Source organism: Kitasatospora sp. NPDC056800 (genome assembly GCF_042789775.1).
Taxonomy (GTDB): domain Bacteria; phylum Actinomycetota; class Actinomycetes; order Streptomycetales; family Streptomycetaceae; genus Kitasatospora.
Map to the genome: position 1 here is coordinate 1 of NZ_JBHUAL010000001.1, position 49,775 is coordinate 49,775.

Below are 49,775 nucleotides of genomic sequence, written 5' to 3' on the forward strand. Positions count from 1 at the left end.
GGGGCGCCCCTTCGGAGCGACCCGCCCACCCGCCGCGGTGTCCCCGCCGGCGCCGGCCGGGCGTTCCGCTACCGTCCGGACTCCTCCGCCCCGACCCCGGCGGTGACCTCGGCCAGCTGGTCGAACGTGCGGTTCAGTACCGACCGGCGTTCGTCCTTGTAGCCCGGGGAGGGTTCCAGGTCGTCGACGGTCCGCTCCCAGACGGCCATGAACGCCGTCTTCCAGCCCGTGATCACGTCGGTTTCCGGCAGCTGGTGGACACCGTGGCCGGCCCGCGCCATGACGTGCAGCAGCTCCAGGTTGCACGGCACGGCGACGCCCCAGTACTCGTCCGGTTCGAGCTCGACGGGATCGCCGGCCATCGCCTCGGCGACCTCGGTGACGAGCCGGTCGATGAGGACCGACAGGTGGTCCAGCGCCGTGTCGCTCTCGAAGTTCCCACTGCCCCACGTGCCCACGAGGTCTCCTCTGAAGGGTGCCGCCGTCTGTCCCCGCCATCGAAGCAGGCGGCACTGACACCGCCGGGCGGCCGTCCGGTCGCGGCGACAGCGACAGCGCCTTCCGGCGGCCGAGGGGCCGGACCGCTCAACGGACCCACGCTCCCCCGTCGTTCGACCGTTCACCCCGGCCCGCCACGGATTCGGATACCGCGACGAAGGCCCGCACGAGGGGGCGGTCGTCTCCTCGGCGGGTGGCCAGGAAGACCCGGCTCACGGCGGAGGCACCGTCGAGTTCGAGGCTCCGGGCGCCCTCGGGGAGCAGCGTGGTGACGCTGTGGGGGGCGATGGTGACGCCCAGGCCGGCGGCGACCAGCATGGTGATGGTGTGCCAGTTCGAGCACTCCTGCGCGACCCGGACCTCGTTGCCGGTGTCCCGGATCGGCCGGGTGTTCACGTCGAAGGCGCGGGCCCCCGCCGAGCGCGGGAAGAGGATCAGGGGGTCGGCGGCCAGCGCCGCCGGTTGCACCCGCTCCCCCCGCGCGGCGGGGTGGTCGGCGGGGACGACCGCGACGAACTGTTCCGTCGCCAGGAGCGCGAGGTCGATGTCGTCGCGCTCCTCGGCGTCCCGGACGATCCCGATGTCGGCCGTGCCGCGTTCCAGGGCTATCAGGACGTCGACGGTGAAGCCGTCGTGGAGCCTGACCTGGACGTCCGGGCGGCGGAGCGAGAAGGCGCGGAGCCGTTCACTGACGATCGCGGTGGCGGAGGTGATGAAGGCGACGTCCAGGCGGCCCGCCTCACCACGGCCGACCCGGCCGGCCTCGTCCAGATCGGCGGCCAGCCGGCCCAGGATGTCCCTCGCCCGCGGCCGGAACGTCACTCCGGCGTCCGTGAGGCGGACGCTCCGGGAGGTCCGCCGGAACAGCTCGACACCGACAATCCTCTCCAACTGCCTGATCTGCTGAGACAGGGCCGGCTGGGCGATGTGCAGCAGCCGGGCGGCACGACCGAAGTGCAACTCCTCGGCCAGCGCCAGGAAGTACCGCAGGTGCCGGAGCTCGATTCGCTGATCCATATCTCCAGCCTATGGATGGCGGCCGGCGTACGTATTGGACACCTGGGTGGGCGCGGCCGCAGGCTGACGTGGTGCCATCCAGGGAAGGAACCCGCCCCGTGCCGTACGCCTCAACCCCGCCCGTGGTCTCCTCGATCGCCTCGCCGAGCGACGCCGAGGCGTTCCGCACGCTGAACGAGGAGTGGATCGCGCGACTGTTCACCCTGGAGGAGGCGGACCGAGCCGTGCTCGGGGATCCATTCGGCCGCATCGTCGACCCGGGCGGCGACGTGCTCCTGGCCCGCGAGCCGGACAGCGGAACCGTCGTGGGCTGCGTGGCGCTCCTGGTCCACCCCGACGCCGTGTTCGAGCTGGCGAAGATGGCCGTGGACCTCGACGCGCAGGGGCGTGGCATCGGCCGCCTGCTCGTGGCCGCCGCGATCGACCGGGCCCGGGAACTCGGCGGGACCAGGCTCTTCCTCGGCACCAACAGCAGGCTGGCCCCCGCCGTCCACCTCTACGAGGACGCCGGGTTCGTCAGGATCACCCGCGACCGGCTCCCGGTGGCCGACTACTACGCCCGCGCCGACATACTGATGGAACTGGGCTGAGGCCCGTGCCGCCCGTCCGTACCGCCCGCGCCTGCGCCCGCGGTGCGGACGGACGCGTGAACGGAGGAGGTCGGCATGGACGGTGGTCACCACGGCCGTGACGGCGGTGACTCGTGGCGCAGCGGTGTCGTCGGCGGCGACGGGCCCTTCGGCAGCGGCGGGTTCTTCGGTAGCGGCGGCGGCCGTGGCAGCGGCCCGGCAGCCCACCGGTACGATCACGGCCCGGGGTTCGGGAGCATCGAGGAACGTGACGCGCCCGGTGCGCGCGAAGCACCTCAGGACGGGGGGACAGCCATGGAGTTGCCCGACGGGATTCGTACGGAGATCAGGGCCCTGTGCCAGGAGGGTGATGCGCTGGTCGGACTGGGAGAGTTCGCCGAGGCCAAGCAGCGCTACCTCGAAGCCCTTCGGCTGCTGCCGGGCGACCACCGCACATGGGCGGCCGCGACCTGGATCTACGTCGCGATCGGAGACGTACACTTCCGACTGGGCGTCCACGACAGGGCCTACAAGTGCTTCCACAACGCGGTCCAGTGCCCCGACGGACTCGGCAATCCGTACGTCCACCTACGGTTGGGTCAGACCGCCTTCGAGCTGGGCGACCACGACCGCGCCGCGGACGAGCTGATCAGGGCCTTCATGGGAGGCGGGCCCGAGATCTTCGAGGAGGACGACCCCAAGTACCTCGGGTTCCTGAGGACTCGGGCCGACCTGAACCGCCCGGGCGCCGTCACCTCCTGACAGCCTGCCACCGGGCGAGCCACCCAGAACCTCATCCCTGACCGCCCGGGGCCGGGCAGGAACCACGACGTCGAGCCCGGTCCGAGCCCGCTGCGGCCGCTACGCGTCCGGTCGACGCCGTCGGCAGCTCCTCGGGCCTGGGCCGGCCGCCGCCCGATCTCGCCTGGCACCCGGGCCCGGTGGGCCCGGCGTCGGCCGGCCCCACCAGCTCACGGTCCGACGCTTCCTGCTACGCGGTCAGCTCATCAGCACGCTGAACGCCCTCCCGCTGCACACACTCGGCAGCCCCCGCGCCCAGCGGGTTCAGCAACCACGTGGCGCGGTCCGGGTTGGGCGACCAGGGCTCGGTGGCGACGAGCACGGACGGGCGCCCGGTGCCCGCAGGCACCTCGCTGTCACCGGTCTGGACGTCCAGGGTCCCTGCCGCCGTGCGCAGCCGCCCGACTGGCACCACCGATAGCCCGCCCGGGGCCCCCAGCCAGGAGAAGTCCCAACCGTCCACGGACACGGCCTCGATCTGGGCGTCGACGACCAGCTGGTCGAAGGCGCACTCGTCCGCATCGGTCGGCATCACGGCGGCGTAGGCGCCGTCCTGCCGGTGGATCCGCCGGCCGTCCAGCGGCAACCGTTCCCCGCCCCCACCTCTCGGCGGTTCCGTGACGGCCCCGAAAAACGGGTACTCACCGCCGGTACGGCCGCGCCATGATGGCGCCGCGGCGAACCGTTGCCGCTCCCGCCGACGCCCCCTGGAGGTCCTGACACCATGAGCCAGTCCGCCCTCGGCCGCTTCTACGACGATTTCGCCGACGACTACCACCTCCTCTACGCCGACTGGAACGCCTCGCTCGCCCGTCAGGGCTCCGCGCTGGACGCCGTGGTCCGCGCGGCTCTCGGCAACGGCCCCGCCGAGGTGCTGGACTGCGCCTGCGGCATCGGCACCCAGGCGATCGGCCTGGCCGCCCTCGGCCACCGCGTCACCGGCACCGACCTGAGCCCGGTCGCCGCCGCCCGCGCCACCGCCGAGGCCGCCGGGCGCGGCCTCCGGCTGCCCACCGCCGCCGCCGACATGCGGGAACTCCCCTTCCCGGACGGCCGGTTCGACGTCGTCGTCTGCGCCGACAACGCGCTGCCCCACCTACTCACGGCCGAGGACGTCCGCGCCGCGCTCGGTGAGATGCGACGGGTCCTGCGCCCGGGCGGACTGCTCCTGGTCACCACCCGCCCGTACGACGAGCTGCGCCGCACCCGGCCCGCCTCCACTCCGCCGCAGACCGCCGAGCACGGCGGCCGACGGTCGGTCCTCTTCCAGCTCTGGCAGTGGCACGAGGACGGCGAGCGGTACGACCTGGAGCTCTTCCGGCTGCTGCCGGACGAGGCCGACGAGTGGCGGGTCGCGGTCCGCCGCTCCACGTACTGGGCGCTCACCCAGGACGAGCTGAGCGCCTTCGCCGCCGAGGCCGGCCTGGCCGGCATCCGCTGGGAGCAGCCCGCCGACACCGGCTTCTTCCAGCCCGTCCTGATCGCCCGGACGCCCTGACCTGCGCGGACGCGGCGGCCTGCCGTGGCAGGGCCCTTTTGCGCCTCCACTTTTGCCGATCCATGTTAATTTTTACTCATGCGAGTAACTCCTGACTCCTCTCCTGCCGCTCCCGCCTCAGGCCGGAGCGTCACCACTGATGCCCGACGCGCCCAGATCGTCACCGCCGCGATCGGGACCGTCGCCGAACTCGGCTACGCCCGGGCCTCGTTCGCTCAGATCGCCAAGCGGGCGAAGCTCTCCAGCGTGCGGCTGATCTCGTACCACTTCCAGGACAAGGAGGACCTCTTCCAGGCCCTCGTCGACTCCGTCCAGGAGTCGGCGCAGGCCTTCATGCAGCCGCGCATCCATGCCCGGCCCGCGCCCACCGCGCAGTTGGCCGCCTACATCGAGGCGAACCTGGAGTTCCTGGCGGAACACCCGGTCGAGGTACGGGCGCTGGTGGACGTCCTCGCCAACGCCCGCCGGGAGGACGGCAGCCCGCTGGTCAGCTCCGCCGGCTTCGACACCCCCGTCTCGCTGCTGGTCCGACACCTGCGGGACGGACAGCTCAGCGGTGACTTCCGGCCGTTCGACCCCGAGGCGATGGCCCTGGCGATCCGCGCCTCGATCGATGCGGCCGCCAACCGGCTGTCCGCCGGGGACGACTTCGACGTCCGCGCCTACGGGCGCGAGCTGGTCACCCTCTTCGCCCTCGCGACGGGGACCGAGGCCGGAGCCGAGACCGAGGAGACGAAGTGACCCTCCACGCCGCCCCGCGCCGAACCGCCCTCCTCTTACCCCTGCTGATCGATCTCGTCCTCCCTCTCGCCGTCTACTACGGGCTGCGCTCGGCAGGCGCGGACCAGTGGTGGGCCCTGCTGTGGTCCGCCGCCGCACCCGCGGTCACCGTGGTGGTACGGCTGGTCCGAACCCGCCGCGTCGACTTCCTGGCCCTGCTGATCCTCAGCATGATCGCCCTCGGTCTGGTGCTCTCGATTCTCACCGGGGACGCCCGCACCCTGCTGATCCGCGAGGCCTGGACAGGCATGCTCGGCGGGCTCCTCGGGATCTGGCTGCTGGCCTCCGTCGGCTACGGGCGTCCGGCTCTGATGGTGGTCTTCCGCTCCTTCGTACAGGCCAAGGCGGGCGAGGACGGGCTGCGTGCCTGGGAGGCACGCTGGGAGCAGGACTCCGCGTTCCGTCACGGCGTCCGGGTGCTCACCGCGGTCTGGGGCGCGGCCAGCCTGCTCAACGCCCTTGCCCAACTGGCCTTCGCTTACCTCCTTCCTATCGACACCGCCCCGGCGGCCATGAACCTGTGCTGGCCGGTGATCGCCGCGCCGCTGCTCGTCTTCCACCTCCGGTACACCAGGCGCCACGGCCTACGGGCCTGACCGGAACGGGGCCGGGCCGTCCGCGCTTCCTCCGCTACCCGCCCAACGCCACCACCGCCTCCGCGACCCGGCCCGCGCCGTCCTCCTTCGCCAGGGCGCGGGCCGCCTCCTGCGCCCGTTCCCGCAGTCGCCGCTCCTCGACAGCCTGACGGATGGCCTGCGCCAGCCGGTCGGCGGTCAGGTCGGCGAACCGGACGGGAGCGGTGGCGGCACCGAGCCGGCGGAGCCGGTCGGCCCAGAACGGCTGGTCCGCCGTCACCGGGACCGGGACGCTCGGCACGCCCGCGCGCAGTGCCGCAGCCGCCGTGCCCGCACCCGCGTGGTGCACGACCGCCGCCATGCGCGGGAAGAGCCGGGCGTGCGGCAGTTCGCCGACCGTCAGCACGTCGTCGCCCTCCCCGGCGGTCCCGGCCCAGCCGGCCTGCACCACGCCCCGGGCTCCCGCCCGCCGCAGGGCCTCCACCGTCAGGGCGCTCAGCCGCTCGCCCTGCCCCGCCGCCATGCTGCCGAAGCCGATGAACACCGGCGGCGGCCCGGCCCGCAGGAAGTCCTCGACCTCGGCCGGGAGGCCGTAGTCCTCCGCCACGTACGGCCACCAGTTGCCGACCACCCGCAGCCCCTGCCGCCAGTCGGCCGGGCGCGGTACGAGGGTCGGGCTGAAGCCGTGCAGCACCGGCCAGTGCGCCCGCTCCACGGCCCGCCGGCGCGCGGTCTGGGAGAGCGCCGGGAGGCCCAGCCGCGACCGCAGGCGGTGTGCGGCCCCGGTGTGCAGGCGGTCGACGACCCGTTGGCCGAGCGCTCCCGCCGCCCGGTTGCCCCAGCTCCCCAGCGAGCGGCCGCCCCCGACGACCGGCGGGAACTCCCGCGTCGGCAGCGTGGGTTGCAGGTAGACCCCGATGCTGGGGACGCCCATCGCCTCCGCGAGGTGCCAGCCCAGCGGCGCGGTGGTGGTGCTCAGCAGGAGTAGATCGGCTCCGGGCGCGGCGGCGTCCGCGAGCCCGTCCCCCAGTTTCCCGATGAACGCCGCGGCCCGCGCGAGCAGTTCGGAGCGCCCGCCCGTCGGAGCGGTGCCCGCCCCGCGCGGATCGACCGGGAGCGGGCGGAAGCCGAGGCCGCTGCCGGCCACCAGCTCGCGGAAGGTCTCGGGCGCCGCGAGCGCGACCTCGTGCCCCGCGCCGCGCAGGTACGCCCCGAGACCGGTGTAGGGGACGACGTCGCCGTGCGATCCGGCGGCCGTGACGAGGATTCTCATCGAGCCTCCTCCTCGCGGTCGCTCCCGCTGCGCCGCTCGGCATTGGCGCCGATCGCCGCACGCAGGTAGCCGGCCAACCCCGGGCGCTGCTCGGCCGGCGGGACGACGAGGGCGAAGGCACGGGCGTCCGCCTCGTAGTCGTCGGCGATCCGGCAGTGCATCTCCGGCGGGCAGGGCGTGAACCACCGGGTGATGTGCTGCCGGTGCTGCTCGGCGAGGTCCAGCACCGTCCGGTGGTCGACCGGCAGTGCCCGGTCGAAGGCCTCCAGCAGTCGGCCGCGCCACTCCGCGGCCTCCGCCATCAGCTGCCGCCAGTCCTCCTTGGAGTGGGTGGCGGCGCGGGCCAGGGCCTCCTGGTGGCTGTCCCGCTCGCCCCACTTGAGGTGGGCGTCGGCCGCGTAGCTGAGGTCGAAGACGACGTCCCCGAAGACCTCGAAGCGCTCCTCCGGACTCAGCTCGACCCCGGTGCGCTGGACCTCGATGGCCCGCTCGGCGACGTCGACCAGCTTCTGCAGCCGGGCGATCTGCTCGGTGAGGGCGTGTCGTCTCGCCAGCAGGTGGTCGAGGGCGTTGGCCTGCGGGTCCGCCAGGATGTCGGCGATCTCGTCGAGCGGGAAGCCGAGTTCCCGGTAGAACAGGATCTGCTGGAGCCTGGCGAGGTCCGCGCCGTTGTAGAGCCGGTAGCCGGCCGGGCTTCGCTCACTGGGCGTGAGCAGCCCGGACCGGTCGTAGTAGTGCAGGGTCCGGATCGTGACCCCGGCGAAGCCGGAGACCTGGCCCACCGACCAGCTCATGCGTCCCTCCGATCATCCGTGCGTTCGCTGCGCCCCCACCGTGCGGCCTGACGTGGGGTAAGGGTCAACACGCGCAGCTCAGGGGCCTGCTCCGGATGCCGGACGGCGTCCTCGGTCAGGTCTCGCGCTGCGGGTGGTAGGCGGTCTCGGGTATGCCGAAGGTCCAGGCGACCCCGGCTCGCGCGGTGCGGGTGCTCGGGGGGACGCGCAGCCAGTAGGTGCGGTGGGTGCCGTCCGGCTCGGGCGTGGAGTTGACCACCTCGACCATCACCACCGGCTCGTCGTCGGGCAGGACGATCCGCCAGAGCACGCCGGTCTCGTCCCGGTGGACGGGCTCGGCGCCGGAGTCGGCCAGGTAGCGCTCGTAGCCGTAGTGCTCCAGCAGGACGCGGCGCAGCTCGGCGTTCTCCTCGGTGCGGATCCGCTCGGCCGTCACCTCGGCCAGGCCGGCCAGGAACTCCGGCGGGACGGGCATGCCGCGCCAGGCGTGCAGGGCGAAGCCGTCGGCGTACTCCAGGGCGGGCCCGTCCGCCCGGTCGAGCCGCCCGGCCTCGTCGCGGTGCAGGCCGGTCGGCCGTTCGCTGAGCAGGGCCACGTCCCGGTACGGCCACCACCAGCCGACCTCCCGGGCCAGTTCGGCCAGTGGTGCGACGGCGTCGGCGCTCGCCCCGGCGGCCTCGAAGGCGGCGAACCACGGCGCGTCGTGCTGGCCGCGCACGGCGTCCAGCAGGGCGAGCCGGACGGTGGTGCGACGGGCCCGGGCCTCCTCGGCCACCGCGGCGTCGGCCTCCCGGTCGGCCTCGGGGGCGAGCCGGTCGAGCACCGCGTTGCGCAGCCGGTCGGCGAGCGGGGTGGTGACCGGGCCGAGCTCGCCCCCGGTGAGCGCCCAGTGGCCCGCCCACCCGGCGGCGCCGACCTGCTCGACGGCCCGCCGCCTGGCCTCCTCCCAGGGCTTGGTGCACACGGCCTCGCGCACACTCTCCGCCCCGGCGGCCCGCAGCTCCAGCGCCGCCCCGGTCGCGGCGAGCGGCGAGCCGAACCACCGGATCGCCGCGGGCTCGGGCAGCCCGGCCGCCCGGTAGGCGGCCCGGACGGCGCGCTCGGCCGCCGCCCGGTCGCCCGCTCCGGTGGCCGCCGCGGCCGCCCGCCAGCGGGCCGTCACCTCGACCGGCCCGGGCAGCTCCCGCGCCTGCGCCCGGTCGCCGTGGACCTCGTCGTGGATCACCGTCTCCATCCCTGCTCCGTTCCCGGCCGGGCTCCCCGCCCGGCCGTCCGTTCCCGTTCCGTGCCGCGGCCACGGCCGCGCTCCACCCTCGTGTCCGCACCCGCCCGCCGACCCCCGTACGGCGGGCGGAGCGGTCGTCAGTCCGCGACCATCCGCACCGCACCCGGCACGTACTCGCGCTGGCGGACCACCCGGTACCAGCCCTTGGGCAGCGGTATCGCCGCGTGCTCCTCGTGCACCACCCGGCCGCCCTCGGGCAGGTGCAGCCAGCCCGCGCCGAACGGCCCGGTCTCCCGGCGCAGCTCGCCGGGGCCGACCACGGCGTGCGCGTGCCCGGTGACCTCACCGAGCGCGAGCACCATCCGGCCCCGCGCGTCCCGGGGCTGCACGGCCAGCTCCACCACCCTCGGCGGCACCGCGCCCTCCTCTACCGGCACGATCAGCACATCGCCCTGGCGGTACATCAGTCCTCCCTCGCCGTACGGAGGGGCTCCGGCGGACGCCGGAACCCATGGCTCCGCCGCGTCCGCCGCGGTCACTCTCCGGAGCCAGGACCCGAACATAGAGCAAGGGTCTGACAACGCGCCCGGACGGCGACCCGGCCGCCGGATTGTCAGTCCCGGCTGGTAGACAGTTGTTCGGCCCCGACCCCAGAGGAGCAGCGCATGACTGTCAACGACCACATCGAGCGGTTCCACGGCCTTCCCGTCTTCGACTTCGTGGAGGCCTTGGAGGAGGCCGAGGAGAAGGGCGGATCGGGCGCCCTCGAACTACCGGACGCGGCCTCGGCCGCCTGGCGGGTCAAGCTCGACTACGAGTCCGAGGCGACGTTCGCCGAACGCTGGGAGCAGTTCCTCGGCGCCGTCGACACCGAGCGGGTCACCGCCCTGGTGATCGGCCAGTGGTCCCCGGAGGAGCCGGAGGGCTTCCAGGAGCCGATGGAGGCGATCGTCGCCGCCGCCGGCCGGCTGCCCGCCCTGCGCGCCCTGTTCGTCGGCGACATCACCTTCGAGGAGTGCGAGATCTCCTGGATCCAGCAGTGCGACATCACGCCGCTGCTGACGGCCTTCCCGCGGCTGGCCGAGCTGGTGGTGCGCGGCGCCTCGCAGGACTGGGACGGCAAGGGCGGTCTGGCCCTGAAGCCGCTGCGGCACGAGGCCCTCGAGGCGCTGCGCTTCGAGGCCGGCGGCCTGCCGGGTTCGGTCGTGCGCTCGGTGGCCGGCTGTGACTTCCCCGCCCTGGAGCGGCTGGAGCTCTGGCTGGGCGTGGACAACTACGGCGGCGACGCGACGATGGCCGACGTCGCGCTGTTCCTGGACGGCACCCGCTTCCCCAGGCTGCGCCACCTCGGCCTCCAGAACAGCGAGTTCCAGGACGACATCGCGGCCGCCGTGGCACACGCGCCCGTGGTCGCCCGGCTGGAGTCGCTCAGCCTCTCCATGGGCGTGCTGACCGACCAGGGCGCCACCGCCCTGCTGGAGGGCCAGCCGCTCACCCACCTGCGCTCCCTCGATCTGCACCACCACTACCTCACCGAGGAGATGCAGCAGCGCCTGCGTCAGGCCCTGGCGGGTGTCGAGGTCGACCTCTCCGAGCCCGGCAAGCCCGACGACCAGTGGCGCTACGTGGCCGTGGCCGAGTAGTCGTCAACGCTCCGCGCCCGCCTGATCGCCCGACAGCCCGCGTACTCGCCCACCCCGACCGACCAGGATCCGACATGTCCATCTCCCGCCACATCGAACGCTTCCACGAGCTGCCGATCCACGAGTTCGCCCCCGACGACACCCGGCCGCGGCCCGCCGCCGACAGCGTCGCCTGGCGGCTCGCCCTCGCGTACCGCTCCGAGCAGGACTTCGCCCAGCTGTGGCAGTCCTTCCTCCAGGACGTCGATCCGGCGAGCGTCCGTGCCCTGGTGATCGGTCCCTGGTGGAACGGGGCCGAGGGCTACGGCTCCGTCGGCCCGGTGATCGAGGCCCTCACGGCTGAAGCCGGGCGCCTGCCCGCCCTGGAGGCGCTGTTCCTCGCCGAGGTGACCTACGACGAGTGCGAGGTCTCCTGGCTGGTGATGGACGACGTCACCCCGCTGCTGGCCGCCTTCCCCGCGCTGAAGTCGCTGGCCGTGCGCGGCGGTACGGACCTCGGCCTGGATCCGGTCCGTCACGACGCCCTGACCAGCCTGCGCTTCGAGTCCGGCGGACTGCCGGCCACCGTGGTGCGCGCGGTGGCCGCCTCCGAGCTGCCCGCACTGGAGCGTCTGGACCTCTGGCTCGGCGTGGACGAGTACGGCGGTGACGCCACGATGGACGACCTGGCGCCGTTCCTGGACGGCTCCCGGCTGCCGGAGCTGCGCCACCTCGGGCTGTCCAACAGCGAGTTCCAGGACGAGATCGCCGCCGCCCTCGCCCACGCCCCGATAGTGGCCCGGTTGGAGTCGCTCGACCTCTCCAAGGGCGTGCTGACGGACGAGGGCGCCACCGCCCTGCTGGAGGGCCAGCCCCTCACCCACCTGAACTCCCTCGACCTGCACCACCACTACCTGAGCGACGCGATGCAGGAGCGTCTGTCCGAGGCCCTGCCCGGGGTCGGGCTCGACCTCGACGAGGCCGAGGGTGACGACCCGGACGACGAGGACGACCGCTACGTCTCGGTCTCCGAGTAGGCGGGCGGCGGAGGCGATGACCGTGCGACTGACCGTCCTGGGCAACCCGGGGCACCGACGGGTGACGCTGTTCGCGGCCGCCGCCCGGGCCGCCGGGCTGCCCGAGCCCGCCGTCCTGCCCTGGCTGGACGTGCTGCGCGGCCGGTACCGGCTGCCCGAAGGCGGTCTGCTGCGCATCGAGTCGCCCGGCGAGGAGCCAGAGGTCGACCGGCTGCTGCGCGGCCCGGCGCTCGGCCCCGGCTACGCCCCGACCAGGGTCGAGGGCACGGCCGTCTGGTACGCGGGGGTCATGGCCGCGCTGCGCGGGCTGGCCGCCCGGCCCGGCGTACGGCTGCTCGGCGATCCGGAGGAGGTCGCCGTGATGTTCGACAAGCGCCGTACCCACGCGCTGCTCGCCGGGGCCGGGGTGCCGGTGCCCAGGGCGCTCGGCGGCGAGGTCACCGGCTGGGAGCACCTTCGCGGGCGCCTCGCCGAGGCCGGCCTGCACCGGGTCTTCGTCAAGCCGGCGCACGGCTCCTCCGCCTCCGGGGTGATGGCCCTGGAGTTCGGACCGCGCGGGCAGCTGCAGGCCACCACCTCGGTGGAGCTGGCCGACGGCCGGCTCCACAACTCGCTGCAGGTGCGCCGCTACCGCGGCGAGCGGGAGGTCGCCGCGATCGTCGACGGCCTGGCACCGGACGGGCTGCACGTCGAGCAGTGGATCCCGAAGGCCTCGCAGTCCGGGCGCTCGGCGGACCTGCGGGTCGTGGTGGTCTCCGGCCGCGCCACCCACGCCGTGGTGCGCACCAGCGGCCAGCCGATGACCAACCTGCACCTCGGCGGCGCCCGCGGCAGCCTCGACCAGGCCCGGGAGGCCGCCGGGCCGGCCTGGCCGGCCCTGCTGGAGACGGCCGAGCGCGCGGCGGCCTGCTTCCCCGGCTCACCGATGGTCGGCGTCGACGTGCTGCCCACGACCGGCTGGCGGCGCGCCCTGGTCGGCGAGGTGAACGCCTTCGGCGACCTGCTCCCCAACCTCACCGGCCTGCCCGGCGGCCCCGCCGAGGGCCTCGACACCTACGGCGCCCAACTGGCCGCGCTGACCGCCCCCTCCCCGTCGTCGCCCGCGGCGACGGACCACCAGATCACGGAACCCGCTCGATGAACCACCCGACCACCCTCCCGTCCCCCGACATGAACGCCGTCGTGGGCAGCCACGACCTGCTGCTCGTCACCCTCGACACGCTCCGCCTCGACGTCGCCGAGGAGCTGGCCGCCGCCGGCCGCATCCCGAACCTCGCCGCCGTCCTGCCCGGCGGCCGCTGGGAGCACCGGCACGCGCCCGGCAGCTTCACCTACGCCTCCCACCAGGCGATCCTGGCCGGCTTCCTGCCGACGCCCGCCTCCCCGGACGGCCCGCACCCGCGGCTGTTCGCGGCCCGCTTCGCCGGTTCCGAGAGCACCGCCCCGCGCACCTGGGTCTTCGACGCCCCCGACCTGCCGACGGCCCTGGCCGCGGCCGGGTACCGCACGGTGTGCATCGGCGGTGTCGGGTTCTTCAACAAGCAGGGCCCGCTGGGCTCGGTGCTGCCGGGCCTCTTCCAGGAGAGCCACTGGGCGCCCGAGTTGGGCGTGGCCTCGCCGACGTCCTTCGAGGAGCAGGTCGCCCGGGCCGAGCGGGTCGCCGCCGAACAGTCCGCCGACCAGCCGCTGTTCCTCTTCCTGAACGTCTCGGCGCTGCACCAGCCGAACTGGTTCCACCTGCCCGGAGCCACCCGCGAGCACGGGGACTCCCGGGCCACCCACGCCGCGGCCCTGGAGTACGTGGACGCGCACATCGGCCGGCTGTTCGCCGCGATGAGCGCCCGCCGCCCCTGCTTCGCGATCGTCTGCTCCGACCACGGCACCGCCTACGGCGAGGACGGCTACACCGGCCACCGGATCGGCCACGAGGTGGTCTGGTCGGTCCCGTACGCGCACTTCACCCTCCCCGCCCGAGCGGCGGGCACCGCCACGACCTCCGAGGAGCGCGCATGACCGCCGCACCCCCGCGCGCGGACTCGCCGTACCAGTCGTACGTCTACGCGTACCCGCACAAGACGGCCTACCGCCCGCTGCCCGAGCGCCCGCCGCTGCGCGAGCTGTGGGCCGGCGAGGCGCAGCACGCGCTCTCGCTCTACCTCCACATCCCGTTCTGCGAGGTCCGCTGCGGCTTCTGCAACCTGTTCACCCGGATCGGCAGCCCCGAGGGCCTGACCACGGCCTACCTGGACGCCCTGGAACGCCAGGCCACGGCGGTGCGCGCGGCGCTGGACGAGGGCGCCCGGTTCGCGCTGGCCGCGTTCGGCGGCGGCACGCCCACCTATCTGACGGCCGGTGAGCTGGAGCGGCTGTGCGACATCGCCGAGCGGCGGATGGGCGCCGACCTGCGGGCGATACCCCTCTCGGTGGAGGCCTCGCCCGCCACCGCGACCGCCGACCGGCTGGAGGTGCTGGCCGCCCGGGGCACCACCCGGCTGAGCCTGGGCGTGCAGTCCTTCGACGACGCCGAGGCGCGCTCCGCCGTCCGCCCGCAGAAGCGGGCCGAGGTGGAGGCCGCCCTCGGCCGGATCCGCGCGGCCGGGTTCCCGGTGCTCAACATCGACCTCATCTACGGCATCGACGGCCAGACCGAGGCGAGCTGGCTCCGCTCGTTGGACACCGCACTCGCCTGGCAGCCCGAGGAGCTGTACCTCTACCCGCTGTACGTCCGCCCGCTGACCGGCCTGGCCCGGCGCGGCGAGCAGGAGAGCCGGGCCGCCTGGGACGCGCGCCGGCTCGCGCTCTACCGGGCCGGCCGCGACCACCTGCTCGCCCACGGCTACCAGCAGGTGTCGATGCGGATGTTCCGCCGCGCCGCCTCCCCGCAGGCCGGCGCGGGCGAGTACGCCTGCCAGACCGACGGCATGGTCGGCCTGGGCTGCGGCGCCCGCTCCTACACCTCCCAGCTGCACTACTCCTTCGACTACGCGGTGAACGCCACCGAGGTGCGCGGCATCATCGACGACTACGTCGCCACCGAGGACTTCCACCGTGCCGAGGTGGGCCACCGGATGGGCGGCGCGGAGCCGCGCCGGCGGCACCTGGTGCAGTCGCTGCTCCAGGCCGAGGGCCTGCCGTTGGCGGACTACCGCGCCCGGTTCGGCGGTTCACCGGCCGAGGACTTCCCGGCGGAGCTGGCCGAGTTCGCGGAGCGCGGATGGCTCGACGACGGCGACGCGGAGTTCCTGCGGCTCAGCCCGGAGGGGCTGGCGCACTCGGACGCCGCCGGGCCGATGCTGTTCTCGCCCGAGGTCCGGGCCCTGATGGCGGCGTACGAGGCGAAATGACCTTCCTCGGCATGCCTTCCGCCTCACCGCTGCCGGAGGACGGGGCGCGGAGCCTCACCCTGCTCTACCGCGGCCCGCTCGCCTCCTGCGACTACGACTGCCCGTACTGCCCGTTCGCCAAGCGGCGCGACAGCCCGGAGCAACTGCGCTCCGACCGGGCCGCGTTGGAGCGCTTCACCGGCTGGGCCGCCGGGCGCGCGGGCACCGGCGACACCCTGTCGCTGCTGTTCACCCCCTGGGGCGAGGGGCTGGTGCGGTCCTGGTACCGCCGCGCGCTGGTCGAGCTGAGCCGCCTGCCGCACGTCCGCCGGGTCGCGATCCAGACCAACCTCAGCTGCCGCACGGGCTGGCTCGCCGAGGCGGACCTCGACACCCTCGCCCTCTGGGTCACCTTCCACCCCGGCCAGGTCACCCGCGAGCGCTTCCTCGCCAAGTGCCAGGAGTTGGACGCACTCGGCGTGCGCTACAGCGTCGGCGTCGTCGGCCAACCCGAGCACCTCGCCGAGGCCCGCCGGCTGCGCGCCGAGCTCCCCGAGGGCGTCTACCTGTGGGTCAACGCCGCCGAGGGCCTCGGCTACACCGACGCCGAGGCCGCTCAATGGGCCGCCGTCGACCCGCACTTCGGCTACAGCCGGCACGCCCACCCCAGCGCCGGGCTGCCGTGCCGCACCGGGGAGTCCGTGCTGTCGGTGGACGGCGACGGCACCGTGCGCCGCTGCCACTTCGTCCGGGACGTCCTCGGCAACCTCTACGACGGCAGCTACCGCACGCAACTGCTGCCGCGCGCCTGCCCGTTGCCGGTCTGCGACTGCCACATCGGCTACGTCCACCTGGAGACGCTGCCGCTGTACGAACTGTACGGCGCGGGTGTGCTGGAGCGCGTGCCGCACGGCTGGTCCGGGGGCCGGTCATAAATCGGTTGCCAGTCGGCCACTCTGTGTGAAAGCGTACGAACAACCGCGCAGGACCAGCTGGTTCGGAAGGGAGGCCCGCAGATGATCAGTGGCATACGGCTCGCCGTCGTGCCGGGCCTCGTGCTCGGTGACACCCCGGCTCGCGCTTCGACGCGCGAGCCGCACCCGGCCTGACGCCCGCGCCCGCCGTCCCGGCGGCGCAACGGCCCGACGCGCCCGCTGCTCGCCTCCTCGTCGAAGTGCTCTTCGTGCCCCTTGCACGTTCGACCACGAGGAACCCCTGGTGTCCGACATCCACCGGCCAAGCATCGTCACCCTGCCCACCACCTCCGTCCTGCCCGCACCCTGGCACAGCGAGAACGGCACGCCCCCGCCGCGCCGCCTGATCGCCGCCGACGACACCCTGCGCGCCGAGGCCGCCTACCGGTCGGCCTGCGAGGGGACCGCCCTGCTCTGGCAGGGCGACTACCCCGGCGCGCTCCGCCTCCTGCACGCCATGCGCCGCCGCGCCGAGCGGCGCCGGCCCCGATCCGCCCCCGGCTCCCCGGCCGAGGCCTTCCGGCAGCACCGCCGGGAGCGCGCCCGCCTCGCGCGCGTCCTGGGCATGCTGCTGGTACCGCTCGGCGCGGATCACCGCGTCCGGCTCCACCGGGCGCCCGACGTCCGCGAGGCCTGCCGGGCGGCCTACGGACCGCTCCTTGACAACAGAATCGTGTCCCTGCGCGAGCTCCTGGGTGTGATCGGCGCCCACCAGTGGCGCACCAGGGGCGTCGAGGTCCCGGCCCTCGGCGCCCGCATCCACCCGCACTACGGGGTCTTCTCACCCGTCCGCGGCGAGTACGTCGACCTCGTCGCCCGGGCGCCGCTGCCGCCGGCCGCCCATGACCACCCCACCGCCTACGACCTCGGCACCGGCACGGGTGTGCTCGCCGTGCTCCTCGCCCGGCGCGGCCTGCACGAGGTCCTGGTCACCGATGCCAACCCGCGCGCCCTCGCCTGCGCCCGCGACAACGCCCACCGGCTCGGTCTCGCCGACCGCATCGAGACCGCCGGCACCGGCCTCTACCCTCCCGGCCGCGGCCGGGTCGCCCTGGTCGTCTGCAATCCCCCATGGCTGCCCGGTCGGCCGGGCTCCGCGCTCGACGAGGGCGTCTACGACCCGGGCAGCCGCATGCTCCGCGGCTTCCTCGACGGCCTGGCCGACCGTCTGCTGCCCGGCGGCGAGGGCTGGCTCGTCCTCTCCGACCTCGCCGAACACCTCGGCCTGCGCTCCCGCGCCGATCTGCTCGGTGCCGTCTCCGGAGCCGGGCTGCGCGTCACCGGGCGCCTCGACACCGTCCCCCGCCACCCGAGGGCCACCACCCCCGACCGGGCCGACCCCCTCCTCCACACCGCCCGCGCCGCGGAGGTCACCTCGCTCTGGAGGCTGGCCCCCGCATGACTCCCGGCGACCTGCCGCACACAGCCCGAAGCAGCCCTGCGCCCACCGGGCGACCCGGCCCGCACGTCCCTAGCCTGGTGACAGAGAGGAGGCGAAACACCATGCTTGGAGACGCTCCGCTGCAAGCAGTCATCCCCGCCACCGATCTCGCCCGCGCCAAGGCCTTCTACACCGACACCCTCGGCCTCAAACTCGCCGAGGAAGGTGAGGAGGAGTTCGTCTGCGACTGTGGCGGCACCCAGTTCACCGTCTACCGCACTCCCAGCGGTGGACAGGCCGCCCACACCCTCGCCAGTTTCAAGGTCGCCGACCTCGACGGCGAGATGGCCGGCCTCCGCGACCGCGGCATCACCTTCGAGGAGTACGACTTCCCCGGTCTGCAGACCGTCAACGGGGTCGCCGAGGGCGAGGGCATGCGCGCGGCCTGGTTCAAGGACAGCGAAGGCAACATCGTCTGCATGTCCCAGCGGGTCGGCCAGTAGCCGTCCCGCACCCGGCCCACCCGTCAAGCGCTGCACCGCACCCGTCGGACACGGCGCCGCTGCCCGGCCCGCTCGTACGGAACAGGCCGGACAGCAGCGGCAGGTGTCGGATGGCCATCCCAGGCTGGACCCGCCCGAACACGAAGAACGGCCACGCCGATGGAGCGGCCGCCCCGGGTCGCGGCCGCTCCGGACGGCTCGCTCCGGTGGCGACCCGCCACCGCCTCGCCTTGACTGGTGCGGACCGCCGCCCGGATGCGGGAGGACCGAGGGATGAGATTGCCGAGGGGCACCCGCGGCCGCCGGAAGGAACAGCTGCTCCTGGCCCGCATGCGGGTCGTGCGGGCACGGAGTGAGGCCGAGCGGCGCTTCCCGGTGATCACCGAGCTGACCGCCCGCCTGTTCTCCCCCGGCCTACTGGACTCCGCCACCCGGATGGCCTCCCAGCTGTTCCTGACCTCCATCCCCCTCCTGTTCGCCGTGGCCGCCTTCGCCCCCGAGGGCGTGCGGAACCAGATGAACTCCTCACTGCGCTCGCTGTTCGGCATCTCCGGCGCCTCCGCCGAGCAACTGCGCCAGGCGCTGTACAGCCCCGGCGACCTGCGGCAGACCACGGGGATCATCGGCCTGCTGATGGCACTGCTGTCCGGCACGAGCTGCAGTCGGGCGGTCGCCCGGGTCTGCGAACACGCCTGGCAGCTGCCGAAGTCCGGCACCCGGGTCGCGGCCTGGCGGTGGCTGCTGTGGATCGCCTGCTGGGTGGTCGTGCTGCTGTTCCAGGGCGTGCTGCGGAACGGCTTCGGCGCCGGGCTCTGGCTGGGCCTGCCACTGACCTTCACGGCCTCCTTCCTGGTCTGGTGGTGGACCGCCCGCCTGCTGTTGAGCGCACGGATCCGTTGGTTGTCCCTGGTGCCGGGAGCGCTGCTCACCGCCATCGCGTCCACCGCGATGTCGCTGACCGCCCGGATCTACATGCCGATCGCACTGAACCGCTCACTGGCCCAGTACGGCTCGCTGGGCCTGGTGCTGATGGTGCTGTCCTGGCTGATCGCCTTCTGCATCGCCGTCACCTTCGCCATCACGGCCGGCGCGGTGCTGGCCCAGGAGAGGCCGCTCAGCGCCTACCTGGGGCCGACCGGCCCCGAACAGCGCGGAACCTGATCAGCCGCCCCGGCACCGGGAACGGCGTCGGCCGCCACACCCGCCACCCCGACGAACGCGCCGCGGGCGTCGGACGACCCGACCGCCCGCGCACCCGCCGACAGCCCGCACGGACCAAGGCGACCGGGTCGAAGGAGCCCGGGCGGTCCCGGGTCAGCGGGTAGCAGGCGAACCCGATCAGCGCCGCGCTGAAGTGGCCGATGCTCGTGTAGTCCCGGCTCTGCTGCACGCCCAGCCCGTAGACCACCAGCACTCCCACCGCGTACAGGTACCGCCAGGGCCGCACGATCGAGTAGGTGAGGACCGCGACCACGCCGGCCAGCGCGTAACTGACGCCGTAGTCCAGGGTGTAGAGGGCCCTCGGCGAGGCCAGCCCCCGGTGGATCGCCCAGCCGAGCACGCCCTCGCTGAGGTAGGTGGCGCCGACGTGCGCGAGCGCCGCCACCGAGATCCAGCGCAACGTGCCGAGCCATCGCTCGGCGGGCACGTGGAAGAGGTTGTACAGCAGGAAGTAGAACGGCCAGCCGCCGCCCGCGATCCATAGGGCGCTGGTGACCAGGACACGCACCGGCGACACCTGGAGGTGGTGGAGGTTGGTCGAACGCCGCTCCAGGATGCGGTCCGCGGTCGCCGGATCGACGTGCCGGATCACCTGTGTGGTGACGAGCAGGACCGCCAGCCAGGTGTAGGTACCCGGCGCGCGCCGAACATAGGCCCACACCGCGTGGACGGCACGCGCCCACCAGGGCCGCCGGTGCGCCTTGGCGCCCCTGGCTGTGCTGCCGGCCATCGGCGCCTCCTCGACACTCCTCCCCCTCACCCTCGCCCCCGCCCGACCTCGCCGCCACCCGCCACCCGCCGTCCCCGTGCTGCCCGCGGGAATCCGCCCACCTCACACGCCCCGCCGCCGGCCCCGACGGCCTCCACGGCGCTCGCGTACGCTGGCGCTCGGACCGTCCCGGTCGCGGCCTCCCCTCCACGTACCGGGCGGGGCCGGTACCGGGAACCGCCGAGCAAGGGCACCAGGCACGATGAGCGATCGCCTCGCGACGAGGACACCGACCGGCACCGCTGCTCCCCGGCACCCGGCGCTGAGAGCCGCCGTCCGCCTACGCCTCACCACGGCGTACGTCCTGCTGCTGACGGTGACGGCCTCCTGGCTGGCGAGCCAGGGCCATGCCGAGCGGGCCCGGTTCGTCCGGCACAACAGCAGCAACGTCCATCACATGGAAGTGGGCAAGTGGTGGACCCTCTTCACCAGCGGCCTGGTGGTCGACGGGGTTCCGGCCTGGGCAGGCATCGCGGCGGTCGCCGCCGTCCTGGGCCTGGCCGAGTGGCGCTGGGGTCCGGCCCGGGCCGGTGCGGTCTTCGTCTTCGGACACCTGGGCGCCACGCTGCTCACCGAGGGCGCCATGTGGGTGATGCTGACCGCCCGCATCCCGGGCGCACTCTCCCGCGCCCGGGACGTGGGCATCAGCTACGGCCTGGTCGCCACCGGCGCCTGCCTCCTCGCGCTCGGCCCGCGCCCGCTGCGCCGTTACGGCCTGCCGGCGCTCGCTCTGGCCCTCGCCGGCGCCTGGGCGCTGGACCAGCAGCTGGCCGACGCCGGCCACCTCGTCGCCCTCGGGCTGGGCGCCCTCGCCTCCTGCACCGTCTGGATGCGCACCCGAGCGCCCGCCACGGCCTCCTGATCCACCCCAACCACCCGTCCAGTCAAGCAAGTTGACCAACGGGCCGGTCGACTCGCAGCAGCCGGGAGAACCTTCGTCGCCACCCGGGGCTCCGTATGCTCTTGCATTACTCTGCAAATCTATGCCAGAGTTCGGGCATCGGATCGATTACGCCGAATTCCGTCACACATCGCTAGATCAGGGGCCCGCTCACGCGGGTCAAGGGTGCATCCATGTCGAAGGTCTTGAGCAAGCTGCCGGTCGGTGAACGGATCGGCATCGCATTCTCCGGTGGGTTGGACACCTCCGTCGCCGTAGCGTGGATGCGCGAACACGGTGCCTTCCCCTACGCCTACACGGCCGACATCGGCCAGTACGACGAGCCGAACCTCGCCGACGTCCCGGCCCGGGGCCGCGCGTACGGCGCCGAGCAGGCCCGGCTGGTGGACTGCCGGGCCGCGCTGGTCGAGGAGGGCCTGGCCGCCCTCGCCTGCGGTGCCTTCCACATCCGCTCCGCCGGGCAGACGTACTTCAACACCACCCCGCTCGGCCGCGCCGTGACCGGCACGCTGCTGGTGCGCGCCATGCAGGAGGACGGCGTCTCCATCTGGGGTGACGGCTCCACCTACAAGGGCAACGACATCGAGCGGTTCTACCGCTACGGCCTGCTCGCCAACCCCAACCTGCGGATCTACAAGCCGTGGCTGGACCAGGCGTTCGTCGACCAGCTCGGCGGCCGCAAGGAGATGTCCGAGTGGCTCGCCGAGCGGGACCTGCCGTACCGGGACTCCGCCGAGAAGGCCTACTCCACCGACGCCAACATCTGGGGCGCCACCCACGAGGCCAAGCGGCTGGAGTACCTGGACGCCTCCCTGGAGATCGTCAGCCCGATCATGGGCGTGGCCTTCTGGGACCCGGCGGTCGAGATCCAGACCGAGGACGTCACCATCGAGTTCGAGTTCGGCCGCCCGGTCCGGATCAACGGCCAGGAGTTCGCCAGCGCCGTCGACCTGGTCCACGAGGCCAACACCATCGGTGGCCGGCACGGTCTGGGCATGTCGGACCAGATCGAGAACCGCATCATCGAGGCCAAGAGCCGCGGCATCTACGAGGCCCCCGGCATGGCGCTGCTGCACATCGCCTACGAGCGGCTGCTCAACGCCATCCACAACGAGGACACCATCGCCACGTACCACACCCAGGGACGGCGGCTCGGCCGGCTGCTGTACGAGGGCCGCTGGTTCGACCCGCAGTCGCTGATGCTCCGGGACAGCATTCAGCGGTGGATCGGCCACCCGGTCACCGGCAGCGTCACCCTGCGGCTGCGGCGCGGCCAGGACTACTCGGTCATCGACACCCAGGGCCCCAACTTCAGCTACCACCCCGAGAAGCTGTCGATGGAGCGCAGCGTCGACGCCGCGTTCGTCCCCGACGACCGCATCGGCCAGCTGACCATGCGCAACCTCGACATCGCCGACTCGCGCAGCAAGCTGGAGCAGTACGCGGTGCACGGCCAGCTGGCGCCGTGGAGCGGCCTGATCGGCGAGCTCGCCCCGGGCGGCGCGGCTCCCATCGCCGCCGGCAACGGTGACGAGGAGGACCCGAACGCGCTCGACCACGCGGCGCTCGAGTCCGGCACCGACTGACGCACCTCACGCCCACGGAGGGCCGTCGCACCCCAGCGGTGCGGCGGCCCTCGGCCGCTCTCCCGGCGCCTCCGCTCCGCCCCCGCCTCCCGGCCCCGGCCCCGGCACCCGCCACCGCTCCCCGTCCGGGCTCCGCCCCGCCCCGCCCTCACTCCAACGGCGGCACCGGCCGTGCGCTGCCCGCCCGACGGGAGCTGAATGGCGGACGGCGCCCGGCGACGGGAAGGCAGGTCCGGGGATGGGTGAAGCGATCGGCCCGATGCTGGCCTCCGCAGTGGCGGTCGCGCTCAGCCCGCTGCCGCTGATCGCCGTCCTGCTGGTCCTCGCCTCACCGCGCGGCCGGGCCAACGGGCTCGCCTTCACGGCCGGCTGGCTGCTCGGCCTCGCCGCGGTGTCGGCCGCCGTCGTGGCCGCGCGCACCGCGTTGAACCCCGCCCGCACCACACCGACCTGGTCGTCCTGGCTGAAGCTCGCCCTCGGCACCGTACTCGTCCTGCTGGCCGCCCGGCAGTGGCGCGAACGACCGCGACCCGGCCGGGTGACCGCGCCACCGGCCTGGCTGCTCTCGATCGACCGGCTGACCGCCGCCCGGTCCGCCGGTCTCGCCGTGGTCCTGGTCATCGCCCACCCGAAGACCCTGGTCCCGGCCGTCGGCGGCGCCGCCTCCATCGCCGCCGCGCCGACCGGCGGCGGGGAGAAGGCGGTGGCCGCCGCCCTGATGGTGCTGCTCGGTTCGTTGGGCACCCTGCTGCCGCTCGTGGCGCACCTCCAGGGCAGCGCCCAGGCACGACACACCCTCGGCGAGTGGCGCGCCTGGACGGCCACGCACAGCGCGGCGATCATGATCACCGTCCCGCTGCTGCTCGGCGCCGAGTACCTGGGCGACGCCGTCTCCGGGCTCACGTGAGCCCCCCGCCTACCCGACCCCGACCGGCCCACCCCTCGGGCCGGCCCGCTTGCCTACCCACCCCGTCTCCGTCACCGGATCCGCACCACCCCCCGCCCCCGCACGGCCCGGACCCCCAACCGCCCGGGGTCGGCCGTCGGCCGCGCCGCCACCGCCTCCCGTACCGTCAGCAGGATCTCGCCGTCGTAGCGCTCCGCCAGCACCCGCGCCAGCTCCGCCGCCCCGCCCGGCCGGACGTCGGGCGCCAGCTCCGGCAGCCGGCCCGGGGCGCTGAGGTCCTGGGCCTGGGCGGCCCAGCGGGCCGCGTCGCACCGTTCGCCCTCGGCGGTGTAGTGCACGGCCAGGCAGTGCACGGCCAGCTGGTCCCCGTACTGGGCGGCTATCCGCCACCAGAAGACGCCGTCCGCCGCACGGCCCATGCCGTACAGCAGGCAGCCGAGGGTCCGGAAGGCGGTCTTCTCGGCGAGTTCGAGGTCCAGGGCCAGCTCCCCCGGCTCGACCGCGCCCGCCACCCCCGCGCACAGGTGCCGCAGGTCGCGCCGCAGCTCCGCCCGGCCCCCGGCCCACCGGGACTGCCCCGGCACCGACCCCGGACCGGAACCCGAGCCTGGACCGGACCCCGCCCCCCAACCGGAACCCGACCGCAGGCCGGGACCGGCTCCGGCCCCCGCTCCCGCGCCGAGCCCTGAACCCGCCCCCGCTGCCGCCCCCGGGCTCGGCCCCGAGAGCGGAGCGTGCGGTGGCCGGGCCCCGGCGGGCGGCCGGGCGGGGCGCTCGCGCAGCGCCGGGGCGGTCCGCCGGGCAGCGGCGAGCCGCTCAGCCAGTCGGCGGGTGAAGTCCACCGGATCGTGGTCGTCGAACTCCCGCTCCAGCTCGACGGCGTGCGCGCGCAGCAGGTCCACGACCCTCATGTCTGCGCCCCGCCGTCGTCCTGGTGCTCCAGGAGGTACTCCAGGTGACGCCGCCCGAGGCTGTAGTAGGTGCGGGCGGTGGTGTGCGCGATGCCGAGGGACCGTCCGATGTCGTGGTACGACAGCCCCGCCTGGCGCAGCCGGACCACGTCGGCCTGGACGGGTGCGGCCCGCGCGAGTTCCTCCATCGCCCAGTCCAGGGCATCCAGCTCGGCGAGTTCGTTCAGCTCGTCCTGGCTGGTGTCGGGGCGGCGCTGGGCGATCACCCGCAGCCGCTTGCGTTCGGTGCGCCGGCGCTCGCGCATGACGTCCACCACGGCGTCCTTGACGATCTTGAAGGCGAAGGCCTGCGGATCGGGGCTGGCCAGGGCCCGGCGCCAGTTCTTGTAGAGCGTGGTGCCCGCGTTCTGCACGGCGTCCTGGGCGTCCTCACGGTGCCGCAGGCGCTGCTGGGCGTAGCGGAGGTAGCCGGAGTTCTCGCGGGTGAAGAAGGCCTCGAAGTCGTTCGGCAGGTCGCCGAGCGGGTCGGCTCGCAGACCCCGCTCCTCGCCCGGCCCGGGAGTGCTCACGCGACCCCCCTTTCGTGGTCGGCTGGCCGGCCCGCCTGGTGGCACGCCGACGGCCCCTTGGGGCTCGTGGTGTAACCGTCCGGGAGGTCCGGGATGTTGACCGGATCGGGCAGACAATTGCCGAACGTTTCCGTTCACTTTTGAACAGTGCGGCTGACCTGCCGCTTCACCCTCGCGCACCCAGCCGGAAGACTCGCAACGTGACCCAGATCACAGTGCACAAGGGCGTCGCTTGACAAGCCCCACGGCACCACCCGCACCATCCCCGCAACCCTGCGGATCCCACTCCGCGCAGCGCCCCCCGCCCCCAGCGGGTCACGCCCCCTACGGCGCCGGCTCCACCTCCGCCGCATCCAGCGTGGCGGTCACCCGGTCCAGCAGCCCGCGCAGTGCGACCAGGTCCTCGACCGGCAGCCCGGTCGCCGCGAGCAGCCGACGCGGAACCTGCCCGGCCCGCTCGCGCAGCGCCGACCCCTCGGGGGTCAGGCGGACGGTGACCGACCGCTCGTCCTCCGGGCTCCGCTCGCGGCGCACCAGCCCGGCCGCCTCCAGGCGCTTGAGCAGCGGGGAGAGCGTCCCGGAGTCCAGCCGCAGCCGCTCGCCGATCCGCTTGACGGGCAGCTCGCCCTCCTCCCACAGCACCAGCATGACCAGGTACTGCGGATAGGTCAGCCCGAGGTCCCGCAGCAGCACCCGGTACACGCCGCCGAAGGCGCGGGAGGCCGCGTTGAGCGAGAAGCAGATCTGCTGGTCGAGGCGGAGCAGCTCCTCGTCCGCCATGCCGGGGTGAGTCGTCATGAGCCCATGGTACCGATCACCATCGCGCCATTTAGTTGTGCACAATTGAATTGCGTGCTCTACTTGTCGCAACGCACCACCGCACCACCGCACCACCGCACCACCGCACCACCGCACCGACCGAGCGGCCGCCGCCCAGCACGCCGGGCCGGCGACCGCCCGGACAACCGACCACAGGAACACCCAGGACCCGAAGGGGAAGCCACCATGGACGCGCTCTACACCGCAGCCGCCACCGCCAACGGCCGGGAGGGCCGCGCCGTCAGCTCCGACGGACAGCTGGACCTCGCGCTGGCCATGCCGCCCGCGCTCGGTGGCAGTGGCCAGGGCACCAACCCGGAGCAGCTCTTCGCCGCCGGCTACGCCGCCTGCTTCGCCAGCGCCCTCAGCTTGGTCGGCCGCCAGGCCCGGGTGGACACCAGCGAGGTCTCGGTGACCGCCGAGGTGTCCATCGGCAAGGACGAGGCCGGCTTCGCCCTCGCCGTCGTGCTGCGCGTCGAGCTGCCCGAGTCCCTCGCGGGCGAGACCGGCGAGCTGCTGGTCAAGCAGGCGCACCAGGTATGCCCGTACTCCCGTGCCACCCGGGGCAACATCCCGGTCGAGCTGGTCGTCGAGTAAGCACCCCCGAGAAGGAGCGCCCCGGGAGGAAGAGCACCCCGAGCGCCCTCCGACCGCCCCACCGACGGACCGGGCCCGCCGCACGCGAACTGCGGCGGTCCCGGTCCGTCACCCTTGGGCTCAGTCGCCTCCCGGCCCGTTCGCCGAACGCAGCGTGTCCAGTCGGTGCCGGTACTCCTCCGCGTCGATCTCACCCCGCGCGAACCGCTCCGCGAGCAACTGCTCCGGGGACACCCCCTGCCCTCCCTGACCCCCTTGGCCCCCTTGCCCCAGCGGGTCCCAGCCGTGCGGACCGCCCACCCCGGCTCCACCGGCGCCGGGGGCCGCCCGCCCGGGCGGGATCGGCTGCCGCGAGCGCGCTACGTAGCGGAACAGGGCCACGGCGAGCAGGACGACGATCACCAGGAACATCAGCGTCCCGAACGCCATCAGTCCCACGCCCCAGCCACCCCCGTAGTGGCCGTGCCCGTGCCAGTACCTCATCAGGACCTCCTCCTCCGGCCCCGTCGGGGCCCGCCGAGGTGAGCAGCGCCTACCACCATCGTGCTCCCGTCGGTGGTGAAAGCGGTGTGAGGGCGGGCTGAGAAAACGTTCCGGCAACCGTTCCCCGGCCCCACCGGGGTAGCGTGCCACTGGTGACCCACCACCCGCCGCCCGCGTTCCACCCCCAGCGGCCCACGGCTCACCAGCCGCCCATGGCCTTCCACCCGCCGGAGGACGACCGCTCCCCCGAGCAGCTCGTCGCCGCCGGGGTGCTGCGGCGCCACCCGGACCCGCGCCCCCACCCGGCGCTCGGCCACTCCCCGATCGGCTACGTCGCCACCGCGCTCTGGGCCGAGCTCACGGCCCTCGCCATCGCGCCGGCGGCCGCCGAGGCCACCGCCACCGCACTGCTGCGCGCGATCGCCGACCGCGCCGTGGACGCGGCGCTCGCCCCGGGCAACGAGCGCGCCCCGCGCGACGACCTGTACGTGGCCGACCCGGCCCACATCGGCCCGTACCGCCGGGCGATCTGGTTCCAGCGTTCCAACCCGCACGGCCCACACGGCCCACACGACCCGCACAACCCGCACAACCCGTACGGCTCGCAGGGCCACCGCGGCCTGCTCACCCCGGTCGACGCACGCGGCGGGTACGCCCCCCGCGGCCCGATCACCGCCTCCTTCGCGCCCCACGAACCGTAGCCCCGGGCGCCCCTGCCCGCCCTCGCCCGCCCCGGCTCCCTCAGCGCTCGACCTGGAGGCTGTGGCACACCCAGCTCAGCCGGTCCGGCCCGCCGTACGGCGGCCGGTCGTGATACGTCCCGTCCGCCACCGACATGTTGACGATCAGGTACGCGTGCCACGCGGACCCGACCCCGTGCAGGTCCGCATAGACCAGCTCGTCCTCCACGTACCAGTCCACCGAGTTCGCGCCGAGCACCACCCGCAGGCCGAAGGTGGCCCCCGGCCCGATCCCGGCGCTCGCACCGTGCCAGTACCGGAAGCCGCCGCGGACGTGGTTGGAGATCTCCAGCAGGTCCGGGTTGTCGGGGTGGTACTCGAAGACGTCCACCTCGTTGCCGCCGTCCCGCCAGGTCCAGATCGCCGGCCAGGCACCGAGCTCGACCGGCAGTGTCACGCTCGCCGACAGCACGTCCCCGGCGCGGAGCTGGAAGCCGTCGGGACTGCCCTCGGTGGTCAGCAGACTGCAGCTCCACAGCCCGCCACTGTGCCGCCTGACCGCCGTGAACTGCCCGTCGGGGCAGTAGTCGCGGCTGAGGTAGTCGAGTTTGTGGTCGCTCCGGTTGGTCGGCCCCATCCGGGGATAGGCGCTGCTGCGCCCGGCGATCCACTGCCTGGTCGAAGTGAAGTCCGCGTCGAACACGACTGCCACGGCCGCCTCCCCGGAGCGCTGGCGTCCCGGCAGTCCGCACCGCCAGGCACACAGGGTGAGTTACCCGATACCCTCCGCAGTATGCGAAGTGGATCGTTCGGGTCCGGGACGAACGTGCGATTCGGGACCGGTACGGCCGGTCAGGGGTCGGCGCCGAGCAGGTCAGCCGACCGGAGCCGCGCCTCCGGCCCCGAGCCGGTCGGTCACCGACACCACCCCGTCCACCGAGCGGCAGAGGTTGAGCACGATCGGCACCAGGTGCTGCTCGGGCACGGTGCCGCTGAGCACCACCCGCCCCTGGGTGACCTCCACCCCGATCTCCGCCGGGCTGACCCCGTCGATCCGGCCGAGCACCTCCTCGACGATCTCCCGCCGGATCACCATGTCCTCGCGCAGGAAGACCCGCAGCAGGTCACCGCGGCTGACCATGCCGACGACCCGCCCCTCCTCGTCCAGCACCGGCAGCCGCTTCAGGCCGTGCCGGCTCATCAGCCGGGCCGCCGCGACCACGCTGGTGCCGGGCGTGGTGCAGACCGGCTGCGCCGTCATCAGGTCGGCCGCGGTCACCTCGCCGTCCGGGCCCGCCTGCGCCGACTCGGGCGCGGGCAGCAGGCTGGCCGGGTCCTCCTGCGCGGCCAGGGTGCGCAGCAGGTCGGCCTCCGAGACCACGCCGAGCGGTCGCCCTTCCGGGTCCACCACCGGTACGCCGGTGATGTCGTACTCGCTCAGCAGCGTCACGATCTCCCGGAATCCGGTCTCGGGCGAGACCAGGACCACGGGGCTGGTCATCACGGATTCGACGGTGGCATGACGCACGCCGGTTCACCTCGTCCAACGATGCTGGTCCGACCGGACGCGGATCGTCCCGGCCGGTACCGGCAGCATCGCCCGTAACGGCCGCGACCGCCAGGGGCCAAGGGGCCGAACGGGCGGGACCTTGTGCCCCGACCTGCTGACACGGCCCCGACACCACGCCCCGACCAAGCACTGGCACCGCGTCTCCGGCACCACGTCCCCGACCGGGGCAGCCGCGGGAACGACGCCGTCAGGCGTGCGTGGTCGCCCCGCAGACGAAGACGGGCACCCGCAGGAACCCGTGGCTCCGGACGGCCGCCGCGGCCGCCGGGGAGGTGCAGAACCAGCCGTTCCGACCGAACACGGCCCGCAGCGCCCGTCCCTGCGCGTCGGCACTCGTCCAGTCGCCGTCCCGCACCCCGAGGTAGAGGGTCCGGCCGTGCCAGGTCGTCAGGAAGGCCGGGTTGGTCCCGCCGTCGACCGTGGGCGCCGTTCCGTCCAGGGACTGCGGCACGAGCACTCCCGGGTCGTCGCCCGGCTTCCGGTGACCGCCGGTGACCTGTCCGACCCAGCGGCCGACCGAGTACGGGACGATCGCGTTCGGGTCGTGCAGGACCGCGTCCTCCCCGTGGTCCTCGGCGACGCCGGAGGTCACGCACGGGCCCGCGTAGAAGGTGCCCGGATCGCCGTTCGGGGAGGCGGCGGCCGCGAAGGCGGTCATCTCGTCGGAGAGGTAGGACGATCGAAGCGTGGCGGGGTCCGAGACGTGGACACCGGGTACCACGGGCCTGATCGTCGCGTCCGGAAGGCTCGGGTCGATCTGCCGCCAGTTGGTGATGTCGCAGGAGTAGATCCACCGCAGATCGGCGGTCGTCAGGTTCTTCGGTGCGTTGCCGCCCGCCGGGGCCGCCCAGGTCACCGCGTCCCTCACGAGCGGGACGAAGTCGATCGAGGTCGGGTCGCCCTGCTGTGGCGGCCTGCTCAGCCTGGCGAAGTCGACCGTTCCACTGCTGTTGAACACCAGGGCGTTGAGGGCGCTCCGGGTGTTGGTCGGCCGGAAGATCTCGTAGGCCCCGGTCTTGGGCGTGATCCTGCTGGTTCCCCGGGCGTCCCAGCTGTAGAGCCGGGGCGAGGTGGTGTCCCCGGCCGCCGCGAGCGAGGCGTTGTAGTCCGCCGCGAGCTGGTTGAAGAGCGCGTCGGCGGCCGGGGCGCCCACGCCGACCAGGTCGGCGGCGGCCGGCGTCGGCGGGTCGGCGGGGGCGGGGGCGGCCGTGGCGAGGGCGAGCGCGGCGGCCAGTGCGGCGGCGGCGCCGGCCCGGGTGACGAGGCGAGGCATGCGGTGTCCTTCGGGGGTCGGCGGGCGGTACCGGGATCCTCGGCGGTCCGGACCGGCCGCGACAGCCCCGCCGAACCCGGCGGGCGGCCGTCGCCGCTGGTCGGCACCGGGCGGGCCGCCATCGCTCGCCGGACGTTCTTCCAGCGGTGGCGCGCCGCACGTCCGTCATATGCCCGCCGATCACCCCGGACGGCGCAACCATCACATGATCGACTCGTTGGACCATCCACCACGACAGCGGTACGGCTCCCGGGAGGGCCCCTTGGCAGTACGGACGGTGAGCACGGCCGCGCTGCGCCGGGATGTCGCGGCGCGCCCGGTGGCCCTGGCGGAGGCCTCGCTGGTGCGCCACTACCGACGGCTGGTCCGGCTCGCCTACCTGGCGCTGCCGGCCGACCGCGACCGGCACACCCGGGTGCTCGCCGCCCACTGCGCCGTCCAACGCGCCCTGCCCACCCGCTGGGCCCGCACGGACCGAACCGCCGTCCGACCGTCCGCGCCCGGGCCCTCCGACGCTCCGGAAGGCACGGACGCCCCGGACGACCCGGCCTACGCCGCGCTGCGCCTGCGGGTGCTGCGCGCCGCGCTCCGGCCGCGCCCGGCCGCCCGTCTCCTCACGCCCCGGGTCTGGGGCCTGCGGCTGTTCACCCCGCACGGCGGCGAGGGGGACGCGGAACTCGACCACGCGCTCGCCGCGCTCTCCGCCCCGGCCAGGGCGGCCTTCGCCCTGCGGACGGTCGAGGGGCTGGGCGTCGAACGGGCCGCCGAGGTGCTGCGGCAGGCCGGGGTGGCGCACCCGGCGGTGGCGGTGGCCGTGGCCGGGCAGGTGCCGTCCGGTCCGGATCCGCTGCCGCCCGCCTTCGACCCCTGCGCCGTCCGGGTGCAGCCCACCGACCTGCTGCGCCGGCGCCGTACGCTGACGGCCGCGCTCGCGGTCGGCGTGCTCGGCCTCACCACCACGGCGGGCGTGCTGGGCGGTTCGCACCCGGCGGCGCCCGGCCGTCCGACGACGGTGCCGCTCGCGGGCGCCGACACCGACCCGTCCCACCTGGTCCGGGTCGCCCCCGACGCCTGGCAGCACACCAGCCGGGTCGACTTCACCGCCTGGCCCGCCCGTGGCGAGCGGCGCGAGGACGGTGCGCTGCTCGGCCGCGCCCTGGCCGCCTGGGCCCGGCCCGGAAGCCGGACCCACGCCGAGCCGGGTACGGACGCCGGTCCGCCCGCCGCGCCCGCGCCGCACCTGCTGTTCGCCGGGACGGTGGACGGCACCGGTGTGGTGGTGTTCTCCGACGGCGAGCGGATCGCCCGCTACACCGACAGCCAGAACGGTCAGGGCGGTCGGGACAGCGGAGACCTGGACCTCGCCCGGGCCGACGACGCGGACCCGACCACGGCCGGCGCGGTGGTCCTGCGCCGTCAGGGCGCCACCGTCCGCTACCTGCTGGCGCCCTGGGTGGACTCTGCGGAGACCCGCCGGATCGACCGGCCCGACACCCCCGCCCACCCGTTGGAGCACCCCGACGGCCTCACCTCCCCGGCCCCGGCCGGCGGGCCCGCCGACTGCCAGGGCGCCACCCTGCTCCAGTTGCACTCGTCCCCGGTGGTCGCCGAGAAGGCCGAGAGGTCCGCCTTCCTGCTGGCCGACCTGGGCGGCCTGATCCCCGCACACCTCACCTACGCCCCGCCACCGGAGCGCCCCCTGCCGGACGGCTCACCACCCGACCGAGCCCAGGCCGACCGCACGCAAGCCGACCGAGCCCAGGCCGACCGCGAACCGCGCGAGGCGACCGCCCAGGACGCGCTGCAGGCCTGGTCCCGGGCCGGCTGCGCCGTTCCCGACGGCACACCGGGCGTCAAACAGCTGAACCTCTGGGCCTTCGCCGTCCAGCCGCTGCCGCAGAACGCGGGCTCGGCCTCCTGGGTCTGCCTGCGCGCCGACCGCTGGGACGGCGCGGGCAGTGCGGCCACCGCCGTCGTCCTGCCGGGCGCCCGCGGCGCGCAGCGCACTGGTGGCGGACCGGGCCGGGCCTGCGGCCGCTTCGAGCGGGACGCCGTGGCCTGGACCTGGTGGCGCTCCCCGCACGGGACGGAGTTCGTGCTCGCGGCGGGCAGCCGCCGGGTCACCCGGCTCACCGTCAAGGGTTCGGGCTGGTCCGCCGACCGGCCCGCGCCGGACCGCACCCTGGCCGTCGAACGCCCCGCCCGCGCGGCCGTCCAGGTGGAGGCGCTGCTCGACAACGGCGCCCGGATCGACCCACCGCACTGAGCCCCGCGCCCCGTCTCCCTTCCACCCCGAGTGCTCCCGTTCAGGCCGCGGCCCGCGGCCGACGGGACAGCTCCCGCTCGTAGTCGGGCAGTTCGACGCTGCTGACCTGCTTGCCCAGCTCCAGCATCTTCTCCAGCGCCCAGCGCCGGTTGAGCAGCGCGTTGCGGAACCGCAGCCCGGTGGCCGTGCGCGGCGCGAGGAACGGACCGGTGCGGTCGCCGCCCTTCTGGCAGCCCTGCGCGTAGCCGCGCAGGAGGTGCTCGTACCGCGCAAAGGCGGCCCGGTGGTCGCCGCGGGCGCGGGCCAGCTCGCCCGCCAGGACGTACGCGGCCACCACCGCCGTCCCGGTGCCCATGCCGCCGATGGTCGCGCCGCAGGCGGCGTCGCCGATCAGGGCGATCCGACCGGTCGACCAGGCGGGCACGTCGGCGCGGCTGATCGAGTCGAAGTACGGCTCAGGGGCGGCGTCCAGGCTCTCCAGCAGCTGCGGCACCCGCCAGCCGAGGCCCGCGAAGGCGGCCCGGACCAGTTCCTTCTGCCGCGCCGGGTCGTGGCGGTCGTAGCGCAGTTCGGGCGAGGCGAAGAGGCAGAAAGCACCGGCCCGGCTCGGGTCGCGGTGGTCGGCGCCGACGGACATCAGCCGGCCGGGGACGTTGAGGCCGACCCCGCCGACGGGCAGTCCGAGGTCGTTGGGCAGCTGCCAGGTGGCCGCGTAGTAGCCGAGGTGGCGGACGTAGCGCTGCTCGGGGCCGAAGGCGAGCCGACGGACGGTGGAGTGCAGCCCGTCGGCACCGATCACCAGGTCGAACTCGCGCGGCGCCCCGTGCCGGAAGGCGACCCGGACCCCGTCCGGGGTCTCCTCCAGCGCCGTGATCGAGTCGCCGAAGACGTACTCGGCGCGGGCGCTGCTGTGCCGGTGGAGCAGCTGGGCCAGCTCCCCGCGCGGGACCTCCAGGTCGCCGCCGGCGAACTCGGCGGGCAGGTGCAGCAGTTGGCGCCCGTCGGGGCCGACGAAGGTCATCGGACTGCCGCCGGTGCCGAGCGTGCGCAGCTCCTCCAGGACGCCCATCCGCTCCAGCACGGTCAGGTGGGTGCGGCCGCGGAAGTCGACGTCCTGGCCGCCGTCGCGCAGCGCGGGGGCCAACTCGACCACGGTCACCTCGAAGCCGTACCGGCCCAGCCAGTGGGCGAGCGCGGGGCCGGCGATGCTCGCGCCCGAGATCAGGACCTTGGTGCTCATGGGAATCCACTCCGTCCGAGGATCGTGAAACTGTGTCTGGCGGACACTGTTTGTTGCTGTGTACGGTAGACACAGTTGAGCGGGAAGGGCAACCCCCCAGGTGGCAAGCCCCGAACGGAACCCCAGAACGGGAGCGGATGATGGCCGAGGCGGCGAACGACACGGTGCGGCTGCTCTGGGGCCCGGCCCCCAAACCCACCCGCGGGCCGAAGCCGGCCCTCAGCCTGGAGCGGATCGCCGCGGCCGGGGTCGAGGTCGCCGACGCGGAGGGGCTCGGCGCGGTCTCCATGCAGAAGGTGGCCGGGCTGCTCGACTTCACCAAGATGTCGCTCTACCGCTACGTCCCCGGCAAGGCCGAACTCGTCGCCCTGATGGTCGAGTCGGCCGTCGACGCGCCCCCGGACGCACCGGAGGGCTCCGACTGGCGGGAGCAACTCACCGCCTGGGCCCACCACTTGGCCGAGTCCTTCGCCAGGCACCCGTGGCTGCTGGACGCCACCGTCGGCGCGCGGGCGCTCGGTCCGAGGGAACTCGCCTGGCTGGAGCGGGTGGTGGCGGCGCTCGACGGCCACGGGCTGACCGGCCCCGAACGGATGGACGCCGCCGTCCTGCTCACCGGACACGTGCGCGGGATCGCCGCGCAGTCCCGCGCCGCCGGCCCCGCCGACACCCCCGAGGCCGAACTCCTCGCCGCCCTCGGCACCGTGGTCCAGGAGAACGCCGACCGCTTCCCGGCCGTCGCCGCCGCCATGGCCGACCCCGACGGCCGCGACCAGGCGCTGGAGTTCGGCCTGGAGCGCATCCTGGACGGGCTGGCCGCCCTGATCGACCGCCGCACGGCCGGCGCCTGACCCGCGGCAGCGTCCCGGAACGCCCGGTGGCGAGGAACCGGAGGCCCGGGAAAACCGCTCGGCCGGCCACCCGGTCGCTCGCTAGGATCGCGCCCCATGGCGATGTTCGTGCACCTGACCGCCGCGGCGAACGCGCCGCGGATCCGCCGCGCCGGGATCCGCGCCGACAGCCGGGGCCAGGGCGGCGCACGCGGGGTGTACTGCTTCCCCGTGCTGCCCTCGTACACGCTGACCCACCAGTGGCTGCGCGAGCTGGCCCGGTTCGGCCCCAAGGGCGCACTGGTCGCGGTGCACCTCCGGCTGGACGACGGGCAGGAGGTCCTGACCGGGCACTACCGCGACCGCGCCCAGGACGCCCAGCGGCCGGTGCGGGCCGCCGAGGCGGTCCGGCGGATCGGCGCCCTGCCCGACCCGCGCGGCTGGGAGGTCTTCCTGCCGCGCGCGGTGGGCGCCCGCGAGGTGCACCGGGTCCGCGCCGTGCCGCAGGCCACCGGCTGGCGCTACGTCCCGGACGCCCACGGCACCCGGCCCTGCACCTGTTTCGGCTGCCGTATCCGCGGCGAGTACGGCAGCCGCCGGCTGCGCGAGCGCCACCCGCACCCGCTGGACGGCCCGCCGCCGCCCGTCCCGGTGCTGCTGGCCCGGATCGCGGCGGCCGGCGAACCCGGCGACCCGTACGAACTGCGCACCGCCCTGCACTGGTTCGGGCTGCGCCGCCGCGGCCCGGTGGACCTGCTCGCCCGACTGGCCGACCACCCGCACCCGGGCGTGCGGGCGGACCTGGTCTGGGCCGTCGGCGGCTGGTCGACCCCGGGCGTCGCCGAGCTGCTGGACGGCCTGGCGGACGATCCGGACCCACTGGTCCGCGGGGCCGTCGAGGCGGTCAGGGAGAGCTGAGCCCCGGCCGGCGGCCCGCCCCGGACGGGCAGCAGCACTCCGCCGGCCGGTGCGCCGCCGTCAGGAGACGCGCTTGAGCTGCCAGGAGTTCTTCTCCAGGCTCGGCACCGCCGAGTAGTTGCAGCCGGAGCCGTAGTAGGTGCTGACGATCGTCCAGCCGGTCGGCGGCCAGGTGGAGGCGCAGGCGTTGACCACGGTGCCGACCGGGTAGCCGGTGAGCTGCATGATCTTCTTGGTGTTCGGGGTGAAACCGGAGCCGCAGCCCGCGCTGTTCCACCACTGGACGTCCACGAAGCCGCCCGGCGTCAGCGAGGAGGAGCAGCTGGTGCTGGTGTCACCGGGCGCGGCCTGGGCCGTCCCCATGGTCAGGGTCAGCGCGGCGGCGGTACAGCCCAGGGTCAGGACGGCGGAACGAAGGCGTATCACGGGGCGGCTCCTCTCGGTGACGCGGCGCGTCCGCGTCCCGCCCATTCCTATCCGTGCGGAGCCGATGACGGACAGCGACTTTCCGGCCCGACCTGCGGCGCGTTCTCGCCCATTCCCCGCCGGGAGCGCTCCACCGGTACGCGGCTGACCTGCGCACTCTCCCGTCGACATGCCCGTTCGCCGGATCCGGGTGATCATGGGACGAACCGCGTCATCGGCGATTCGGCGCACCGGGCCGTCGGCCCCGGGAGCGCCCGGAAGGTGGACTGCGATGTTCCAGCTCCTGTGGATTCTGCTCATCGGCTTCGTGCTGGGCGTGCTCGCCAAACTGATCCTGCGTGGACCGCAGTCGATCCCCTGGTGGCTGACCATGCTGCTCGGCGCGGCCGGGGCCTGGCTCGGCAACGCCGTCTCCGGCTGGATCGGCGTCCGCCACACCTCGGGCATCGACTGGATCCGGCACATCCTGCAACTGGCCTTCGCCGTCGCCCTGGTGGCCTTCGTCGCGCCCGCGTGGACGAAGTCCCACCAGAACCGCTGACCGGCCGACCCCCGGCACCCGGCCCGGCCGACCAGCCGGCCGGGCCGCCCGCTCAGCCCACGTGGACGGCCGGCCGGCGGGACCGGTCCGGTTCGGCCTCGCGCAGCACCTCGCGGGTGACGGGGGCGATCTCGCCCTGTCCGAACAGGAAGAACCGCAGGAACTGGGCGAAGGGGTTGCCCTCGGTCCACTCGAAGTAGATGTGCGGCTGCTGCCCGGTGAGGTCGCGCACCTCGAGCAGCAGCGCGGCCAGCGCGTTGGGCACGCTGGAGCTCTCCAGCGCCAGCACCCGGTAGCGGTCGTGCAGCACCTCGCCGCGGACCGTCAGCACGGCCTCGAAGTCGGACGGGTCGAGCACGGTGACCTCGACGAACACCAGGTCGTCCTCGGCCGGGATGTCGTTGTCCCGCCGGATCTGGTGGATCTTGTCGCGGTACTCGGCGAGGTCCCGGCTGTTCGGCTCGTTGGCGATCAGCCGCAGCGGGCGGTGGGTGTAGTCCCGGACGAACCGGTCCGCGACGTCGTCCAGCACCACGTCGGTGACGCGCAGTTCGAAGGCCCGCTTGAGCCGGGACAGGAACGAGAGCAGCATGATGCCCGCGATGAAGCAGGCGCCGATCTTGACCCCGTCCGGCCGCTCGGCGATGTTCACCGCCGTGGTGTAGAGGAAGACCCCCGCGATCACCGCGAAGCCGGTGCGCCAACGGCGCTGCCCGGCCTTGTGGGCGGCGATGGTCACCGCGATGGCGGCGGAGCTGATCAGCACCAGCACGCCGGTGGCGTAGGCGCCGCCCTGGGCGTCCACGTTGGCGTCGAAGATCCAGGTGACCAGGAAGGCGATCAGGGTGAGCACGATGACGGTCGGCCGCACCGCGCGGGCCCAGTGCGGGGCCATCCCGTAGCGGGGCAGGTAGCGCGGCATCAGGTTGAGCAGCCCGGCCATCGCGGAGGCCCCGGCGAACCAGAGGATGGCGATCGTGGACAGGTCGTAGACACTGCCGAAGGTGCTGCCCAGGTACTCGTGGGCGAGGTAGGCGAGCGCCCGCCCGTTGGCCTGGCCGCCGGCCTTGAACTGGTCGGCCGGGATGAGCAGCGTGGTGATGAAGCTGGTGGCGATCAGGAACACGCTCATGATCGCGGCGGCGGTGGTCAGCAGTTTGCGGGCGCCGCGGATCCGGCCGGTGGGCTTCTCCTCGGTGTCGTCCGGGTCGCCCTCGATGTGCGGCATCACGGCGACGCCGGTCTCGAAGCCGGACAGGCCGAGCGCCAGCTTCGGGAAGACGATCAGCGCGACGCCGATCATCGCGATCGCGTTGCCGTGCTCCACGGTCAGCGCGTGCGTCCAGTCGCTGAACACGTGCGGGGCCTTGAGCACGTGCCACAGCCCGTTGGCGACCACCACGACGTTCAGCGAGAGGTACACCGCGACCAGCACCACCGCCAGGCCGATCGCCTCGCTGAAGCCCTTGAGGAAGACGGCACCGAGCAGCGCGATCATGATCAGGGTCAGCATGACCTGCTTGCCGGTCAGGGCGCTGTGCAGGTGCGGGTTCTCCACCAGGTGGGCGCTGGCGTCGGCGGCGGACAGGGTGATGGTGATCATGAAGTCGGTGGCCGCGAAGCCCAGCAGGGTGAGCACGAAGAGCTTGCCCTGCCAGAAGGAGAGCAGCCGTTCCAGCATCGCGATCGAGCCCTGGCCGTGCGGGCTCTCCTGGGCGACCCTGCGGTAGACGGGCAGCGCGCCGAGCAGGGTGACGACCACCAGCACGATGGTCGCCAGCGGCGAGACCAGTCCGGCCGCGAGCGCGGCGATGCCGGGCTGGTAGCCGAGCGTGGAGAAGTAGTCCAGGCCGGTCAGGCACATCACCCGCCACCAGCGCTGGCCCTTCTCGTGCGGCGCCTCGGCGTGCGGGCCGGGGTGCTGTTTGGCCAGGTCGGCCAGGCCTTCCAGCATCCACTCCCGGAACCGCCCGCGCCGGGTGACCGGCCCCGCCCCTGCTTCGGCCGACCCCGACGACACCACGGGCACCCCTGTCCACGACTCGGCCGGCCTCGTACGGCTCCGGACCCCCTGTGGCCGCCGGACGGCGGGCCTGGTCAGGCTAGGGGACCGGCCCGCCGGGGCCGGTCAACCGCGCGGGCCGACACGCCCGGGTGCGCCCGTACGGCCCTCCCCGGTGGCGGGCCGTCCCGAGGCGGGTGCGGTCGCGGCCGGTCCGGTGTGCCAGGCTGCACGGACCTCGCGGAACACGCGAGGATGTCCGCGCGCACCGACGCACCGGGCGGGCGCCGCACAGCGCGCCACCGGCCGGGCCGGCGCGCCCACGGACCGGGCAGGGACAGGAAAAAACGGAGGAAGCGGTGGCGGAGCCGAGTCGGCGGAGGATCCTGGGCCTGGGCCTGATGGCGGCCGCCGTCACTTCCTGCGGCCCCCGTCGCCCGGATGCGGCCCCCGCCGCGCACCCGTCCGCCGGGGCGGCGGGCGCGCCGGCCGCCCCGGCGTCCACGCCACCCGGCACCGCCGGCCCGGCCGCCGACGGCCACACCGGCCCGACGAGCGAGCGCTCCCGCCCCGGCAACGCCGACTGGGAGATCACCGACCCCGGCCCGGACGGCGCCATCGAGGGCTTCGCCGACCGGGTCAGCGTCCTGCCAGGCGAACCCTTCGGCCTGCACGTCTCCACCCCCGCCACCGCGTTCACCGTCTCCGCCTACCGGATGGGCTGGTACGACGGCGCCCGCGCCCGGCTGGTCTGGCGCCGCGAGCACGTCCCCGGCGGCAAGCAGGCCGCGCCGCACGTGGACCCGGCGACCCGCACCGTCCTGACCGGCTGGCAGCGCACCCTCACGGTGGACACCGCCGGCTGGCCCGAGGGCGCCTATCTGCTGCGGCTGGACGCCGAGGACGGCTCCGGGCGGCGCTACGTCCCGCTCACCGTCCGCTCGGCGAGCACCGCGGGCCGGACCGTGGTGATGGGCGCCCCGGCGACCTGGCAGGCCTACAACGAGTGGGGCGGCTACAGCCTCTACAACGGCCCGACCGGCGGCCTGGCCACCCGCTCGCTGAAGGTCGTCTTCGACCGGCCGTACGACTACGACCACGGCGCCGGGCTGTTCCTGGTCTACGAGGCGCCGCTGGTCGCCCTCGCCGAACGGCTCGGCCTGCCGCTCGCCTACACCACTGGCGTCGACGTGGCCCGCGAACCCGGCCTGCTGACCGGGGCGAGCGCCGTCCTGTCGCTCGGCCACGACGAGTACTGGTCGCCCGAGCAGCGGGCCAACGTGGTCGCCGCCCGCGACGCCGGGACCAACCTGGCGGTCCTGGGCGCCAACTGCTGCTACCGCCGGATCCGCTTCGAGCCGTCCGACCTCGGGCCGGACCGCACGGTGGTCTGCTACAAGGACGCCTGGGCGCAGGACCCGGGCCACCAGGCGGGCGCCCCGGCGACCACCGACTTCCGGACCGGCCCGGGCGCCGACCCGGAGAGCTCGATGCTCGGCGTCATCTACGACGGCTACCCGGTGGACGCCCCGTACGTGGTCACATCGCCCGGGCACTGGGCGTACGAGGGGACGGGCGTCGCGGCGGGGGCCTCCTTCCCGCACCTGGTCGGGGTGGAGTACGACCGGGTGCACACCGGCTTCCCCACCCCGCGCCCGATCGAGGTGATCGCCCACTCCCCCGTGGTGTGCGACGGCCGGCGCTCCCACTCCGACACCGCCTACTACACCGTGCCGAGCGGGGCCGGGGTGTTCGCCACCGGGACGATGCGCTGGGTCGAGGCGCTGGAGGCCCGCGGCCCCGGCGGCGGCCGGGCCGACCACGGCATCGACTCGCACGCCGGGGACCTGGTCCGCCAGGTCACCGAGAACGTCCTGCGCGCCTTCGCCGCCGGCCCGGCCGGCCGGACCCGCCCGGCCCAGGACAACCTCGACGCCGTCTACGGCCCGGCGTAGCCGCCCCGGCTCAGCCCGCGGGCGGCGCGACGGCGAGGGCGGTGGCGGGCAGGACAGTGGTGCGACGGATCGTCATGGGAGGTCTCCGGGGCTACTGTTCCGGGCGTTCGCGGCCCGTCACGGTACCGCATCGTGATCGAACGGGCTTCCGACCTCCGGCCGGGGCAGGAGGCGGTCGGAACGCCCGATACACTCGCACGGTCTCATCCGGAGCAGGCACGAGGGAAACAGAACATGGTCGAGGCCTCCCCCAAGGTCGTTGTGGTCGTCCCCACGTACAACGAGCGGGAGAACCTCCCGGTCCTCGCGGGCCTGCTCGCGGAGCTCCCGGTGCCCGACCTGCACCTGCTGGTGGTCGACGACAACTCCCCCGACGGCACCGGCGAGATCGCCGACAAGCTCGCCGCGGACTCCGGCGGCACCGTGGGCGTGCTGCACCGCACCGAGAAGGACGGCCTCGGCCGCGCCTACCTGGCCGGCATGGCCAGGGCCCTGGACGAGGGCGCCGACGTCGTGGTGCAGATGGACGCCGACCTCTCCCACCCGGCCTCGGCGATACCCGCGATGGTCGAGCTGCTGCTCGGCGGCGACACCGCCGTGGTGCTGGGCTCCCGCTACGTCCCCGGCGGCTCCACCGCCGAGGAGTGGCCCTGGCACCGCAAGGCGCTCTCGGCCTGGGCGAACTTCTACGTCAACACGATCCTCAGCCTCGGGGTCAGGGACGCCACCGCCGGGTTCAAGGCCTGGCGGGCGGACACCCTCCGCGCCATCGACCTGCCGACGGTGCGGAGCAACGGCTACTCGTTCCAGGTCGAGATGAACTACCGCGTCGTCAAGCAGGGCATGACGATCCGCGAGGTGCCGATCCGCTTCGAGGAGCGGATCGAGGGCGCCTCGAAGATGAGCATGGGCGTGCAGGTCGAGTCCGCGCTGGCTCCCTGGAAGCTGCGCTTCAACCGCGAGGGCTGACGGGGCACCGACGGGACCGGGCACGGCAGGACGCCGGCCCGGTGCGGTCGTACGGGTGCCGGACCGCCGCCGGAGCGGTGTGAACGGCCGCCGCGGGGAAAGAAGGGCGACATGGCCCTTCTCCCGGAGACACTCACGGACCTGGTCCGCCGCGGCGCCCGAGAACCGTTCGTGGTCCAGAGCGTCCGGGCCACCGTCGCGGCCACCATCGCCTTCGCGGTGGCGACGCGGCTGAGCAGCGAGCCCGCTCCGCTGACGGCGCCGCTGACCGCGCTGCTGGTCGTCCAGGTCACCGTCTACTCGACGCTCAAGACCAGCATCCGCCGGGTCAACTCGGTGGTGGTCGGGGTGCTGATCGCGATCGGGTTCAGCGCGGTGGTCGGGCTCTCCTGGTGGAGCCTCGGGCTGATCATCCTGGCCTCGCTGGTCGTCGGCCGGTTCGTCCGGGTCGAGGAGTTCGTCCAGGAGGTCGCGATCAGCGCGATGCTGATCCTGGGCGTGACCAAGCTGGCCTCGCAGGCCTGGGACCGGGTGCTGGAGACCCTCATCGGCGCGGCCGTCGGCCTGCTGTTCAACCTGGTGTTCGCGCCGCCGGTCTGGGTGGACACCGCCGGGGAGTCGATCGAGGACCTGGCCCGGCGGGCCCGCCAGCTGCTGCTCGACATCTCCGAGGAGCTGGGCCGCCCCACCCCGGTGGCCCGGGCCGCCGAACGGCTGCACGAGGCCCGCCGGCTGGACCAGGCGATCGCCGACGTGGACGCGGCACTGCGCCAGGCCGAGGACAGCCTGCGGTTCAACCCGCGGATCAGCGAGGGGCTGCTGTCCCGGCTGGTGCTGCGCACCGGGCTGGACACCCTGGAGATCTGCGTCGTCGTGATCCGGGTGCTGGCCCGTTCGCTGACCGACCTGGCCAAGCGGCGCGCGCCCGGCGAACGGCTCTTCCCGCCGGACGTCGCGACGGGGCTGGAGGAGCTGCTGGCGCACGTCGGCGGCGCGATGGTGAGCTACGCGGTGCTGGTGACCACCCAGGTGAGCCGCAGCGCCGAGGAGGCGGAGGAGCGGCTGACCGCCGAGCTGGCGGCGGCCTGGGCCTGCCGGGAGAACGTCGCCCAGGTGCTGCTGCGCAAGGTCCAGGAGCACCCGGAGGCCTGGCAGCTGCACGGTTCGATACTGGCCGAGGTGGACCGCATCCTGGACGAGATGGACCTGGAGCACCGCGGCCGGCGGCTGATGGAGGAACTGGACCGGGCCTCGGTGGCGAACCGGGAGCGGTTCTCCCGCTACGCCTGGCTGCGCCGCCTGCTGCGGGGCGAACGGGCCCGCGGCGGCCGGACGTCCGCTGCGGCGGACCGCCCGGCGGCGTAGCGGTGGAACACCCGGCGGTTTGGCGGGCGCCGGGGTCTCAGGGCATCAGCCAGGGTTCCTGCGGCAGCGGGTGGCCGGTCTCCAGGTAGGTCTTGAGGTTGGCGAGCACCGCCGACCAGCCCTGTTCGGCGTCCGCCCGGGCGGCCTCGTCGGCGAGGTCCACGTGGGTGACGGTGAGCCGGGTGAGGTCGTGCCAGCCCTGGAGTTCGAAGGTGACCCGGGAGGGGAAGGCGGCGCGCCCCTCCTGCGGCCCGGCCCAGGTGGTGACCAACAGGTGCGGGCGGTCGACCGCCTCGACGGTGCCGATGACGTCGGCGGTCCCGGAGCCGTCGGTCCGCTGGTGCTCCCAGGGCGCGCCGAGCAGCCAGGTGGAGACGTTGCGGTGGCCCCAGTAGAGGCCGGACTCGTCGGCGTTGGTGAGCGCGTGCCAGACCCGCTCGGGGGTGGCCCGCAGGTAGGTGATGCCGCGGTGGCTGAAGGCGGTCACGGGCTCACCCCTTCGCCGCGTCGAGCAGCGGCTGGATCTCGATCTTCTGCATCCGCAGCATGGCCGCGAAGACGCGGTCCGCCGTGGCCCGGTCCTCGCCCGCGACCAGGTCGAGCAGCACCCGTGGGGTGATCTGCCAGGAGAGGCCGTAGCGGTCCTTGAGCCAGCCGCACGGGCCGGGCTGGCCGCCGTCGGCGGTGAGTTCCGCCCAGAGCCGGTCGACCTCCTGCTGGTCGTCGCACGCCACCTGGAGCGAGATCGCCTCGGTGAAGTGGAACGCCGGGCCGCCGTTGAGGCCCACGTACGCGCGGCCGGCGAGCTCGAACTCGACGGTCATCACCGAGCCCGCCGGGCCGGGGCCGGTCTCGCCGTAGCGGGTGGTCCTGAGGACCCGGGAGTTCGGGAACAGCGTGGTGTAGAAGGCGGCGGCCTCTTCGGCCTGGTCGTCGAACCAGAGGGAGGTGGTGATTTTCTGCATGCGCCCGACGGTAACGGCGGGGTCCGTCGGGGCGGCCGAGCCACGGCCGGGGGTCACCGGATCGGCGCCCCCGGCCGTCGCCGGGTCAGTGCACCCAGCCCGCGAAGCGCCGGACGAAGCGCTGACCGGTGTGGGCGGTCACCACGACGTCGTAGCGGCCCTGCTCGTCCAGCGGCCAGGCCAGGTCGGCCTGCTTGCCGGGCTTGACCCAGACGGTCTGCGCGGTGCCCGCGAAGTCGTTGGGCGCGGCGGTGAAGGCCACGTCGGTCATCCCGTCGTTGACCAGCTGAAGGGTGAGCTTGCGGCTGCCGCGCAGGTCGACGGTGACGATCGGCACGCCGATGTCGTTCTGGCCGTCCTGCCCGTCGCGGACCACGGTGCCGGCGAAGCGCCGGACGAAGCCGTCCGGGCCGTGCACGGTGAAGTCGTAGCGGCCGTCGGTGGTGGCGGCGTCCCAGACGTACCGGGCGGTGGCACCGGGGGCGACGGTGTACGGGGTGCCGGCGAAGGGGAGCAGGATGTTCGGGTAGACGGTGTACGGGAAGGCCACCGAGCCGTCGTTGCTCATCGTGCAGGTGACCTTGCCGGTCTTCCGGTCCACCTCGACGTCGGCCCACGGCTGGTACGGCAGCGGGCGGTGCGGGCGCTCGCCGCGCTCCTGGACGGGCATCGCCTGGGCGCCGACCGCCGGCAGCGCGACGCCGGGCAGCCTGGTGCCCGCGTCGGCCCTGGCCATCAGGGCCTTGGTGTCGGGCAGCACCGGGATCGAGAGCTCGGGGGCGGCGAAGTCGAAGCAGCTGGTGAGGTCGCCGCAGACGGCCCGGCGCCAGGCCGAGATGTTGGGCTCGGCCACCCCGGTGACCAGTTCCATGAAGCGCAGCACCGAGGTGTGGTCGAAGACCTGGGAGTTGACCCAGCCGCCGCGCGACCAGGGCGACACGACCCAGAGCGGCACCCGGTTGCCGAGGCCGATGGCCCGTCCCTGGGTGAACTCCTCGGGGGTGCCGGGCTCGGGGGTGGGCGGGACCATGTGGTCGAAGTAGCCGTCGTTCTCGTCGTACATCACCAGGAAGACGGTGTGCCGCCAGACCTCCGGGTTGGACGTCAGCGACCGCAGGGCCTGGTCGACCCAGTGCGCGCCGTAGGCCGGGCCGGCCTCCGGGTGCTCGGAGAACAGGTACGGCGCGACCAGCCAGGAGACGGTCGGCAGGGTGCCGTCCTTGCAGTGGCGGTCGAAGTCGGCGGGGTCGAACTTCGTCATCGCGTTGACGTAACGCGGGTCGTCGTGCGGGAAGTTGTGGAACTGCTTGAAGTAGGAGAGCGCGTTGTCGTCGTAGTCGCCGGTGCGCTCGTCCTTGCTGGGGTTGTGGTAGACGCGCCAGCTGACGCCGGCCGCCTCCAGGCGCTCGGCGTAGGTGGTCCAGTCGGCGACGGGGTTGTCGGTGACCGGGGTGTTGTCGATCCACGGGCCGGTGGTGCCGTCGCGGCCGGGGCCGGACGTGCCGGTCCACAGGTAGAGCCGGTTGGGGTCGGTCGGGCCGGCCAGCGAGGTGAAGTAGGCGTCGCAGACGGTGAACGCGTCGGCCAGGGCGTACTGGTAGGGGATGTCGTCCCGGGTGAAGTAGCCCATGGTGCGCTCGCCCTTGGCGGCGATCCACTTGTTCATCGCGCCGTTGTTGATGGCCTGGTGGCCGGTGGCCCAGTCGTGCGGCAGGCCGCCGGCGTTCTGCGCGTTGTACTTGGCGGTGTCCATCCGGTACGGCAGCATCACGCCGCCGTCGCTGCGCCGACCGTCGGGCTGGCGGAAGACGTCGGTGCCGTCCGGGAACTGGAGCGCCTGCTTGTCGCCGAAGCCGCGGACGCCGGCCAGGGTGCCGAAGTAGTGGTCGAAGGAACGGTTCTCCTGCATCAGGACGACGACGTGCCTGACGTCCTTGACGGTGCCGGTCAGCGGGGTGCCGGGCTTGGCACCGGCGGCGGGAGCGGGGGCCGGGGCGGCGGCGGCCTGGGCGGCCGTCAGGCCGGACAGGGCGGTGGCGCCGGCGGCCGCGGTGGCGCCGACGAAGGTGCGGCGGGAGAGCTCGGGCATGACGAACTGGCCTCTCGGAGCTGGGAGTCGGGGAGCCTGGGAGCTCAGAGCTGGAAGGTGGCGACCGCGGCGGCGGTGTCGGAGGGCCACTCGTTGGCGGCGGAGCCGGGCTCGGGCTGCGGCCAGCCGACGGCCAGGGTGTGCGCCTCGACCAGCTTCAGCGGGCCCGCGTACTGGACGTAGTCGGTGCGGTCCTGCGGCTCGGGGCGGTCGCCGCGCCGCTTGCGGGTGGGCGACCAGGTCGCACCGGGGGCCTTGACCGGGTCGCGGTTCTCCTCGCGGAAGGTGTCGGTCAGTCCGGCGCCCTGGAGGGCCACGGTGACCGGCCAGGCGAGCGCGCCGACCCCCTGGTGGGCGGCAGCGGTGGCGGCCGTCCAGTCCCGGTGCGAGGGCGAGGAGAGCGCACCGGCCAGCACCACCGGGGTGCGCCGGGCGATGTCCGCGCGGACGGCGGCGGCCAGCGCCTTGGCCTGCCTCAGCCGCAGCGAGCCGTTCTCGGCGGCCTCCACCTCGGCGGCGGTCCGGCCGTCCTGGACGGCGTACGGGCCGTAGCCCGCCTCGTCCAGGTGGGCGGCCCAGAAGCGGACGGTGCGGCCGCCGGGCAGCCGCAGGGTGGCCGCGGCGGCGGGCAGTTCGGCGGTCGGCGGGGTGACGTCGGTGAGCGGGTGGCGGCTGAGGATGCCGACGCTGCCCGGGCTCTGGTAGGCGTACCAGCCGAGGGCGTCGGCCAGGGTCCTGGCCCGCTCCCCCGCGGTCTCCTGGAGGGCGAGCACGTCCAGGCCCTGGGCGAGGACCACGCGCAGCTGCTTCTCCAGCGCGTCGGTGTGGGCCGAGCCCGCGTCGTGCAGGTTCCAGCTGGCGGCCTTGAGGCGCGGCGGGGCGGCCGGGTCCGCCACCGGGACGAGGACGGTGACGGTGTCGGTGGCACCCGCGCTGTCCTTGACGCCGACGACCACCGGCTCGGGGTTCCGGCCGGGGGTGGCGGGGGCGGTGCCGGTGAGCGTGCCGTCGGCGCCGACCGCGGCCCAGGCCGGGCCGCTCACCTTGCGGTAGGTGGCGGAGCCGGCCGGGTTGCCGGCCGGGCGGGACCAGAGGCCGCCGAGCCGGACCGTCACCGCGGCACCCGGGGCGACGGGCGTGGCGGTGAACGCGTCGACGGCGGCGTGCGGGCGGACGACGGCGGGCTTGGGGCGGAAGGTGAACGGCCCGGTGCGGGCCAGGATGCCGTAGCCGTCCTTGGCGAGCAGGTAGGCGGTGTACGGGCCGCCGGTCAGCGCGGAGGTGTCGAGCTGGACGTCGCCCGAGGTGCCCGCGGTGTACTTCCACAGCAGCGAGCCGCCGTTGCCGGGCTGGCGGTCGCCGTCGTAGATGCCGACCCAGTTCTTGGCGTCGGGGGCGTCGGTGCTCCAGTGGAAGGTGAGCCGGTCGCCTTCGGTGGGGTTGGTGGAGGAACTGAACGTCAGGGCGCTGCCTGCGGCCACGGTTGTCCTGTCCGCCGCCCGGGGCCGGACCGCCGGGGGACGGTTCGCCGGGGCCGGGTTCGGCTGGTCACGGAGACTGGGAGGAGGGGAGCGCACGCAGTTGGCTGTACAACTGCGGGCGGCCCTCATTCACCCGAAGGCCGGCGACCGGCGCGTGAACGACGCATGACGGAGCGTCGGGCGGTACGGGAACTTCGCTGGGCGGGGCCGTCGGCCCGCGGCGCGGGTGTGGTCGCGGGTGCTTCGGCGGGCAGGTTCGCGGATGCTTCCTCCGGTGTTTCCGCCGACATGCCGCGAGGGCCGCGGCGGGAGGATCCGCCGCGGCCCTCGTCGGACCGTACTGTCGAACCGGGTGCCGCCCGGTCAGGCCAGGGCGAGGAAGAGCTTCTCCAGCTCGGCCTCGCTCATCGGCGCGGCGTCCTGGTCGGCGGCGGCCATGCACTGGCGCATGCCGCTCGCGACGATCTTGAACCCCGCCCGGTCGAGCGCGCGCGAGACGGCGGCGAGCTGGGTGACCACGTCCTTGCAGTCCCGGCCCGCCTCGATCATCGCGATCACTCCGGCCAACTGGCCCTGCGCGCGGCGCAGCCGGTTCAGGACCGCGCCGACCGCTTCCTCGTCCACCTGCATGTCGGGGCCGCCTTTCACATCGACTGTCGATGGACAAGTGTACCCGGCGGGGTATTCATTCCCGGCTGGCGAAAGCCGTGCCCGGCGGCCCCGGGTACGGCTCGGCTCAGCGGCGGGCCAGGCGGCGCTCCCCGCCCGCGCCGGTCGCGTACGGCAGCTCGTAGTGCGCGAACACGGCGGGCTCGTCCTCGGCGGGCAGCACGTCGTCGGTGCCGATCGCCGGGGCCTGCTTGACCTGGTTGCGCGGGTAGGCCACCCGGAGGTAGTCCGGCCCGGCCACCGCCCCGTCCAGCGGGACGAAGACCAGGCGGCGCCGGCCCGCGAAACCGACCGTGACCGTGCCGAAGAACGGCTCGTCGCTGGCCGTCTCGACGTAGACCGACTCCAGCGACCCGATGCGGTGGCCCTTCTCGTCGACCACGGCGTGGCCGCGCCACTCGCGGATGTCCGCCATCGCGATGCCCACGGGCCTGACCTCCCGTCCCCGGCTGTTCCCCCGCCCGGACCTCCATCCTCCGCCGGGAGCGGCAGGGGCGCGCGGCGAGCCCGGGAACCCTCCCCGCCCGACGAAAAGGGACATACGGGGGTGACCCGACCAACCGGCACCCGGGCCGTGACCTGGGCTTTAGGCTGTCCGCCAACAGGGCCGCGAGTGGATCGTCCGTGGCGCCCGGGGCAGAGGAGACGGCAACCGTGGGATACGAGAACATGTGGGAGTCCGGCGGGGCCGGGATCCCGGCCGACCTGCGGCCCGACGTGCCGCACCCGGCCCGGATGTACGACTACTACCTCGGCGGGAAGGACAACTTCCCCTCCGACCGCGCCGCCGCCGAGAAGGCGCTCGCCGCCAACCCGGAGTTCCGCTCCACCGCCCGCGCCAACCGCGGCTTCCTCACCCGCGCGGTGCGGTGCGTCGCCGAACTCGGCATCGACCAGTTCCTCGACATCGGCACCGGCATCCCCACCGCCGGCAACACCCACGAGATCGCCCAGGCGGCCCGACCGGGCGCGCGGACCGTCTACGTGGACAACGACCCGATCGTGCTCAGCCACGCCCGCGCCCTGATGGCCGGCTCGGGCCCCGGCCACACCACCGTCATCCGGGCCGACCTGCGCGAGCCCGCCGCGCTGCTGGACGCCGTCCTGGCGGCGGACCTGCTCGACTTCTCCCGCCCGGTCGGACTCGTCCTCGCCGCCGTCCTCCACTTCCTACGGGACGAGGACCAGCCCCACCAGGCCCTCGCCACCCTACTGGACGCCCTGCCCTCCGGCAGCCACCTGGTCCTCTCGCACGGCACCGCCGACTTCATCCCGGCCGAGATCCGCGACCGGGTCACCGGTGTCTACGACAAGGCCACCGCACCCCTCGTCGGCCGCTCCCGCGAGGAGGTCCGGGCCTTCTTCGACGGCCTCGACCTCCTCGACCCCGGCGTGACCACCGTCCCCCTCTGGCGCCCCGACACCACCCCCGCCCCCGGCGCCGACCGCGTCAGCATGTACGGCGCCGTGGCCCGCAAGCCCTGAGCCCCAGGGCCGGACCGGCCACCGCCGGCCGGGCGGGCCTCAGTTCGGGCGGCCGGGCGGGACCAGGCCGGTCTGGTAGGCGATGGCCACGAGCTGGGCGCGGTCGCGGGCGTCGAGCTTGGACATCGCCCGGTGGACGTGGGTACGGACGGTGAAGGGGCTGACGAACATCCGCTCGGCGATCTCCTCGTTGGTGAGGCCGGTGGCGGCCATCGACATCACCTCGCGCTCGCGGGCGGTGAGGACGGACAGCCGCTCGCTCGTGGAGGCGGCGGAGGCCGGCTCGGGCTGGGCCAGGAACTGGTCGATCACGGCCCGGGTGGCGGCGGGCGAGAGCAGTGCCTCGCCCTCCCAGACGAGCTCCCGGCCGTTGCGATCACAGTGGTCCCGCAGCGTCTCGATGTCCCGGAAGACGAGG

The 49,775-nt window shown here is 74.1% G+C and carries 52 protein-coding genes; 27 read left to right on the top strand and 25 right to left on the bottom strand.

What is annotated here, in order from left to right; translation table 11 throughout:
* Window positions 1–68: 68 nt before the first annotated feature.
* Window positions 69–458 (bottom strand): DUF4259 domain-containing protein, encoded by a 390-nt coding sequence (locus ACFRQN_RS00005; RefSeq protein WP_380737130.1) that lies wholly within the window; start codon window positions 456–458, stop codon window positions 69–71.
* A 127-nt stretch (window positions 459–585) separates the two neighbouring features.
* A complete protein-coding gene (locus ACFRQN_RS00010; protein WP_380737131.1) occupies window positions 586–1,515 on the bottom strand; it encodes a LysR family transcriptional regulator in 930 nt (309 codons plus the stop codon).
* 98 nt (window positions 1,516–1,613) lie between these two features.
* On the opposite strand from ACFRQN_RS00010, the gene ACFRQN_RS00015 reads away from it, so the two are divergent.
* Together ACFRQN_RS00015 and ACFRQN_RS00020 are read left to right on the top strand one after the other, a co-directional pair.
* Window positions 1,614–2,105 (top strand): GNAT family N-acetyltransferase, encoded by a 492-nt coding sequence (locus tag ACFRQN_RS00015; RefSeq protein WP_380737133.1) that lies wholly within the window; start codon window positions 1,614–1,616, stop codon window positions 2,103–2,105.
* 75 nt (window positions 2,106–2,180) lie between these two features.
* Entirely contained in the window at window positions 2,181–2,846 is a 666-nt protein-coding gene (locus ACFRQN_RS00020; RefSeq protein ID WP_380737135.1) for a tetratricopeptide repeat protein, read from the top strand.
* Between the two features lie 229 nt (window positions 2,847–3,075).
* Here ACFRQN_RS00020 and ACFRQN_RS00025 read toward each other — a convergent pair whose 3' ends face one another.
* Window positions 3,076–3,471 (bottom strand): hypothetical protein, encoded by a 396-nt coding sequence (locus ACFRQN_RS00025; RefSeq protein ID WP_380737137.1) that lies wholly within the window; start codon window positions 3,469–3,471, stop codon window positions 3,076–3,078.
* A gap of 138 nt (window positions 3,472–3,609) precedes the next feature.
* Between ACFRQN_RS00025 and ACFRQN_RS00030 the strand changes: the two genes are divergently transcribed.
* The 3 genes from ACFRQN_RS00030 to ACFRQN_RS00040 all read left to right on the top strand — a co-directional run bounded on the left by ACFRQN_RS00030 (window position 3,610) and on the right by ACFRQN_RS00040 (window position 5,759).
* Window positions 3,610–4,383 (top strand): methyltransferase domain-containing protein, encoded by a 774-nt coding sequence (locus ACFRQN_RS00030; RefSeq protein WP_380737139.1) that lies wholly within the window; start codon window positions 3,610–3,612, stop codon window positions 4,381–4,383.
* Window positions 4,384–4,461: 78 nt separating this feature from the next.
* On the top strand, window positions 4,462–5,124 hold the full coding sequence (locus ACFRQN_RS00035) for a TetR/AcrR family transcriptional regulator (protein ID WP_380737141.1): 663 nt from the start codon (window positions 4,462–4,464) through the stop codon (window positions 5,122–5,124).
* A complete protein-coding gene (locus ACFRQN_RS00040) occupies window positions 5,121–5,759 on the top strand; it encodes a VC0807 family protein (RefSeq protein ID WP_380737143.1) in 639 nt (212 codons plus the stop codon). Before ACFRQN_RS00035 ends, ACFRQN_RS00040 begins: the two co-directional genes overlap by 4 nt.
* Window positions 5,760–5,793: 34 nt before the next feature.
* Here the strand turns inward: ACFRQN_RS00040 and ACFRQN_RS00045 are convergent, their stop codons facing one another.
* The 4 genes from ACFRQN_RS00045 to ACFRQN_RS00060 form a co-directional block, all read right to left on the bottom strand.
* Window positions 5,794–7,011: a glycosyltransferase gene (locus tag ACFRQN_RS00045; RefSeq protein WP_380737145.1), complete on the bottom strand. Its 1,218-nt coding sequence runs from the start codon at window positions 7,009–7,011 to the stop codon at window positions 5,794–5,796.
* A complete protein-coding gene (locus ACFRQN_RS00050) occupies window positions 7,008–7,805 on the bottom strand; it encodes a MerR family transcriptional regulator (RefSeq protein ID WP_380737147.1) in 798 nt (265 codons plus the stop codon). The genes ACFRQN_RS00045 and ACFRQN_RS00050 overlap by 4 nt, the downstream gene beginning before the upstream one ends.
* A 115-nt stretch (window positions 7,806–7,920) precedes the next feature.
* Window positions 7,921–9,039, bottom strand: coding sequence for a DUF6745 domain-containing protein (locus ACFRQN_RS00055; protein ID WP_380737149.1), 1,119 nt, complete (start codon window positions 9,037–9,039; stop codon window positions 7,921–7,923).
* A gap of 128 nt (window positions 9,040–9,167) precedes the next feature.
* Window positions 9,168–9,494 (bottom strand): hypothetical protein, encoded by a 327-nt coding sequence (locus ACFRQN_RS00060; RefSeq protein WP_049652826.1) that lies wholly within the window; start codon window positions 9,492–9,494, stop codon window positions 9,168–9,170.
* A 201-nt stretch (window positions 9,495–9,695) separates the two neighbouring features.
* Here ACFRQN_RS00060 and ACFRQN_RS00065 point away from each other — a divergent pair, with 201 nt between their 5' ends.
* The 9 genes from ACFRQN_RS00065 to ACFRQN_RS00105 all read left to right on the top strand — a co-directional run bounded on the left by ACFRQN_RS00065 (window position 9,696) and on the right by ACFRQN_RS00105 (window position 19,031).
* Window positions 9,696–10,673 (top strand): STM4015 family protein, encoded by a 978-nt coding sequence (locus tag ACFRQN_RS00065; RefSeq protein WP_380737151.1) that lies wholly within the window; start codon window positions 9,696–9,698, stop codon window positions 10,671–10,673.
* 74 nt (window positions 10,674–10,747) lie between these two features.
* Window positions 10,748–11,689 carry an STM4015 family protein gene (locus ACFRQN_RS00070; protein WP_380737153.1) on the top strand — a complete coding sequence of 314 codons (942 nt, stop codon included), beginning with the start codon at window positions 10,748–10,750 and terminating at the stop codon, window positions 11,687–11,689.
* A 16-nt stretch (window positions 11,690–11,705) separates the two neighbouring features.
* Window positions 11,706–12,830: an STM4014 family protein gene (locus ACFRQN_RS00075; protein WP_380737155.1), complete on the top strand. Its 1,125-nt coding sequence runs from the start codon at window positions 11,706–11,708 to the stop codon at window positions 12,828–12,830.
* Window positions 12,831–12,859: 29 nt separating this feature from the next.
* Window positions 12,860–13,702: an STM4013/SEN3800 family hydrolase gene (locus ACFRQN_RS00080; protein WP_380737292.1), complete on the top strand. Its 843-nt coding sequence runs from the start codon at window positions 12,860–12,862 to the stop codon at window positions 13,700–13,702.
* A complete protein-coding gene (locus tag ACFRQN_RS00085) occupies window positions 13,699–15,033 on the top strand; it encodes an STM4012 family radical SAM protein (protein ID WP_380737157.1) in 1,335 nt (444 codons plus the stop codon). The genes ACFRQN_RS00080 and ACFRQN_RS00085 overlap by 4 nt, the downstream gene beginning before the upstream one ends.
* An 11-nt stretch (window positions 15,034–15,044) precedes the next feature.
* Window positions 15,045–15,947: an STM4011 family radical SAM protein gene (locus ACFRQN_RS00090; RefSeq protein WP_380737159.1), complete on the top strand. Its 903-nt coding sequence runs from the start codon at window positions 15,045–15,047 to the stop codon at window positions 15,945–15,947.
* A gap of 283 nt (window positions 15,948–16,230) precedes the next feature.
* The gene (locus ACFRQN_RS00095) at window positions 16,231–17,388 is read left to right on the top strand and encodes a methyltransferase (RefSeq protein ID WP_380737161.1); all 1,158 of its coding nucleotides are present in this window, start codon (window positions 16,231–16,233) and stop codon (window positions 17,386–17,388) included.
* A 101-nt stretch (window positions 17,389–17,489) separates the two neighbouring features.
* The gene (locus tag ACFRQN_RS00100; RefSeq protein ID WP_380737163.1) at window positions 17,490–17,870 is read left to right on the top strand and encodes a VOC family protein; all 381 of its coding nucleotides are present in this window, start codon (window positions 17,490–17,492) and stop codon (window positions 17,868–17,870) included.
* Window positions 17,871–18,143: 273 nt separating this feature from the next.
* Window positions 18,144–19,031, top strand: a complete 888-nt coding sequence (locus tag ACFRQN_RS00105; RefSeq protein ID WP_380737165.1) for a YhjD/YihY/BrkB family envelope integrity protein — start codon at window positions 18,144–18,146, stop codon at window positions 19,029–19,031.
* On the opposite strand, the gene ACFRQN_RS00110 is transcribed toward ACFRQN_RS00105, so the two are convergent.
* On the bottom strand, window positions 18,985–19,821 hold the full coding sequence (locus tag ACFRQN_RS00110; protein WP_380737167.1) for a rhomboid-like protein: 837 nt from the start codon (window positions 19,819–19,821) through the stop codon (window positions 18,985–18,987). The two genes, ACFRQN_RS00105 and ACFRQN_RS00110, sit on opposite strands and share 47 nt — an antisense overlap.
* A gap of 241 nt (window positions 19,822–20,062) precedes the next feature.
* Here ACFRQN_RS00110 and ACFRQN_RS00115 point away from each other — a divergent pair, with 241 nt between their 5' ends.
* From ACFRQN_RS00115 to ACFRQN_RS00125, 3 genes are all read left to right on the top strand, one after another.
* The gene (locus tag ACFRQN_RS00115; RefSeq protein WP_380737169.1) at window positions 20,063–20,722 is read left to right on the top strand and encodes a rhomboid-like protein; all 660 of its coding nucleotides are present in this window, start codon (window positions 20,063–20,065) and stop codon (window positions 20,720–20,722) included.
* 212 nt (window positions 20,723–20,934) lie between these two features.
* Window positions 20,935–22,347, top strand: coding sequence for an argininosuccinate synthase (gene argG / locus ACFRQN_RS00120; RefSeq protein WP_375873803.1), 1,413 nt, complete (start codon window positions 20,935–20,937; stop codon window positions 22,345–22,347).
* Between the two features lie 238 nt (window positions 22,348–22,585).
* Complete coding sequence (locus tag ACFRQN_RS00125; protein WP_380737172.1) at window positions 22,586–23,254, top strand: GAP family protein; 669 nt, start codon at window positions 22,586–22,588, stop codon at window positions 23,252–23,254.
* Window positions 23,255–23,325: 71 nt separating this feature from the next.
* On the opposite strand, the gene ACFRQN_RS00130 is transcribed toward ACFRQN_RS00125, so the two are convergent.
* The 3 genes from ACFRQN_RS00130 to ACFRQN_RS00140 form a co-directional block, all read right to left on the bottom strand.
* Window positions 23,326–24,165 carry a hypothetical protein gene (locus ACFRQN_RS00130; RefSeq protein WP_380737174.1) on the bottom strand — a complete coding sequence of 280 codons (840 nt, stop codon included), beginning with the start codon at window positions 24,163–24,165 and terminating at the stop codon, window positions 23,326–23,328.
* Window positions 24,162–24,734, bottom strand: a complete 573-nt coding sequence (locus ACFRQN_RS00135) for an RNA polymerase sigma factor (RefSeq protein ID WP_049658113.1) — start codon at window positions 24,732–24,734, stop codon at window positions 24,162–24,164. Before ACFRQN_RS00135 ends, ACFRQN_RS00130 begins: the two co-directional genes overlap by 4 nt.
* A 324-nt stretch (window positions 24,735–25,058) precedes the next feature.
* Window positions 25,059–25,532: a MarR family winged helix-turn-helix transcriptional regulator gene (locus tag ACFRQN_RS00140; protein WP_380737176.1), complete on the bottom strand. Its 474-nt coding sequence runs from the start codon at window positions 25,530–25,532 to the stop codon at window positions 25,059–25,061.
* A gap of 207 nt (window positions 25,533–25,739) precedes the next feature.
* Here ACFRQN_RS00140 and ACFRQN_RS00145 point away from each other — a divergent pair, with 207 nt between their 5' ends.
* Complete coding sequence (locus tag ACFRQN_RS00145) at window positions 25,740–26,150, top strand: organic hydroperoxide resistance protein (RefSeq protein ID WP_380737178.1); 411 nt, start codon at window positions 25,740–25,742, stop codon at window positions 26,148–26,150.
* A 120-nt stretch (window positions 26,151–26,270) separates the two neighbouring features.
* Here the strand turns inward: ACFRQN_RS00145 and ACFRQN_RS00150 are convergent, their stop codons facing one another.
* Window positions 26,271–26,633, bottom strand: coding sequence for an SHOCT domain-containing protein (locus ACFRQN_RS00150; protein WP_380737180.1), 363 nt, complete (start codon window positions 26,631–26,633; stop codon window positions 26,271–26,273).
* Window positions 26,634–26,785: 152 nt separating this feature from the next.
* Here ACFRQN_RS00150 and ACFRQN_RS00155 point away from each other — a divergent pair, with 152 nt between their 5' ends.
* The gene (locus ACFRQN_RS00155; RefSeq protein WP_380737182.1) at window positions 26,786–27,334 is read left to right on the top strand and encodes a hypothetical protein; all 549 of its coding nucleotides are present in this window, start codon (window positions 26,786–26,788) and stop codon (window positions 27,332–27,334) included.
* A 40-nt stretch (window positions 27,335–27,374) separates the two neighbouring features.
* On the opposite strand, the gene ACFRQN_RS00160 is transcribed toward ACFRQN_RS00155, so the two are convergent.
* From ACFRQN_RS00160 to ACFRQN_RS00170, 3 genes are all read right to left on the bottom strand, one after another.
* Window positions 27,375–28,025 (bottom strand): hypothetical protein, encoded by a 651-nt coding sequence (locus tag ACFRQN_RS00160; RefSeq protein WP_063780338.1) that lies wholly within the window; start codon window positions 28,023–28,025, stop codon window positions 27,375–27,377.
* 162 nt (window positions 28,026–28,187) lie between these two features.
* On the bottom strand, window positions 28,188–28,814 hold the full coding sequence (locus ACFRQN_RS00165; protein ID WP_241853098.1) for a CBS domain-containing protein: 627 nt from the start codon (window positions 28,812–28,814) through the stop codon (window positions 28,188–28,190).
* Between the two features lie 256 nt (window positions 28,815–29,070).
* Window positions 29,071–30,156, bottom strand: coding sequence for a substrate-binding domain-containing protein (locus ACFRQN_RS00170; protein WP_380737184.1), 1,086 nt, complete (start codon window positions 30,154–30,156; stop codon window positions 29,071–29,073).
* A 262-nt stretch (window positions 30,157–30,418) separates the two neighbouring features.
* Here ACFRQN_RS00170 and ACFRQN_RS00175 point away from each other — a divergent pair, with 262 nt between their 5' ends.
* Window positions 30,419–32,422, top strand: a complete 2,004-nt coding sequence (locus ACFRQN_RS00175; protein WP_380737186.1) for a hypothetical protein — start codon at window positions 30,419–30,421, stop codon at window positions 32,420–32,422.
* A 40-nt stretch (window positions 32,423–32,462) separates the two neighbouring features.
* Here the strand turns inward: ACFRQN_RS00175 and ACFRQN_RS00180 are convergent, their stop codons facing one another.
* Window positions 32,463–33,662: an FAD-dependent monooxygenase gene (locus ACFRQN_RS00180; RefSeq protein ID WP_117493018.1), complete on the bottom strand. Its 1,200-nt coding sequence runs from the start codon at window positions 33,660–33,662 to the stop codon at window positions 32,463–32,465.
* Window positions 33,663–33,802: 140 nt separating this feature from the next.
* On the opposite strand from ACFRQN_RS00180, the gene ACFRQN_RS00185 reads away from it, so the two are divergent.
* Both ACFRQN_RS00185 and ACFRQN_RS00190 read left to right on the top strand, forming a co-directional pair.
* Window positions 33,803–34,513, top strand: a complete 711-nt coding sequence (locus ACFRQN_RS00185; RefSeq protein WP_380737188.1) for a TetR/AcrR family transcriptional regulator — start codon at window positions 33,803–33,805, stop codon at window positions 34,511–34,513.
* Window positions 34,514–34,609: 96 nt separating this feature from the next.
* On the top strand, window positions 34,610–35,410 hold the full coding sequence (locus tag ACFRQN_RS00190) for a HEAT repeat domain-containing protein (protein ID WP_380737190.1): 801 nt from the start codon (window positions 34,610–34,612) through the stop codon (window positions 35,408–35,410).
* A gap of 60 nt (window positions 35,411–35,470) precedes the next feature.
* Here the strand turns inward: ACFRQN_RS00190 and ACFRQN_RS00195 are convergent, their stop codons facing one another.
* Window positions 35,471–35,836, bottom strand: a complete 366-nt coding sequence (locus tag ACFRQN_RS00195; protein WP_117493017.1) for a hypothetical protein — start codon at window positions 35,834–35,836, stop codon at window positions 35,471–35,473.
* Between the two features lie 271 nt (window positions 35,837–36,107).
* Here ACFRQN_RS00195 and ACFRQN_RS00200 point away from each other — a divergent pair, with 271 nt between their 5' ends.
* On the top strand, window positions 36,108–36,377 hold the full coding sequence (locus tag ACFRQN_RS00200) for a GlsB/YeaQ/YmgE family stress response membrane protein (RefSeq protein WP_049651509.1): 270 nt from the start codon (window positions 36,108–36,110) through the stop codon (window positions 36,375–36,377).
* Between the two features lie 52 nt (window positions 36,378–36,429).
* Here ACFRQN_RS00200 and ACFRQN_RS00205 read toward each other — a convergent pair whose 3' ends face one another.
* Window positions 36,430–38,331 (bottom strand): APC family permease, encoded by a 1,902-nt coding sequence (locus ACFRQN_RS00205; RefSeq protein WP_049651508.1) that lies wholly within the window; start codon window positions 38,329–38,331, stop codon window positions 36,430–36,432.
* Between the two features lie 407 nt (window positions 38,332–38,738).
* On the opposite strand from ACFRQN_RS00205, the gene ACFRQN_RS00210 reads away from it, so the two are divergent.
* From ACFRQN_RS00210 to ACFRQN_RS00220, 3 genes are all read left to right on the top strand, one after another.
* Window positions 38,739–40,334: a N,N-dimethylformamidase beta subunit family domain-containing protein gene (locus ACFRQN_RS00210; RefSeq protein WP_380737193.1), complete on the top strand. Its 1,596-nt coding sequence runs from the start codon at window positions 38,739–38,741 to the stop codon at window positions 40,332–40,334.
* 234 nt (window positions 40,335–40,568) lie between these two features.
* A complete protein-coding gene (locus tag ACFRQN_RS00215; RefSeq protein ID WP_049651506.1) occupies window positions 40,569–41,303 on the top strand; it encodes a polyprenol monophosphomannose synthase in 735 nt (244 codons plus the stop codon).
* Window positions 41,304–41,414: 111 nt separating this feature from the next.
* Window positions 41,415–42,668: an aromatic acid exporter family protein gene (locus ACFRQN_RS00220; RefSeq protein ID WP_074004852.1), complete on the top strand. Its 1,254-nt coding sequence runs from the start codon at window positions 41,415–41,417 to the stop codon at window positions 42,666–42,668.
* A 37-nt stretch (window positions 42,669–42,705) separates the two neighbouring features.
* Here ACFRQN_RS00220 and ACFRQN_RS00225 read toward each other — a convergent pair whose 3' ends face one another.
* The 6 genes from ACFRQN_RS00225 to ACFRQN_RS00250 all read right to left on the bottom strand — a co-directional run bounded on the left by ACFRQN_RS00225 (window position 42,706) and on the right by ACFRQN_RS00250 (window position 48,287).
* The gene (locus ACFRQN_RS00225) at window positions 42,706–43,155 is read right to left on the bottom strand and encodes an SRPBCC domain-containing protein (RefSeq protein ID WP_049651504.1); all 450 of its coding nucleotides are present in this window, start codon (window positions 43,153–43,155) and stop codon (window positions 42,706–42,708) included.
* Between the two features lie 4 nt (window positions 43,156–43,159).
* Complete coding sequence (locus ACFRQN_RS00230; RefSeq protein WP_380737195.1) at window positions 43,160–43,633, bottom strand: VOC family protein; 474 nt, start codon at window positions 43,631–43,633, stop codon at window positions 43,160–43,162.
* Window positions 43,634–43,718: 85 nt separating this feature from the next.
* Complete coding sequence (locus ACFRQN_RS00235) at window positions 43,719–45,722, bottom strand: phosphocholine-specific phospholipase C (protein WP_380737197.1); 2,004 nt, start codon at window positions 45,720–45,722, stop codon at window positions 43,719–43,721.
* Between the two features lie 44 nt (window positions 45,723–45,766).
* Window positions 45,767–47,203 carry an endonuclease/exonuclease/phosphatase family protein gene (locus ACFRQN_RS00240; RefSeq protein ID WP_380737199.1) on the bottom strand — a complete coding sequence of 479 codons (1,437 nt, stop codon included), beginning with the start codon at window positions 47,201–47,203 and terminating at the stop codon, window positions 45,767–45,769.
* A gap of 363 nt (window positions 47,204–47,566) precedes the next feature.
* On the bottom strand, window positions 47,567–47,833 hold the full coding sequence (locus ACFRQN_RS00245; protein ID WP_049651499.1) for a metal-sensitive transcriptional regulator: 267 nt from the start codon (window positions 47,831–47,833) through the stop codon (window positions 47,567–47,569).
* 106 nt (window positions 47,834–47,939) lie between these two features.
* Window positions 47,940–48,287 (bottom strand): PRC-barrel domain-containing protein, encoded by a 348-nt coding sequence (locus ACFRQN_RS00250; protein ID WP_049651501.1) that lies wholly within the window; start codon window positions 48,285–48,287, stop codon window positions 47,940–47,942.
* 239 nt (window positions 48,288–48,526) lie between these two features.
* Between ACFRQN_RS00250 and ACFRQN_RS00255 the strand changes: the two genes are divergently transcribed.
* On the top strand, window positions 48,527–49,357 hold the full coding sequence (locus tag ACFRQN_RS00255; RefSeq protein ID WP_380737201.1) for an SAM-dependent methyltransferase: 831 nt from the start codon (window positions 48,527–48,529) through the stop codon (window positions 49,355–49,357).
* Between the two features lie 39 nt (window positions 49,358–49,396).
* Here the strand turns inward: ACFRQN_RS00255 and ACFRQN_RS00260 are convergent.
* Window positions 49,397–49,775: response regulator transcription factor (locus ACFRQN_RS00260; protein ID WP_380737203.1), on the bottom strand; the 379-nt coding region annotated here is incomplete at its 5' end.

Coding starts and splice junctions, on each gene's coding strand:
- ACFRQN_RS00010 (WP_380737131.1), bottom strand. CDS start 1,515: ATGGATCAGCGAATCGAGCTCCGGCACCTGCGGTACTTCCTGGCGCTG.
- ACFRQN_RS00020 (WP_380737135.1), top strand. CDS start 2,181: ATGGACGGTGGTCACCACGGCCGTGACGGCGGTGACTCGTGGCGCAGC.
- ACFRQN_RS00030 (WP_380737139.1), top strand. CDS start 3,610: ATGAGCCAGTCCGCCCTCGGCCGCTTCTACGACGATTTCGCCGACGAC.
- ACFRQN_RS00035 (WP_380737141.1), top strand. CDS start 4,462: ATGCGAGTAACTCCTGACTCCTCTCCTGCCGCTCCCGCCTCAGGCCGG.
- ACFRQN_RS00045 (WP_380737145.1), bottom strand. CDS start 7,011: ATGAGAATCCTCGTCACGGCCGCCGGATCGCACGGCGACGTCGTCCCC.
- ACFRQN_RS00050 (WP_380737147.1), bottom strand. CDS start 7,805: ATGAGCTGGTCGGTGGGCCAGGTCTCCGGCTTCGCCGGGGTCACGATC.
- ACFRQN_RS00055 (WP_380737149.1), bottom strand. CDS start 9,039: ATGGAGACGGTGATCCACGACGAGGTCCACGGCGACCGGGCGCAGGCG.
- ACFRQN_RS00060 (WP_049652826.1), bottom strand. CDS start 9,494: ATGTACCGCCAGGGCGATGTGCTGATCGTGCCGGTAGAGGAGGGCGCG.
- ACFRQN_RS00065 (WP_380737151.1), top strand. CDS start 9,696: ATGACTGTCAACGACCACATCGAGCGGTTCCACGGCCTTCCCGTCTTC.
- ACFRQN_RS00070 (WP_380737153.1), top strand. CDS start 10,748: ATGTCCATCTCCCGCCACATCGAACGCTTCCACGAGCTGCCGATCCAC.
- ACFRQN_RS00075 (WP_380737155.1), top strand. CDS start 11,706: ATGACCGTGCGACTGACCGTCCTGGGCAACCCGGGGCACCGACGGGTG.
- ACFRQN_RS00080 (WP_380737292.1), top strand. CDS start 12,860: ATGAACGCCGTCGTGGGCAGCCACGACCTGCTGCTCGTCACCCTCGAC.
- ACFRQN_RS00085 (WP_380737157.1), top strand. CDS start 13,699: ATGACCGCCGCACCCCCGCGCGCGGACTCGCCGTACCAGTCGTACGTC.
- ACFRQN_RS00090 (WP_380737159.1), top strand. CDS start 15,045: ATGCCTTCCGCCTCACCGCTGCCGGAGGACGGGGCGCGGAGCCTCACC.
- ACFRQN_RS00100 (WP_380737163.1), top strand. CDS start 17,490: ATGCTTGGAGACGCTCCGCTGCAAGCAGTCATCCCCGCCACCGATCTC.
- ACFRQN_RS00105 (WP_380737165.1), top strand. CDS start 18,144: ATGAGATTGCCGAGGGGCACCCGCGGCCGCCGGAAGGAACAGCTGCTC.
- ACFRQN_RS00110 (WP_380737167.1), bottom strand. CDS start 19,821: ATGGCCGGCAGCACAGCCAGGGGCGCCAAGGCGCACCGGCGGCCCTGG.
- ACFRQN_RS00115 (WP_380737169.1), top strand. CDS start 20,063: ATGAGCGATCGCCTCGCGACGAGGACACCGACCGGCACCGCTGCTCCC.
- argG (WP_375873803.1), top strand. CDS start 20,935: ATGTCGAAGGTCTTGAGCAAGCTGCCGGTCGGTGAACGGATCGGCATC.
- ACFRQN_RS00125 (WP_380737172.1), top strand. CDS start 22,586: ATGGGTGAAGCGATCGGCCCGATGCTGGCCTCCGCAGTGGCGGTCGCG.
- ACFRQN_RS00130 (WP_380737174.1), bottom strand. CDS start 24,165: ATGAGGGTCGTGGACCTGCTGCGCGCGCACGCCGTCGAGCTGGAGCGG.
- ACFRQN_RS00140 (WP_380737176.1), bottom strand. CDS start 25,532: ATGACGACTCACCCCGGCATGGCGGACGAGGAGCTGCTCCGCCTCGAC.
- ACFRQN_RS00145 (WP_380737178.1), top strand. CDS start 25,740: ATGGACGCGCTCTACACCGCAGCCGCCACCGCCAACGGCCGGGAGGGC.
- ACFRQN_RS00150 (WP_380737180.1), bottom strand. CDS start 26,633: ATGAGGTACTGGCACGGGCACGGCCACTACGGGGGTGGCTGGGGCGTG.
- ACFRQN_RS00165 (WP_241853098.1), bottom strand. CDS start 28,814: ATGACCAGCCCCGTGGTCCTGGTCTCGCCCGAGACCGGATTCCGGGAG.
- ACFRQN_RS00170 (WP_380737184.1), bottom strand. CDS start 30,156: ATGCCTCGCCTCGTCACCCGGGCCGGCGCCGCCGCCGCACTGGCCGCC.
- ACFRQN_RS00180 (WP_117493018.1), bottom strand. CDS start 33,662: ATGAGCACCAAGGTCCTGATCTCGGGCGCGAGCATCGCCGGCCCCGCG.
- ACFRQN_RS00185 (WP_380737188.1), top strand. CDS start 33,803: ATGGCCGAGGCGGCGAACGACACGGTGCGGCTGCTCTGGGGCCCGGCC.
- ACFRQN_RS00190 (WP_380737190.1), top strand. CDS start 34,610: ATGGCGATGTTCGTGCACCTGACCGCCGCGGCGAACGCGCCGCGGATC.
- ACFRQN_RS00200 (WP_049651509.1), top strand. CDS start 36,108: ATGTTCCAGCTCCTGTGGATTCTGCTCATCGGCTTCGTGCTGGGCGTG.
- ACFRQN_RS00205 (WP_049651508.1), bottom strand. CDS start 38,331: ATGCTGGAAGGCCTGGCCGACCTGGCCAAACAGCACCCCGGCCCGCAC.
- ACFRQN_RS00215 (WP_049651506.1), top strand. CDS start 40,569: ATGGTCGAGGCCTCCCCCAAGGTCGTTGTGGTCGTCCCCACGTACAAC.
- ACFRQN_RS00220 (WP_074004852.1), top strand. CDS start 41,415: ATGGCCCTTCTCCCGGAGACACTCACGGACCTGGTCCGCCGCGGCGCC.
- ACFRQN_RS00230 (WP_380737195.1), bottom strand. CDS start 43,633: ATGCAGAAAATCACCACCTCCCTCTGGTTCGACGACCAGGCCGAAGAG.
- ACFRQN_RS00235 (WP_380737197.1), bottom strand. CDS start 45,722: ATGCCCGAGCTCTCCCGCCGCACCTTCGTCGGCGCCACCGCGGCCGCC.
- ACFRQN_RS00245 (WP_049651499.1), bottom strand. CDS start 47,833: ATGCAGGTGGACGAGGAAGCGGTCGGCGCGGTCCTGAACCGGCTGCGC.
- ACFRQN_RS00250 (WP_049651501.1), bottom strand. CDS start 48,287: ATGGCGGACATCCGCGAGTGGCGCGGCCACGCCGTGGTCGACGAGAAG.